This window comes from Trichocoleus sp. ST-U2, from assembly GCF_039961875.1.
In the GTDB taxonomy this organism is placed as follows: domain Bacteria; phylum Cyanobacteriota; class Cyanobacteriia; order Cyanobacteriales; family FACHB-T130; genus FACHB-T130.
Genome location: NZ_JAMPJY010000015.1, coordinates 57,672 through 115,342 on the forward strand (window position 1 = coordinate 57,672; position 57,671 = coordinate 115,342).

At 44.8% G+C, this 57,671-nt stretch carries 48 protein-coding genes and 3 pseudogenes (2 of these 51 cut by a window edge); 37 read left to right on the plus strand and 14 right to left on the minus strand.

Going from position 1 to position 57,671, the window contains the following annotated elements; genetic code table 11:
• The 7 genes from NC996_RS12465 to NC996_RS12495 all read left to right on the plus strand — a co-directional run.
• Positions 1-629, plus strand: the 3' end of a protein-coding gene (locus tag NC996_RS12465; protein ID WP_190690543.1) for a DUF87 domain-containing protein. It extends 2,515 nt beyond the left edge of the window; 629 of the gene's 3,144 nt are visible here — the last part of the coding sequence; the start codon falls outside the window, past its left edge; its stop codon occupies positions 627-629.
• A 66-nt stretch (positions 630-695) separates the two neighbouring features.
• Positions 696-1,253 carry a hypothetical protein gene (locus tag NC996_RS12470; RefSeq protein WP_190690544.1) on the plus strand — a complete coding sequence of 186 codons (558 nt, stop codon included), beginning with the start codon at positions 696-698 and terminating at the stop codon, positions 1,251-1,253.
• Between the two features lie 42 nt (positions 1,254-1,295).
• Complete coding sequence (locus NC996_RS12475; RefSeq protein ID WP_190690546.1) at positions 1,296-2,435, plus strand: EndoU domain-containing protein; 1,140 nt, start codon at positions 1,296-1,298, stop codon at positions 2,433-2,435.
• A 57-nt stretch (positions 2,436-2,492) separates the two neighbouring features.
• A complete protein-coding gene (locus NC996_RS12480) occupies positions 2,493-2,867 on the plus strand; it encodes a HEAT repeat domain-containing protein (protein WP_190690548.1) in 375 nt (124 codons plus the stop codon).
• A gap of 74 nt (positions 2,868-2,941) precedes the next feature.
• Positions 2,942-4,876, plus strand: coding sequence for a hypothetical protein (locus NC996_RS12485; RefSeq protein WP_190690550.1), 1,935 nt, complete (start codon positions 2,942-2,944; stop codon positions 4,874-4,876).
• Positions 4,877-4,901: 25 nt separating this feature from the next.
• Positions 4,902-6,416, plus strand: coding sequence for an Hsp70 family protein (locus NC996_RS12490; RefSeq protein WP_190690552.1), 1,515 nt, complete (start codon positions 4,902-4,904; stop codon positions 6,414-6,416).
• Between the two features lie 454 nt (positions 6,417-6,870).
• The gene (locus tag NC996_RS12495; RefSeq protein ID WP_190690554.1) at positions 6,871-7,425 is read left to right on the plus strand and encodes a recombinase family protein; all 555 of its coding nucleotides are present in this window, start codon (positions 6,871-6,873) and stop codon (positions 7,423-7,425) included.
• Positions 7,426-7,466: 41 nt separating this feature from the next.
• On the opposite strand, the gene NC996_RS12500 is transcribed toward NC996_RS12495, so the two are convergent.
• Positions 7,467-8,393 (minus strand): leucine-rich repeat domain-containing protein, encoded by a 927-nt coding sequence (locus NC996_RS12500; protein ID WP_199303394.1) that lies wholly within the window; start codon positions 8,391-8,393, stop codon positions 7,467-7,469.
• 646 nt (positions 8,394-9,039) lie between these two features.
• On the opposite strand from NC996_RS12500, the gene NC996_RS12505 reads away from it, so the two are divergent.
• The 18 genes from NC996_RS12505 to NC996_RS12590 all read left to right on the plus strand — a co-directional run bounded on the left by NC996_RS12505 (position 9,040) and on the right by NC996_RS12590 (position 30,279).
• Positions 9,040-9,675: an AAA family ATPase gene (locus tag NC996_RS12505; protein ID WP_348259996.1), complete on the plus strand. Its 636-nt coding sequence runs from the start codon at positions 9,040-9,042 to the stop codon at positions 9,673-9,675.
• The gene (locus NC996_RS12510; protein ID WP_190690645.1) at positions 9,672-9,980 is read left to right on the plus strand and encodes a ribbon-helix-helix domain-containing protein; all 309 of its coding nucleotides are present in this window, start codon (positions 9,672-9,674) and stop codon (positions 9,978-9,980) included. Before NC996_RS12505 ends, NC996_RS12510 begins: the two co-directional genes overlap by 4 nt.
• Positions 9,981-10,136: 156 nt before the next feature.
• The gene (locus tag NC996_RS12515; RefSeq protein ID WP_190690644.1) at positions 10,137-10,532 is read left to right on the plus strand and encodes a nuclear transport factor 2 family protein; all 396 of its coding nucleotides are present in this window, start codon (positions 10,137-10,139) and stop codon (positions 10,530-10,532) included.
• 564 nt (positions 10,533-11,096) lie between these two features.
• Entirely contained in the window at positions 11,097-17,093 is a 5,997-nt protein-coding gene (locus tag NC996_RS12520; protein ID WP_190690643.1) for an AAA family ATPase, read from the plus strand.
• Complete coding sequence (locus NC996_RS12525) at positions 17,090-17,719, plus strand: response regulator transcription factor (protein ID WP_190428507.1); 630 nt, start codon at positions 17,090-17,092, stop codon at positions 17,717-17,719. Before NC996_RS12520 ends, NC996_RS12525 begins: the two co-directional genes overlap by 4 nt.
• Positions 17,720-17,927: 208 nt before the next feature.
• Entirely contained in the window at positions 17,928-18,467 is a 540-nt protein-coding gene (locus tag NC996_RS12530) for a DsbA family protein (protein ID WP_190690642.1), read from the plus strand.
• Between the two features lie 346 nt (positions 18,468-18,813).
• Positions 18,814-19,545 carry a cupin domain-containing protein gene (locus NC996_RS12535; protein ID WP_199303401.1) on the plus strand — a complete coding sequence of 244 codons (732 nt, stop codon included), beginning with the start codon at positions 18,814-18,816 and terminating at the stop codon, positions 19,543-19,545.
• 125 nt (positions 19,546-19,670) lie between these two features.
• The gene (locus NC996_RS12540) at positions 19,671-20,420 is read left to right on the plus strand and encodes an SDR family oxidoreductase (protein ID WP_190690640.1); all 750 of its coding nucleotides are present in this window, start codon (positions 19,671-19,673) and stop codon (positions 20,418-20,420) included.
• Between the two features lie 48 nt (positions 20,421-20,468).
• A complete protein-coding gene (locus tag NC996_RS12545) occupies positions 20,469-20,858 on the plus strand; it encodes a DUF302 domain-containing protein (protein WP_190690638.1) in 390 nt (129 codons plus the stop codon).
• A 74-nt stretch (positions 20,859-20,932) separates the two neighbouring features.
• Entirely contained in the window at positions 20,933-21,583 is a 651-nt protein-coding gene (locus NC996_RS12550; protein ID WP_190690636.1) for an MOSC domain-containing protein, read from the plus strand.
• A 275-nt stretch (positions 21,584-21,858) separates the two neighbouring features.
• Positions 21,859-24,171: an alpha/beta fold hydrolase gene (locus tag NC996_RS12555; protein ID WP_190690635.1), complete on the plus strand. Its 2,313-nt coding sequence runs from the start codon at positions 21,859-21,861 to the stop codon at positions 24,169-24,171.
• A gap of 165 nt (positions 24,172-24,336) precedes the next feature.
• Entirely contained in the window at positions 24,337-25,332 is a 996-nt protein-coding gene (locus tag NC996_RS12560; RefSeq protein WP_190690634.1) for an alpha/beta hydrolase, read from the plus strand.
• Between the two features lie 224 nt (positions 25,333-25,556).
• Positions 25,557-25,946, plus strand: a complete 390-nt coding sequence (locus NC996_RS12565; RefSeq protein ID WP_190690633.1) for a DUF6130 family protein — start codon at positions 25,557-25,559, stop codon at positions 25,944-25,946.
• A gap of 124 nt (positions 25,947-26,070) precedes the next feature.
• On the plus strand, positions 26,071-26,892 hold the full coding sequence (locus tag NC996_RS12570; protein WP_190690632.1) for an alpha/beta hydrolase: 822 nt from the start codon (positions 26,071-26,073) through the stop codon (positions 26,890-26,892).
• 562 nt (positions 26,893-27,454) lie between these two features.
• Positions 27,455-27,832 (plus strand): hypothetical protein, encoded by a 378-nt coding sequence (locus NC996_RS12575; RefSeq protein WP_190690631.1) that lies wholly within the window; start codon positions 27,455-27,457, stop codon positions 27,830-27,832.
• A gap of 92 nt (positions 27,833-27,924) precedes the next feature.
• Positions 27,925-28,572 carry a cysteine hydrolase gene (locus tag NC996_RS12580; protein WP_190690647.1) on the plus strand — a complete coding sequence of 216 codons (648 nt, stop codon included), beginning with the start codon at positions 27,925-27,927 and terminating at the stop codon, positions 28,570-28,572.
• 319 nt (positions 28,573-28,891) lie between these two features.
• Positions 28,892-29,128, plus strand: coding sequence for a hypothetical protein (locus tag NC996_RS12585; RefSeq protein ID WP_242037745.1), 237 nt, complete (start codon positions 28,892-28,894; stop codon positions 29,126-29,128).
• The gene (locus NC996_RS12590) at positions 29,074-30,279 is read left to right on the plus strand and encodes an FAD-dependent oxidoreductase (RefSeq protein WP_347277803.1); all 1,206 of its coding nucleotides are present in this window, start codon (positions 29,074-29,076) and stop codon (positions 30,277-30,279) included. Before NC996_RS12585 ends, NC996_RS12590 begins: the two co-directional genes overlap by 55 nt.
• A 348-nt stretch (positions 30,280-30,627) precedes the next feature.
• Here the strand turns inward: NC996_RS12590 and NC996_RS12595 are convergent, their stop codons facing one another.
• The gene (locus tag NC996_RS12595; RefSeq protein WP_190690630.1) at positions 30,628-30,891 is read right to left on the minus strand and encodes a CopG family transcriptional regulator; all 264 of its coding nucleotides are present in this window, start codon (positions 30,889-30,891) and stop codon (positions 30,628-30,630) included.
• Positions 30,888-31,532 (minus strand): AAA family ATPase, encoded by a 645-nt coding sequence (locus NC996_RS12600; RefSeq protein ID WP_190690628.1) that lies wholly within the window; start codon positions 31,530-31,532, stop codon positions 30,888-30,890. The genes NC996_RS12595 and NC996_RS12600 overlap by 4 nt, the downstream gene beginning before the upstream one ends.
• A gap of 166 nt (positions 31,533-31,698) precedes the next feature.
• Here NC996_RS12600 and NC996_RS12605 point away from each other — a divergent pair, with 166 nt between their 5' ends.
• Entirely contained in the window at positions 31,699-31,875 is a 177-nt protein-coding gene (locus tag NC996_RS12605; protein WP_190690626.1) for a hypothetical protein, read from the plus strand.
• Between the two features lie 48 nt (positions 31,876-31,923).
• The gene (locus NC996_RS12610; protein WP_190690624.1) at positions 31,924-33,189 is read left to right on the plus strand and encodes an IS701 family transposase; all 1,266 of its coding nucleotides are present in this window, start codon (positions 31,924-31,926) and stop codon (positions 33,187-33,189) included.
• A 15-nt stretch (positions 33,190-33,204) separates the two neighbouring features.
• Here NC996_RS12610 and NC996_RS12615 read toward each other — a convergent pair.
• Positions 33,205-33,354 (minus strand): annotated as a pseudogene (locus NC996_RS12615) (histidine phosphatase family protein); the annotation flags it as partial.
• Positions 33,355-33,710: 356 nt separating this feature from the next.
• Between NC996_RS12615 and NC996_RS12620 the strand changes: the two are divergent.
• Positions 33,711-34,442 carry a PEP-CTERM sorting domain-containing protein gene (locus tag NC996_RS12620; RefSeq protein WP_190690621.1) on the plus strand — a complete coding sequence of 244 codons (732 nt, stop codon included), beginning with the start codon at positions 33,711-33,713 and terminating at the stop codon, positions 34,440-34,442.
• A gap of 501 nt (positions 34,443-34,943) precedes the next feature.
• On the opposite strand, the gene NC996_RS12625 is transcribed toward NC996_RS12620, so the two are convergent.
• Positions 34,944-35,324 (minus strand): cupin domain-containing protein, encoded by a 381-nt coding sequence (locus tag NC996_RS12625; RefSeq protein WP_190690619.1) that lies wholly within the window; start codon positions 35,322-35,324, stop codon positions 34,944-34,946.
• Between the two features lie 134 nt (positions 35,325-35,458).
• A pseudogene (locus tag NC996_RS12630) lies at positions 35,459-35,608 on the minus strand (MerR family transcriptional regulator); the annotation flags it as partial.
• Between the two features lie 226 nt (positions 35,609-35,834).
• Between NC996_RS12630 and NC996_RS12635 the strand changes: the two are divergent.
• Positions 35,835-36,719 (plus strand): class I SAM-dependent methyltransferase, encoded by an 885-nt coding sequence (locus NC996_RS12635; protein WP_190440682.1) that lies wholly within the window; start codon positions 35,835-35,837, stop codon positions 36,717-36,719.
• A 70-nt stretch (positions 36,720-36,789) separates the two neighbouring features.
• Here the strand turns inward: NC996_RS12635 and NC996_RS12640 are convergent, their stop codons facing one another.
• Together NC996_RS12640 and NC996_RS12645 are read right to left on the minus strand one after the other, a co-directional pair.
• On the minus strand, positions 36,790-37,284 hold the full coding sequence (locus NC996_RS12640; RefSeq protein WP_199299807.1) for a GNAT family N-acetyltransferase: 495 nt from the start codon (positions 37,282-37,284) through the stop codon (positions 36,790-36,792).
• Between the two features lie 113 nt (positions 37,285-37,397).
• Entirely contained in the window at positions 37,398-38,702 is a 1,305-nt protein-coding gene (locus tag NC996_RS12645) for a nucleotide disphospho-sugar-binding domain-containing protein (protein ID WP_190690617.1), read from the minus strand.
• 134 nt (positions 38,703-38,836) lie between these two features.
• Here NC996_RS12645 and NC996_RS12650 point away from each other — a divergent pair, with 134 nt between their 5' ends.
• Positions 38,837-39,484 carry a TetR/AcrR family transcriptional regulator gene (locus tag NC996_RS12650; RefSeq protein ID WP_190690615.1) on the plus strand — a complete coding sequence of 216 codons (648 nt, stop codon included), beginning with the start codon at positions 38,837-38,839 and terminating at the stop codon, positions 39,482-39,484.
• Positions 39,485-39,888: 404 nt separating this feature from the next.
• On the opposite strand, the gene NC996_RS12655 is transcribed toward NC996_RS12650, so the two are convergent.
• The 3 genes from NC996_RS12655 to NC996_RS12665 form a co-directional block, all read right to left on the minus strand.
• Positions 39,889-42,012, minus strand: a complete 2,124-nt coding sequence (locus tag NC996_RS12655) for a molybdopterin oxidoreductase family protein (protein WP_190690613.1) — start codon at positions 42,010-42,012, stop codon at positions 39,889-39,891.
• A gap of 261 nt (positions 42,013-42,273) precedes the next feature.
• Entirely contained in the window at positions 42,274-42,399 is a 126-nt protein-coding gene (locus tag NC996_RS12660; protein ID WP_348259997.1) for a hypothetical protein, read from the minus strand.
• A gap of 701 nt (positions 42,400-43,100) precedes the next feature.
• Positions 43,101-44,975 (minus strand): hypothetical protein, encoded by a 1,875-nt coding sequence (locus NC996_RS12665; RefSeq protein WP_190690611.1) that lies wholly within the window; start codon positions 44,973-44,975, stop codon positions 43,101-43,103.
• A gap of 574 nt (positions 44,976-45,549) precedes the next feature.
• Between NC996_RS12665 and NC996_RS12670 the strand changes: the two genes are divergently transcribed.
• From NC996_RS12670 to NC996_RS12690, 5 genes are all read left to right on the plus strand, one after another.
• A complete protein-coding gene (locus NC996_RS12670) occupies positions 45,550-45,876 on the plus strand; it encodes a hypothetical protein (protein WP_190690610.1) in 327 nt (108 codons plus the stop codon).
• Between the two features lie 657 nt (positions 45,877-46,533).
• Positions 46,534-47,631, plus strand: a complete 1,098-nt coding sequence (locus tag NC996_RS12675) for a DNA cytosine methyltransferase (protein ID WP_190690609.1) — start codon at positions 46,534-46,536, stop codon at positions 47,629-47,631.
• A complete protein-coding gene (locus NC996_RS12680; protein WP_190690608.1) occupies positions 47,606-47,872 on the plus strand; it encodes a hypothetical protein in 267 nt (88 codons plus the stop codon). The genes NC996_RS12675 and NC996_RS12680 overlap by 26 nt, the downstream gene beginning before the upstream one ends.
• Before the next feature lie 531 nt (positions 47,873-48,403).
• Positions 48,404-51,370, plus strand: a complete 2,967-nt coding sequence (locus NC996_RS12685; protein ID WP_190690607.1) for a DUF3854 domain-containing protein — start codon at positions 48,404-48,406, stop codon at positions 51,368-51,370.
• Positions 51,371-51,732: 362 nt separating this feature from the next.
• Complete coding sequence (locus tag NC996_RS12690) at positions 51,733-52,065, plus strand: hypothetical protein (protein ID WP_190690606.1); 333 nt, start codon at positions 51,733-51,735, stop codon at positions 52,063-52,065.
• Between the two features lie 43 nt (positions 52,066-52,108).
• Here the strand turns inward: NC996_RS12690 and NC996_RS12695 are convergent, their stop codons facing one another.
• The 3 genes and pseudogenes from NC996_RS12695 to NC996_RS12705 form a co-directional block, all read right to left on the minus strand.
• The gene (locus tag NC996_RS12695) at positions 52,109-53,074 is read right to left on the minus strand and encodes a tyrosine-type recombinase/integrase (protein WP_190690605.1); all 966 of its coding nucleotides are present in this window, start codon (positions 53,072-53,074) and stop codon (positions 52,109-52,111) included.
• A 491-nt stretch (positions 53,075-53,565) separates the two neighbouring features.
• The gene (locus tag NC996_RS12700) at positions 53,566-53,736 is read right to left on the minus strand and encodes a hypothetical protein (protein ID WP_206753518.1); all 171 of its coding nucleotides are present in this window, start codon (positions 53,734-53,736) and stop codon (positions 53,566-53,568) included.
• Positions 53,737-53,861: 125 nt separating this feature from the next.
• Positions 53,862-54,302, minus strand: a pseudogene (locus NC996_RS12705) (hypothetical protein); the annotation flags it as partial.
• Positions 54,303-54,689: 387 nt separating this feature from the next.
• On the opposite strand from NC996_RS12705, the gene NC996_RS12710 reads away from it, so the two are divergent.
• Both NC996_RS12710 and NC996_RS12715 read left to right on the plus strand, forming a co-directional pair.
• Positions 54,690-56,399, plus strand: a complete 1,710-nt coding sequence (locus NC996_RS12710) for an XRE family transcriptional regulator (RefSeq protein ID WP_190690604.1) — start codon at positions 54,690-54,692, stop codon at positions 56,397-56,399.
• Between the two features lie 21 nt (positions 56,400-56,420).
• Positions 56,421-57,671: the 5' portion of a DUF1822 family protein gene (locus tag NC996_RS12715; RefSeq protein WP_190433916.1), read on the plus strand. It continues 63 nt past the right edge of the window; the window shows 1,251 of its 1,314 coding nt (coding positions 1-1,251); its start codon is at positions 56,421-56,423; its stop codon lies off the right edge, out of view.

Here is a 57,671-nt window from a genome sequence, read left to right on the forward strand (position 1 = left end):
CAAAGACTATTCAAGCGGGGAAATCTTTAATAGAAGTACCTTTAGCTCAGCAAACAAACTTAGAAAAACTTTATATTGTAGCAAGCAATCTGCAAGAGTTTATTCAAGGTATCTCTGAGCTATTAACATCAGTACAAACAGACATTGATAAAATTTGGAATTCTAGTCGTCAAGAAGGAATATTTGATGCTTTGAAAGCAGATATTGAAATACAATCTTGTAGAGAAAAGCTTGAATACTGCCAGCAAGCACTAATGGATTTACAAGAACAGTGTTACGAGAAATTAGAGAAAGTTAAGCATCAGGTCAGTAGTATTCATTATGTTGAAAAACTTCAAAACAGCTTCACTAAAGTCAAAGAACTTTTTGAGCTTTATTTTCAAAAATCTAGTGAAGTTCTCACCCTAATTGAGCAAACTAAGTCTGCGGATGAGGTGCAGGCATCATATCAAGAAGTACAGCAGGTAAGAGAAATTTTTGACGCTAGGCTAGACGAATTTGATCAGTTGGATTCAGAAGAAAATCTTCTCTTATCGAGCAGATTAAATACCGCGATCGAAAGTATGGTTAACCAGATCAATGAGATCGAAGAAAAGATACATTCATCGTATCGAGTGAAATATTCCTGATCCATATTCTTAAATCGTTTAAGGCTATAGACAAACAGTTCAATCAAGGTAATTAGGAGGAAAAATATGGCTGACAAGAAGCAGTCAGATATCAAGGCTAAAAAGCAATCGGATATCAAGAAGGAGTTAATCAAGGAGAAAAAGGAAGGAGAAACTGCCAGTAAGAAAGCTTCAGACTTAGCAAAGCTGGCTGAAAAAACAGAATCCATACTTGAAAATATTCAAGGAGAAGCAACTAGCGAGACTGCCCAGGTAATGGAATCTGCTGCTGCTGCTTTCCAGGCAGGTATTGAAAAAAGATATCTTGAAGCTGAACAGAAATCTGAATCAGTCAATGAAAGTTTAGAGGATAAGCAGCAGAAATTTGATGAAGGCGTGATAGCTGATCAAGCCGATATAAGCAGTCTGAGTAAACTTAAAACTGAAGCAAAAAAGGCAGGTGTCAGTGTTGAGAATATTGCAGCCGCCGAGAAAGCAAAGCAAAAAGAAGTTAAATTTTTAACTACTGAATCTACGTCTGTGGAAACTTCTCAGAAGGAGATAGAGAAGAATTTGAAGGATGCCAAAGCTCGGCGAAAGTCTACTCGGTCTACTTATCAGTCTAAGAACACATTAGGTAGCTAAACACGAGTGAATACTGTGTATTAAGGTTGAGATAATTGGCTTATGACAACCAAGAAACGTAAAGAGATTGCTCAGGAGGTGAAGCAACTAGGGGCTGAAGGACAAGATGTTGTTCAGCAAGTAACTAACTTGGAGAATCTAGCAGAGTTGGCAATATCCACCTTTGAAGACCAAAGTGAGGGAGTTACAGCAGAAGCTATTCAGAGTACAAGTAAAGCAAATATTAGATTTCAGAGCACAGTTGAGAAGAAAGTTGATCAAAAAACTCAAGAAGGTGAGGAGATTTATGATGAGCTAAGTGTTAAGCAGGAGAATTTTGAACAAGCAATTGTTGCTGATAAAGCAGACATCTCTAAATTAAACACACTCAAAGAGCAAGCCAGTTCAGAAAAAATCAATAGCTCTGAAATTGATAAAGCAAAGGAATCCAAACAAGAAGAAATTGAATTTCTTCAGGGACAATCTCAAATTGTACAAGAGAATCAGAAAGGATTAAAAAGCAAAATTCTAAATTCTAAACGCAGAAGGCAAGCAGCACAAAGTAGTTATCATTCTAAGAATTCTTTGTATTCTTCTCAACAGGATCTGAAAACAAAGAATGAGAAATTATTTGATACCTATGATTCTTCTTATGATGGAAGTACGGATGTTGAGAAAACTGACGGTACGTATCAGGAAGAAAAAGAAGATACATTTAGTTTTGTACCAAACCAGTTTAACGAGATCTCAGACTCACCTGTACAGCTTCAGAGGTTAACTAAGTATCAATGGAAACAATCTCCAAATGATACTGTTGAACATATTCTTGTCGGAGATGCTGATGGTGGACAATTGACGGGTGGATTACATACACAAAAAGCCTTAGATAATTTTACTCAAGAATATGGATATACATACACAGTATTAAGAACTGACCCAACTACAGGAGTAACAGAAATAGAGTTGCCCATTAGTGCTATGAGGCCTAATCCCAATGGTAGTATCCCAGCAAACCGAAAAACTTTGTTTCCACCAAACTGGAGTGATGATTATATTCTTTCAGTAATTGAGCACATTGCCGAAACTGAGCCTATTCAACTTGATTTGTATAATCGTCAGTTTATTGAAGGGGTTTTTAATAACGTAAAAATTAAAATAGCAATTAGAAATGGAGAGATAGTAACTGCATTTCCAAAACTGTAGAAATTAGAGAGAATCACTCAAAAGTTAAATCTTATATAACCCAAAAAAGGAAGAAAGATGGAAAGTGAAGAAATTGTAAAATTCTTTGATTACATGAGTGATGTAGATGATCCCTATAGGGATCAAGATTTTGAGGATTTTATCCGTAATGCTGGTGCTGTTGGTATTAATGTTTTAATAGAAAATCTAAGGCTTAACCGATACTTAAAAGACAGTATATGGCTATGCCAGAAGTTAGAGTTAAAACAAGCAATTCCTCTCGTCAAGCCACATTTGGAATCAGCAGATGAAGCTGTAAGTATCGCTGCTGCTATAGCCTTGACAAAATTAGGAGATGAAGATGGTCTAACTAGACTAACTAAAATGTTTCACTCAGGGAAGATTCCTGAGAGCTGGTTATCTTTGTATGGGATTTCTCACCTCGTTAAGTAGAACATTAGGACGTACTTCTTATTCTTATAGAAGTATTTCAATAAATCTCCCGCAATTATGTATGGGTCAGATCTATGTTTTTTAATCAATTGTTCCATAAATACTATGAACAAGTTACAAATACTCTGTTGCCAGAGTACAAGAAGAAGATTGGCAAGTTTTATATTGGGAAGATCAAAGTAGATTTAGATATCATTGACAATTCAAACTTTGATCTAGCTAGACAAGAAGCTGAGATTTTAATTCAAAGTTGTCAAGCTCGTCATAGTATCACCTTTAAACCTTTGATTCTTCCAGAAGATCATTTAATGGAAAGAATCAAAGTAGAACTGGAATCTGAATGGGTAGGCTTCTTTAAAACCTTGAAAATCATGATTGACAATCATGATTTTTACAAGGCAATTGAGTCGTTGTTCAAGCGTTACTATGACGGAATCGTTAACTCAGTTGAGAAACTAGCACAAGATGTAAATCTAATCGCCGACGTTCAGGCTGCCTACACCGAAGCTTATAAATTGGGACAGTCTAAGGAAAAACTTGTTCAAAATATCATTTTTACATCTAATAAGTTTACGCATATATTTAATGTTTTTTACTCTTCTATTGACACTCTAAGAAATGCTATTGGGAACTACAATATGCAGACTCTAGCAAGCATCAAAGAATTAAAAGATAAACTTATTAACCAGGTTGAAGACTTAATCTCTCAAGAACAATCCATTCAGTCAGAATACGAAAAATTCTTTTTAGGATATCGCCTTCTCATTGCACAACGTATTGATCCAATCTGTGATACTCTTAAAACCTTTGCATTTAGAGGTCAACAACTACGCTCCGACTTTATTGATCATTTAGTTCGCCAGGAAAGCGATCGCCCAGATGAGTCTAGAAACCTTCAGCGAGATCTAGACGAGCGATTTGGACAGCTTCTCTCTGAATTAGAACAAATGCTAGCTGTAGAGAGAGCAGAAAAAGAAGCACGCCAAACAATCAGAAAATTAGGTGAATCTACAAGTTTTGCTTTTTTTCAAGAAGTAGCAGAAGAGACACAACAGTTAGCACTTCGTAAAATTGGAGATAGCATCCGGCAACTCACATCTCTGCCTGAGATGCTTCAGCAAATTCAATTAATTAGTCAATCTTATCAAGCCAAATTTCAAGAACTCTCAGCTTTAGAAGAAAGATACCTTGCCTTACGGCAGCAAGCAGTTAGTAAGATTACAGGAGTTACTAAATTTTCGATCAATAGCCTGAACCTAACTTCTGATAAGATTAAAAGCTTGTTTACTCCAGAGAGTTCCTATAAGCTGATATTTTCTAAATTCAGTAGCTACGACACTGACGCGAATCATGCCGCTTTAGAGCAGTTAGCCACTGATGGAACTTTTTTAAGTATTGGAGAACTTGGAGATCCAATACAAGAAGCGATTGAAAGTGATAGAAAACTATTACACAAAGAAGTAATTGCAGAACTGTCTCAACAAACCAGCAATCTTGGTGTAGGCAATATGGTTGGCTTCACCCCAGTGTTAGTTGATGAAGCCGAAAGATTTGATGTTCCAGCTTTTTTATTTTTTTGCGTAGATGCTGAGAAAACACGTCCAGAGATTGTTTGTCTGTTAGAAGTTACACAAGAAGGACGTTTAATCCATATAAAGAAGTTAATTGGTGTATTACCTTTATCCTCTCAAGTTTTGAATGATTTGCTGGAAAATTATAAATCAATATTTCGCTCACATTCTCGTGAAGTTACAGGTCTAATTTCAGACCAATTTTTAGCAAATAAACTGAAGCTCGACTTTCAAGGATATATAGCACAATCTATGGCTAGAGCGAAACAAGAGTTACGACGTGCTTATTTAGATGACTTAAAGCAGCACATTATAAATTCTACTGAAAATGACTCTTTCAATAAGCTTTTATTTGTCAAATCCGTAGACGATCTGATTCTTAGAACTCTGGATAATCTTCTAGGGTTTGGAAAATCAGATGAACCACAACTTTGGTAGTTAATTTCATCAACTTGGAGATGTTATGGGACACGTAATTGGAATTGACCTGGGTACAACTTATTCAGCGATAGCGTATGTTAATGCTGATGGCAAAAGTGAGATTATTCCTAACAGTGAAGGTGAACGAATAACTCCTTCTGTAGTTTTTTTTGAGGATTCTAATATTGTTGTTGGGAGCTATGCTAAATCTGTAGCAGTTTCTGAAGGTGAACGAGTAGTTCAATTTATAAAGCGCCGCATGGGAAGTGACTATCGTATTCGCCAGAACGATCGAGATTACACCCCAGAAGAAATCTCTGCTTTGATTCTGAAGAAACTCAAGCAAGATGCAGAATCATTTCTGAATACTACAATTCGCGATGTAGTAATCACTGTTCCAGCATATTTCGATGATAAGAGGCGAACCGCCACAAAAACGGCTGGGGAGATAGCTGGTCTGAATGTCCTTCGCATTATCAACGAGCCAACTGCATCTGCTCTTGAATTCTCTGCTAGTCGTGAAGTCCATAATAAAACAATTCTCGTTTATGACTTAGGTGGAGGGACTTTCGACATTACAATTATGAAAGTTAATGGAAAAGATGTTGATGTCATTGCTTCGGGTGGCGATCACGAGCTAGGTGGAAAAGATATAGATGATTGTCTCATCGGTCTTTTTCAAGAGGAGTTCAAGAAGGCTACTGGCTTTGATCCACTAAGTTCGATCGCTGGTCAGCAGGAGTTACGCAGTAAAGCTGAGGAAACAAAGCGAAAACTGTCTTCTAGTCCTAATGTACGAATTGCACTTAATGTAGAGGGGCGGTCAGCAACCTTTAAGGTTACTCAGAACCAGTTTGAGGAATTAATTGATGAAATTGTTCTCCGCACAGAGATGAACATTGAGCTGGTATTGGAAGAGGCTGGACTCGCGGCTCAAGATATTGATGATGTTTTACTAGTGGGAGGTTCTACACGAATTCCTTTGGTTGGCAAAATGCTATTGAGGCTTTTTGGAAAAGAGCCTTTGCGATCCGTCAATCCTGATGAAGTCGTTGCACAAGGAGCAGCAATTCTGGCAATTACACTCTCTACTGAAAGTGGGGAAGGTAGTCCATCACCTTCTAATACGGTACTTCCAACCATATCAGATGTTTGTGCTCATAGTTTAGGTGTGGTTATTGTAAACGACTTTGGCGTTGAAGAAAACTCAACTATTATTCCGAAGAATAGTAAGATTCCTTGCCAAGCATCCGAGGTATACGGAACTGCAAGTGACAATCAATCCTCTATCAATATTCGAATTGTCCAGGGAGATGCAAAAGATCCTGATGATTGTGTTTCTTTGGGAGAGGCGTATCTAGAAAACTTTCCCCCCTCACCGGCCGGATCTCCAGTCAGGATCATCTTTTTATACGATGAGAACGGTATTCTAGATGTGACTGGTGTGTTTGTTCAGACTGGGCAAACCGTAAAGACCAGAATTGAAGTTCAGGGAACTATGTCTTCTGATGCAGCACGTAGGAGTAGACAGGAACTTCAGTCTTTAAATGTGGAATGAGCTATGTTGTAAACTAACAATTCTCGTATGAGAATTGTACTAATTAAATTTCGTCTGCTGCAATGATTTTATGGCTCTTCAGTACTTATTATGCTAATTCAATAATTTAGGGCATTGGTCTTTTATCGAATGAGAAGCGAGAATCCTCACTGAGTCAAGAGTTCGTGCATTAAGATCGGATGCTGCCAGTATCCCATCACCATTACCGGAGTTATATTTTTCTCGTCTTAAGACACTGTTTTGAGCCTCATTCTGATCGGCGTGAACTTCACTGGCAGAAATGCTCGTTGTTGCCCTTGTGACCCTTCGATTTTATCACCGCTTCGGACCGTTTACGAGACACATTTCTGGGGTCGATACAACGTGCCTCAAACCCAGTATTACCGTGTCTCATAACTCGTCTTTTTATCTATGTCTCGTGAGACAATTAATAAATGAGTTATGAAACCTTTTAATGATTATTGGGTATTGCAGAGTTTCATCCAACGACCAAACATTGAATTTACAGAAGGACGCTCTTAAAAAAGCTGGGTGCGAAAAGATTTTTAGCGATACTGTTTCCGGTGCTAAGGAATCTAGACCAGGACTCGATCAATGTCTCGACCAGCTTCGCAAGGGCGACACTTTGGTTGTGTGGCGGCTGGATCGGCTTGGGCGCTCTCTTAAACATTTGCTAACACTGGTTGAAGACTTTAGCACTAGAGGGATTGGGTTTATCAGCCTGACCGAATCAATTGACACGACAACCAGTGGCGGCAAGTTAGTGTTTAGCATTTTTGGCGCGATCGCTGAATTTGAGCGGCAGATTATTCGAGAAAGAACGAACGCTGGATTAACCGCTGCTAGAGCTAGGGGTCGCAAGGGAGGTAGAAAAGAGAAACACTCTGACAAGAAAATTCTCACCGCGATCAAGTTAGCTGATGACAGCCCCGAAACGATTGAAGAAATTTGTCAGTCCCTCGGCATCTCGAAAGCAACGTATTATAGGCGTCGAATGAATCTCAAGTGAGGGTAGATTAGATTAGGCAAACTAAATTGCTACAGCTCTAGCTAAGTCTCCACAGCAAACGCTTCCGAGTCAACGTCCCAGTTTACCCAGCTAATCGCATCTCTAGCAGAAGTAAGGGTGGGTGGAACGCGCAGGACGTGAAGGTGTCCAGTGCTGGGGCAAGTCATTTTCAGCAGATGGATGGGTTCGACATCAACGTTTGCATCAATTTTGAGCAGGGTATATTCGCGCCAGGTATCTATCTCTTGCGCCGCCAATTCCCGACAAATGCGTTTGTAGCCAATCTGTTGAATTAACACTCGCCGGACTTCCGCATTAGGTTCTATTAGCAGCCATTTGGCTTGCCACTGATTCAGGTGCGTCCAATAGCGGCGAGGAAGCTCAATATCAAAACAATCAACTCTCAGTTCTGGATTGGGATGGTTGGCTAATACCGATAAATCTTGAATGGGATTGTCACTCAGATCGAGATATGGCAAGGAATGTAGTTGCCCAATCTCTGGCGGCAGGGATGTGAGCTGGTTGCCACTCAGATAGAGATTCGTCAAGGAATGTAGTTGCCCAATTTCTGGTGGCAGGGATGTGAGCTGGTTGAACCTCAAATCTAGCTCTCTCAAGGAATCCAGTTGCCCAATTTCTGGCGGCAGGGATGTCAGTTGGTTGCCACTCAGATAGAGATGTGTCAAAGAATGCAGTTGCCCAATTTCTGCTGGAAGGTTGGCGAGCTGGTTGAAGTTCAAATCGAGATATGCCAAAGAATGGAGTTGCCCAATTTCTGCTGGCAGGGATGCGAGGCGGTTGCCGCTCAGATAGAGTTCTCTCAAAGAATGGAGTTGCCCAATTTCTGCTGGCAGGGCTGCGAGCTGCTTGCCCCACAGATAGAGCTTTATTTTATCTAGGGAATTTAGAATCTGCTGTCGAACTAGGAAATTTAGAATCTGCTGTCGAACTGTTTGAATCTGGAACATAGCTTCATCCTTTGCCTAAGCGGCATTGGGTAGGCTCAATTGACTCGCCTACAACTGAAGCGGCGTTAACACTTAAGCATTTCGTGTCTCTATACACCTATCTGCGGCTCAATTCTAGCTAAGTCTTTACAGCGATCGCTTCCCAGAAAAATCTTACGGTTACAACTTTCATCAGCTAGCTAAAAATCGCTGCATCTGGGCTGACTCCTATTAAGTGCCGAAGAGCAAAGGAAGCGTCGCGTATCCGACACGGGTGAACTTAGGCTGATGGAAGTTAACTGACAAACCCAAGCGTGCCGAACTCTGCAAAATGTTACCTTGTAAGCTTCCGAAACGCGATTACTATTACTGCGGTACTTATCGGGGCTGAATAATCTCGTTTATTGTTCGGTCGGGCTTCCTTAATCAGCGGTTTGGGTTTTCATAGCAACTCCACCTAAAACAGTATTTGGTTGGGCGAATTCAGCAACAGTGAAACGCTATTGAATCCGTTAGTCACTGGCACTGACTCCACCGAAAAGAGTCCTTTTCGGTGGAGTCTAAGCCACTCATTCTGGCATACTGAATCTACGGGTTAAGCAAGTATTTACTTTAATTTATTAAGTTAAGTAATCAAGTTGAGTAATTGAGTTGAGTAACTAAGCCTATGTCTGTTATTGCCTTCTGCAACCAAAAGGGGGGCTGTGGAAAAACCACAGCGAGTGTCAGCTTCGCTGTCTGGTTACACCGAAAAAAGAAAACCGTCAGCTTTTTGGACGCAGATCCACAAGGCAGCGGTTCACTGTGGCTTTCTTCAATGCAACTTCCCATTCCTACGGTTAAGCTTTCAGATGCCAACGACTTAATTGAGCAAATCCCAGATTTATCAGAACAGACAGATTTTTTGGTCATTGACGGTGCGCCCAATACCAGTGAAAGCACTAGAGCGATTTTGTGCTTATCCGATATCTGCGTTACGCCGATTCAACCTACAGGTTTAGACCTGCACTCAGCTAGCGATGTACTTCGCTTAATTAAATCAGCTCAAAAAATTTCTGGGGGTCTACCTAAACCTGTCATTTTTCTCAATCGGGCATTTAAAGCAACTCGGCTCAAGAAAGAGGCATTGGATGTTCTGGACCAAATTCCTAACGTGATGCTGCTCAAAACAGTGATTCATCAAAAACAGGCAATTTCTGACTGCTTCTCTCAGGAGGCATCTATTTGGGAGGTCAGAGGGGCAGAAGCATCAGCCAAGGAATTTGAATCTTTGTTCAAGGAAATTTTGAAGTTACTCAAATGACTCCCAAGAAACCCCGAAAAACTTTGAATGCATCTGCTGACAAATTTATCTTTGGTGAACCAGAGCCTGAATCAGTAGATGAAAAACTGTCTTCTTCCCCACCCGTTCCAGAACCTGGAGGGCTGCTGGAAAAATTACAAAAAGAGGAGTCACCCAAAGAGCGACCCATTAGAGTTAGTCTAGATCTCTCGCCAGAAATGCACCGCCGTCTTACCAATCTTGCCAATCGCACTGGCAGAAAGAAATCTGAAGTGCTGCGAATTCTACTGGCTGAGGCTTTGGCAGAAGTTGAAGGGGGAGATTGAGTTGTGTCAATTGGAGCGGGGAAGATGCGTTGTTAAAGTACTGGGGTTAGCGATCGCTTCCAGATGGCAGTCTAACCCTCTTGTGTCAAACTGGGGCGAAAGCTTGATTTTTCGTGGGCTGTAAAGCCTTGCTGCATATACTTCACCACACCTCTTATGTCAGATAAATCTGCACCAGAAATTGAACTGATACGCGCGGCGTATGCTGCCTTCAACGCGCGAGATATTGATGCCGCCCTCGCCCTCATGACTCCCGATGTGGCTTGGTCGAAAGCGTTCAAAGGCGGTTTTGTTCGTGGGACTAAAGAAGTTCGCGCTTACTGGACGGAGCAGTGGAGCTTCATCAATCCACACGTCGAGCCGGTTTCCTTTTACCCGGAGGATGCTGGGCCGGTTTTGGTAAAGGTGCATCAGGTCGTGCGCGATCTTGCCGGAGCTGTGCTTGCCGATGAGCACGTTGGTCATCGTTATACCATTGAGCATGGCTTAATTCAAAAGATGGAAATCTGTCCACCTTCATTGTCGGGTCATGAGCCTAACAAGGCGCTATAACGAACGGCGGGGGGTAGTATCTGGCGCAAAAGAGGTCTAGCGCCTCTGACGCTGTCTCCTTATAAACTGCCACAATTTCCAAACCCGATAGTTGTGCGTAACTAACCAAGTCTCTTTCTTAGCGATCGCAACTTTGCTCATCCGTCGAAACGCGACAATAAATTGCGACCCGATATGGCTTTAGCTGTCCCATCTAAACCCCTAAAAATTTAGCGACCAGGATGCTCTTTCCAGTGTCCGAAAAGTACCCCATTAATTGTCCCATCTAGGGAAGAGTCTAATTGGTACGTCTCATTGAGGCTGGAAAGCGCTTCTTGAAATGACTACTCGGTCAGTGTTTTAGCCTTAGCGTAAGTTTCTGTTCCATTACTACTCAACCCCTGTACTAATCGTTTTCCCTGGCAAGAAGGATAAATTTCTCATTTGAGAATGTTGGAATTATCCAGAATGACTGGAAAACCTAAACAGGGGATTCAAACTCTAAGTGTGAGGAAGTATATTCATGAAGCGTGCCTGTCTGACAGGCGCTAACTCAGCTCATGAAATTCATTGGGAGAGAGTTCAATGATTGCCCTACCTGGAATTGCCTTCCATTGCAAAATCTATGAGAGTTCAGTATCTCTAGTGTATCGGGGCATCAGAGTACAAGATGAGCGATCGCTCGTAGTTAAGCTACTCAAGCAAGATTATCCCTCTCCCCAAGAACTGACACGCTACAGGCAAGAATATGAAATTACCCGTTCTCTCAACCTGGAAGGCGTTGTTAAGGCATACAGCCAGCAAGACTATCAACGCACACTCGTCATTCTCTTAGAAGATTTTGGTGGAGAGTCTCTAGAGCAATGGATACACAAGCGACCAGAGACTTTCTGCCCGATGCCCTTAGCTACTTTTCTACCGCTTGCGATCGACCTGACAAACATTCTAGGCAGAATCCATGCCGCCAATGTTATTCATAAAGATATCAATCCAGGAAACATCGTTTTCAATCCGGATACTGGCGTTGTTAAAATTATTGACTTTGGGATTGCTACCCAGTTTAGCCGTACAAATCCGACGTTCAAGAGCCATTATGGTTTAGAAGGAACTCTTGCCTATTTGTCTCCAGAGCAAACCGGGCGCATGAACCGTTCGCTCGATTACCGCACCGATTTTTACTCGCTCGGTGTGACGTTCTACGAACTGTTAACCGGACATCTGCCGTTTCCCACAGCAGACCTCCTTGAGCTAGTTCATTGTCATATTGCCAAACACCCTGTTCCGCCCCATGAACTGAATGCAACGATTCCCAAACCTGTTTCAGATATGATTTTGAAACTGATGGCGAAAAATGCTGAAGAGCGTTATCAGAGTGCTTGGGGTATCAAAGCAGATTTAGAAACAGGTTTTTGCCAGTTCGCAGAAACAGGTCAAATTGACAGTATTCAAATGGGTATTCAAGACGTTTGCGATCAGTTTCAAATTCCACAAAAACTGTATGGGCGCGAAGCAGAGATTGAAGCATTATTAGCAGCGTTTGACAGAGTAGCAGGAATGGGGAATGAACAATTGAGACTGAAGAATGAAGAAAATTCTGAATTCAAAGTCGAGATGATGTTGGTCTCTGGCTACGCTGGGGTTGGGAAATCAGCATTAGTGCAGGAACTCTACAAACCTATTACTGCAAAGCGCGGTTATTTTGTATCTGGTAAGTTTGACCAATTTGGGCGCAATATTCCCTACAGCGCGATCGCCCATGCCCTGCAAAAATTGGTGCAGCAACTGCTGGGTGAACCCGACGAGCAATTGCAACAGTGGCGATCGCGTTTCCTCACAGCCTTGGGAAGCAACGGACAAATCATCATTGATGTGATCCCTGAAGTTGAATTGATTATTGGCAAACAGACACCCGTTCCAGAAGTTGGTGCAACGGAAGCTCAAAATCGCTTCAATCGAGTCTTTCAGCAGTTCATTCGGGTATTTGGTTCAGCAGAACATCCCTTAGTGATCTTTCTGGATGATCTTCAGTGGGTAGACTCAGCAACACTCAAGTTAATTGAGTTGATAATGACAGATGTCCAGACGCAATATCTGTTTCTGATTGGAGCCTATCGAGATAATGAGGTGAATTGCTCGCATCCACTCACGATAATGCTGGAGGGACTCAGAAAAGCGGGAGTAAATACTAGCCAAATTACGTTAGCACCGTTGGGACTAAACGCGATTGCACAACTGATTGCAGACACATTACACAGTGACATCAGTACAATCATCTCACTGGCAGAATTAGTATTGCAAAAAACAGGCGGAAATCCCTTTTTTGTCAATGAATTTCTAAAAACGCTCTATGCAGAAAACTTATTAAGCTTCGACCTTGAAAATCTTAGTTGGCAATGGGATATCACTCACATTGAAGGCAAGAACATCACGGATAATGTGGTGGAGTTGATGCTTAGGAAACTGAAAAAACTGCCTCCAGCAACTCAGCGAGTTTTACAATTGGCCGCTTGTGTTGGTGCTAATTTTGATTTAAGCACCCTCTCTATCATCTGTGAAAGCTCACATGGGGAAATTTTTCCGGAACTAATAGCCGCGGCTCAGTCAGGTTTAATTGTGCCGACATCTGAGTTAGATGAACAACTCCTGGTTCAGGATTACAAATTCTTGCACGATCGTGTGCAGCAAGCCGCCTACACCTTGATTGATGCGTCACAGAGACAAATCATTCATCTGCAAATTGGTCGTAATCTCCTCGAAAAAACGTTACCAGAGCGATTAACAGACAGACTGTTTGAAATTGTTGATCACTTAAATCAAGGAATTGAGCTTGTCACCGATCAATCGGAACGCAATGAAATTGCCAAATTGAACTTGCTGGCAGGTCAGAAAGCAAAAGGGGCGATCGCTTACACGATTGCTAAAAAATATTTAGCATCAGGAAGAGAATGCCTGACAGCGTCTAGCTGGCAAACAGAGTATGACTTGACCTTAGAGTTATTTTCAAAAACAACAGAAGTCGCATATTTATGTGGAGAGTTTGAAGGTGTAGACCAATGGGCAGGAGTCGTTCTGCAAGAGGCTAAAACGGTTCTCGATATCGTGAAAGTTTACAAAGTCAAAATTCAGACCTACATGGCGCAGAGCCAGCCATTGAAAGCAATCAATACCGCATTGCAGGTTTTGCAGCAACTGGGAATTAGTTTTCCCAAAACACTCAGTCAGTCAAATATTCGCCTTGAACTAGACGCAATCACATCTCTCTTTGGGGAGAAACCGATTGGAGACTTAATTCATTTGCCCCAAATGACCAAGCCAGACAAGTTGGCCGCGATGCGAATTCTATCTAGTATCACAGTTGCTGTTTATATCGCGGCTCCTGATTTGATGCCTCTAGTTGTATCTAAACAGGTCAATTTGTCAATCCAGTATGGCAATGCTTCTGTGTCTCCCTTTGCCTATGCCACCTATGGATTTATTCTTTGTAGGACAGCCGAAAACATAGAATCTGGCTATGAGTTTGGACAGATTGCTTTAAGGCTGTTGTCACAGCCGAATACCCATTCACTCAAAGCTAGGACATTCTTATTCTTAAATGGCTTCATCATTCCGTGGAAAAAACATATTAGAGAAACACTGGAGCCATTCTTAGAAGGCTATCGAAGTGGACTAGAAACTGGGGACTTAGAGTTTGCTAGCTATTGCGCTCACAATTACTGCATCCACGCCTTTGTGGCTGGAAAGGAACTCGCCGAGGTTGAACGCGAGATGGCGACATACAGTGAAGCAATTCGTCAAATCAAACAGGAAGCAACACTCCTCTGGATGCAAGTATATCGGCAGTCTGTCTTAAACTTGATCGGATGCTCGGTCAATACAACCCGTCTAGTTGGCGAATCCTATAATGAGGAGAATGGATTGCCACTACATGAAGCAGCAAATGATGAAGTCTTAATCTTTGACGTCTACTTAAACAAGCTTTTGCTATGCTATCTATTTTGTAATTATGTTCAGGCAGTTGAAAACTCAACCATAGCGGAACGTTATTTAAACCGCGTCACAGGGTCACCTTTTTTTCCTTTATACTACTTCTATAACTCTCTTTCAAGGCTTGCAATTTATCCTGAAAGCAGCTCTCAAGTGCAGGCAGAAATACTCAAAAAAGTTGCTCTGAGCCAGGACAAAATGAAGCAATGGTCACATTATGCGTCCATGAATCATTTGCATAAATATCATCTAGTTGAGGCAGAGAAAGCACGAGTTTTGGGGCAGTTACTTGAGGCAGAAGAGTTCTACGAACAAGCGATTCAAGGGGCTAGAGACAACGAGTATCTTCAAGAAGAAGCATTAGCCTATGAATTAGCTGCCAAATTTTACCTATTGCGTGGTAGAGAAAAGTTTGCCCAAACCTACATGAAAGAAGCTCACTACTGCTATGAACACTGGGGAGCAGTTGCAAAAGTCAAAGACTTGGAAACTTGTTATCCACAGTTCTTTCCTCAGTCATCGAGTTTAGCTGACACACGAATTCGCACTAATGCTGGCACCACCTCGAACACCTCACATATCGCTTTTGATTTGGCGACGGTGATGAAAGCATCTCAAGCGATTTCGAGTGAAATTGAACTAGATCAGTTGCTCCGTTCCTTAATGCAGATATTAATCGAGAATGCTGGCGCACAAACAGGATTTCTGATTTTAGAAAATTCAGGAGAATGGGTGATTGAAGCTGCCTGTGAACTCAATGATGGTGCGAATTGTGCTACACAAGTACTGCAATCAATTTCAATGGTAAATTGCTTACCCGAATCCATTATTCAGTATGTGATCCGGACTCATGAACCTGTCATCTTAAATGATGCTATTCATGAAGGTAATTTTATCTATGAGCCATACATTCAACATCACCAAACTCAATCACTGCTCTGTTTGCCGCTGCTCAATCAAAGTAAGCTCGTTGGTGTGTTGTATCTGGAAAATCAATTAATAACTGGGGCGTTTACATCAGAGCGATCGCAGATTTTACATCTGTTATCATCCCAGGCAGCGATCGCGATCGAAAATGCCAGACTTTATTCAAAGCTACGCGCCAGCGAAAGCAAAATGACTCAATTTCTAGAAGCAGTTCCGGTGGGCGTTGCCGTCATTGATGCGACGGGTCGCCCTTACTATGCCAATCAACGGGGCATTCAGCTCATGGGCAAAGGGATTGATCCTGCTGTAGCGCCGGATAAAATCGCAGAGGCTTATCAATTTTATGTGACGGGAACAGAACAAAACTATCCCACTAAGAAACTACCTATTATCCAGGCATTGAACGGCGAACGCACCACAGTTGATGATCTGGAAATTCACCAAAACAATGTAACTATTCCAGTTGAGGTGTGGGGGACTCCTGTCTTTGACGAACAGGGCAAGGTAGTTTACGCGATCGCAGCCTTTCAAGACATCACAGAGCGCAAACAAGCAGAGAAACTGCTAGCCGACTATAACCGAACATTGGAACAACGAGTAATTGAGCGGACTTTGCTGCTTTCGCAGGAGATTGAAGAGCGCCAACGAATTGAAAACGCCCTGCGCCAGAGTGAAGAGCAACGCAGGCTGACAATGGATTTCACCCACATCGGCAGTTGGAACTGGAATATCGTGGAGAATACAACGAACTGGAACGATAACCACGCTCGATTGCTGGGGTTGGTCCCCGGTGAAGTTGAGAGTAGCTATCAGGCATGGCGCGATCGCGTTCATCCAGAAGATATTCATCGGATTGAGCAAGCTGTTACAGCAGCTCTAGCAACTCATACCGATTTTGAAGCTGAATATCAAGTGATCTACCCAAATGGTAGTATTCACTGGTTGGTTGGCAGAGGTCGAGGCATTTATAACGCAGCCGGACAGCCTGTGCGAATGTTGGGTGTGATTCTTGATATTAGCGATCGCAAACTCGCTGAAGCTGCCTCGATTCTGGAAGAACGCAACCGCATGGCGCGAGAAATCCATGATACGTTGGCACAGTCCTTCACGGGCATTATCATTCACGCTAGGTCTGCTGCTAGCAAGATAACGGTAGACCCAGAAAAAGCTCAAGCTTACCTGGCTCAAGTACAAAACTTAGCCCGAACTGGACTCACGGAGGCACGCCGCTCTGTAGAGGCGCTACGCCGTCCATACTTATTAGAAAATAACGATCTGTTAAGCGCTTTCAAGCAACTGGCAACCCAGTTAGAATCATCCTCTGATACGACAATTATGTGTGAAGCCATCGGTATTCCCTATCCACTACCCTCTGAGGTGGAGAATAATCTGCTCAGGATTGGACAGGAAGCCTTGACTAATGCACTGAAGTACGCCAGAGCAACCGAAATTCGCGTTGAACTGATATATCAGTCCACGCAGTGCAGATTACGAATTAAGGACGATGGACAGGGATTTCCCATTGATCGTTCTTCTAGCCACAATGGCTTTGGTTTATTAGGGATGTCAGAACGTGCCCATCGCATTGGGGCACAACTCCAGATCCAGAGTAATCCTGGACAAGGAACAGAAATTGCGGTGTCCGTAAATCAGCAGGAAAAACCATCATGAATCAATCTAATGCCATTCGTGTTCTGGTTGTAGACGATCACCCGGTTGTGCGTCAGGGCTTGGTCGGGATGCTAGAAGAAGTGCCAGATATTCTTGTTGTTGGACAAGCTGGAAATGGTCAGGAGGCACTTGCTGTCTTTCGTCAAGAACAGCCAGATGCAACTTTGATGGACTTGCGAATGCCCCAGATGGATGGAGTCGCTGCGATTACTGCCATCTGCACCGAGTTTCCTGCTGCTCGGATTATCGTATTGACGACTTACGAGGGCGATGAAGATATTTATCAGGGATTACGGGCAGGAGCCAAAGGATATTTACTCAAAGATGCTGAGCCAGAAGAATTGCTGGCTGCTATTCGCACCGTTCACAAAGGACAGAAGCACATTCCACCTCAGGTAGGTGCCAAACTCTTAGAGCGCATGACGAGTCCAGAATTAAGCGATCGCGAGTTAGAGGTACTTCAACTCATTACAACGGGCAAGAGTACCCAAGTCATTAGCAAGGCTCTACATATTACTGAACGCACTGTCAACTTTCATATCAATCATATTTTAAGTAAGTTGGGTGTAGAGGATCGCACTCAAGCGGTGATCGTTGCATTGAGGCGAGGCATTGTTAGCTTGTAGCGTCATACCTGTTAAATTTGTCAGGTTATCAGTTGCCTAATTTGTCAGCTTATATTCTGAAGTTTTTCTCAGCGACAAAATCGACTTAACTCTCTAAATTGAGAGTATGCAACAGATAACACAGAGGTATTGATTTACCCAATTTTGAAAGATGTTTTATAGCAATCATCTGTCTCTACCTGCTGCACTCCTTTCCTAAGAGGTGCCAATGAGTCTCGGTGATTATTATAATCGGTTGCTTGTGCCAATTTCTGAACAAGATCATATTCAGGGATTGGTGAGCGCTTCAGTGGCACTCGTTGAATATGGTGACTATCAATGTCTTATTTGTGGCGAAGCTCACCAATTAATCAAGGCGATCCAGCAACAGCTATACGACTTATGCTTTGTATTTCGCCACTTTCCACAGCCGCAAATACATCCTTATGCCCAACGTGCAGCCGAAGCGGCCCAAGCGGCAGCCGCCCAAGGTAAGTTTTGGCAGATGCATGAGATTTTGTTCACCCATCAACAAGCGTTAGGAAACGATCATCTTGTGGAGTATGCCAATAATTTAGGACTTGATATCCCTCAATTTCTGCAAGATATATCAAGTAAAGTACATATCAATCGCATCAATCAAGATATCGAAAGTGGATTAAACAGTGGAGTAACGGCTGCCCCAGCACTGTTTATTAATGAAATTCGCTATATCGGTCGCTGGAATATTGACCAGTTGATGGCAGCAATTATCACTGTAAGTAATTGATGTTCCTGGTTTTTAATCCTAACTAATGTCTCATTGAGGAAAACTTTATGACATCCATTCTATTACTGTTTAAAAATGGTTTTGAGTGCTATTCAGTTTTTAAGTTAAATTTATTTTTTGGGCAATTCAGATATATAGTTGCACTTCAGAATGCTGAAATTGAACTTAACTTAAAACCTATCTTGGAAAACTTTCCTGGTTTAAATTAGCCGAACGTCAAAGAATAGGGATAGTTCATTCGGAATCAGGTGAAACACATTTGCACTGAGCTTGCACGATCAAACACTAGGAAACCCACTCTAGCAATGTGTTCTAAACCGTGAAGTTTAGATAGGGAGACAAACTAATGAACCGTGATCGGCAATACCTTTACTCCACTGCTATCGATAATCCTGAAAAGTTGCAAAGCCTGCCGCAACACCTCAACAGCTCCAGTTTGAATCATGTATTTACCCATATTGCACAAGAGGTTACTCAGCGGCTTCAGTCATCTCAGGATTTTCCAGTTCATCGAGACAGCAATCCTGATGAGGCGATAGCGATTCAAGCGATCGCACATTTGCAGCGATTGACCCCTCTGACTAATAAGGCTATTAAACATCAACTTTATAGCTATCCACAAGGAGAAAAGAGCAATCTTATGACACAATCTTTCTGGCTTTTGGGCAATCGTATCACCATCATTGCCGATCACACTACAACAGGTGGTCAGTACGATCTAATCGAGGGCTACAACCCTCCGGGTACACTAACGCCCCCCCATCGCCACACGCGCTATTCCGAACAACTCTACGTGCTGGAAGGGGAGCTTACGGTCTGGGCGGGTAAGAACAAGGCTGTGCTAACCCCTGGCGAAAGCTTTCTGATTTCTCCTGGCACTCCTCACGTCGTTGGCGTGCTCAGCGATAAACCAGCGCGTGCATTAGTCGTTGCTGCACCCAGCGGTTTTGCTCGGTTGATTGCAGCAACCGGGACGGTAGATGAGACAGAACCAACAGACCTGGCGCTATTTGAACGCATTGCTGCTGAGATAGGTGACGAATTTCTGGGTGCGCCCGGAGATCTACCCCCCACATGAGGTGATGCGGGAAAACTTTTTAGCGCAGATCGTCAACATCAGGCTGCTCCTCATCGTTCTCGTGTTGAAAGCAACCCACCGCAAACTACTCTTTCACCCCTCAACAACCACAGGACTGATCCAAAATGAAAAAACTAGAAGGAAAAGTTACTCTTGTCACCGGCGGTACCAGCGGCATCGGTCTTGCCACTGCCAAGCGCTTTGTTGCTGAAGGTGCCTATGTCTTCATCACGGGTCGTCGCCAAACTGAACTTGATGCTGCCGTCAAAGAGATTGGTGAAAACGTCACGGGTGTTCAGAGCGATGTCTCAAATTTGGCAGACCTGGATCGTCTGTTCGCCACGATTGAGCAAAAGCAAGGACACCTTGATGTGATCTTCGCCAATGCTGGCGGTGGGGAACTCGTCCCACTTGGAGCCATCACCGAAGAACACTTTGACAAAACGTTCAACACTAATGTCAAAGGACTGCTGTTCACTGTGCAGAAGGCACTGCCTCTGTTGCCCCTGGGCGCTTCCATCATTCTATGCGCCTCGACTACTACTACTATGGGTACCCCAGCCTTCAGTGTTTACAGCGCTACCAAAGCCGCCGTGCGTTCGTTTGCCCGTAATTGGATTCTCGATCTCAAAGAACGCAATATCCGGGTTAACGCCATTAGTCCCGGCGTGGTTCCTACTCCTGGTTACGATCACTTGGGACTCAGTGGTGAGCAGGTGCAGGAATTCATAGACAGCCAAGCCAGCGTTATCCCCCTGGGAAGAGTAGGGACGCCCGATGAGATTGCCAAAGCTGTTGTCTTTCTCGCTTGTGACGACAGCAGCTTTGTCAACGGCATCGAGTTGTTTGTCGATGGCGGTATGGCACAGATTTGAAGTGCCTTAAAAATACCCATCACCAAAACCATTGAGGAGTTCGCGGCTATGAATGCAATTAACGGCATCATCAGTCAGCCCAGCCCATATTCAGTAATCAAAACCATCGATCACTTAGAAGCTATCCTTCAGGCAAAAGGCATCACCATTTTTGTCCGCATCGATCAACGAGCTGAAGCGAAAAAAGTTGGACTCAGCCTGCGTCCGACACAGTTATTGCTATTTGGCAACCCTGAAGCCGGAACACCGCTCATGGTTGCAGAACCGACGAGCGCTCTGGATTTACCCCTGAAAATACTGGCATGGGAAGCGGCTGACGGTAAGGTATGGCTGAGTTACAACGATCCTGATTACTTAAAACAGCGATTCTCTCTCTCCGATGAGTTGGTCAAAAACATCGCGGTCATTGCACCTTTACTCAATCAAGCACTCCGATAAGCAACTCATTCATTTTTTCGATATCCCATGTTGGCTGCCGTAATTGAATGCAATCCAAAACTTTGGAGCTAAAGATGAAACTCATCTGTGTCAACGTCGGACTTCCGCGTGAAGTAACTTGGAAGGGAAAAACAGTTACAACTGGAATTTTCAAAGAGCCAGTCAGCGAACGGGTGATGGTACGATCTCTCAATTTAGACGGTGATAGGCAAGCCGATCTAACCGTTCATGGAGGAGTAGACAAAGCCATATATGTCTATCCCTTCGAGCATTATGATTACTGGCAAAGTGAATTGCCTGATACAGAGTTCCCGCCAGGTATCTTTGGCGAAAATTTCACGATCACTGGGCTGAAAGAAGAGGAAGTGAACATTGGCGATCACTTTCACATCGGCACTGTAAAACTGATGGTGACACAACCTCGCCTACCCTGCTACAAACTTGGGATTCGGTTTGGACGACCGGATATGGTTAAACGATTTCTCGCGAGTCGTCGAACCGGATTTTACTTTCGTGTTTTGCAAGAGGGCGAAGTCGGAGCTGGAGACACTTTAGAGTTGGTGAGTCGAGATGACAACAACATCACTGTTGCTGATATCACTCAACTTTATGTTCGCCAGGAAGACAATCCAGAGTTACTTCACCGTGCTGCTCAACTGGAAGCTTTACCCGAAAGTTGGCGCGACTACTTCCAGGAGCAAGGTCGTCGTCAGGATGTGAGATAAATTAACCTGTCGTAAAACTTCACCAGTTGAAGAAGGTTCTCTCAGCATGGCTTCACGTCCATCAGCCACTACTTATAGGGCACTTTCCTGTAACGATTGAAATAACTGGATGGAGATAACCTGTAATTACTCTTTGAGTTAAGATTTAAACGCTTTAAAGCCGTCTCTAACTTGTCGCTTAACTCAGCAAACTTCAGTGTTCTGAATCAAATGAATATTGAACAATGAGAACAACAGAACGCCTGTTTCTCATACTTCTACAACGCATATATTCCATGACCACATATCGCACAGTCTCAATCGATGGTTTAGATATTTTCTATCGTGAAGCGGGTTCTCGCGACAACCCAACGATTCTGCTGTTGCATGGCTTCCCGACTTCCTCTCACATGTTCCGCAATCTCATACCTGCACTTGCGGATTCCTTCCATCTGGTTGCCCCTGATTACCCTGGCTTTGGCTATAGTTCCATGCCTACGGTGGATGAGTTTGATTACACATTTGATCGCCTTACCGAAGTAATGGCAGGCTTTATCGATGCGATCAGCTTGAAACGCTACAGTCTTTACTTGATGGACTATGGCGCTCCTATTGGCTATCGCCTTGCAACGCAGAATCCAGAGCGGGTAGAGTCGCTGATTGTGCAAAATGGCAATGCCTACGCGGAAGGGCTAGGTGATTTCTGGCAACCAATGCGAGCTTTTTGGCAGAACAAGACACCTGAGAATACCGAGCGGGTGCGTCAGGCTCTAGCTATCAAGGGCGCGAAATGGTATTACACCACTGGAGCGAGAAATTTAGAGTCCCTCAGTCCCGATACGTGGACTTTGGATGAAGCGCTTCTCGATCGCCCTGGTAACTCGGATATTCAACTGGCATTGAAGTACGACTATCAATCCAATTTGTTGCTGTATCTGCAATGGCAAGCCTACCTGCGTCAGTATCAACCCCCAACGTTAGTCGTGTGGGGCAAAAACGCTCAGGGCTTTTTAGTCGAAGGAGCCTATGCCTACAAACGTGACTTGCAGAATCTTGAGTTTCATCTACTCGATACCGGACACTTTGCCCTGGAAGAAGATGGGGACGTGATCGCAGATCATATTCGCTGCTTTCTGACCACCCACGTTGTAGAGAACACCATGATCGACAGGACAACAACGACCGATCCCGATTTTGATGCCCGCGAGGCACTACGCCTGCTCGGTCCCGATCCCGAAAACTGGGTACCCGATCGCCCTGGCATCGATCACAATGTCACTATAATAGGTGGCAGCGGCAGCGGTAGCACCTTTGTATTTGCGCTACGCCGTGCTGGAATCGGTCGTGTGACGGAGATCGATGCAGCCGATGACGAGGCTCATGCAGGCGTATGGCTGACGCGAGCGCGGATGAAAACGCTCCGCACGCCGAAAAATCTGCCTGGTCCAGAACTAGGCATCCCAGAATTGTCCTTTCAAGCCTGGTACGAAGCTCGGCACGGTGCGGCAGCCTACGCGCAGATCGATCACATTGGGCGAGTGGCTTGGGCTGAGTACCTCAGTTGGTATCGGCAATTCCTCGGTATCCAGGTTCGTTACCGGACGAAGTTGGTGCGGATTGAGCCAGATGCAGGTTTCTTCCGCTTACACCTTGAGGTAGACGGTGTCCCGCAGGTAGAAACTACGCGCAAAATTATCTTCGCCAATGGCGTGGCTGGCACTGGTGGTCCATACATACCTCCAGTACTGGCTGACTTACCACGCACGCTGTACGCACATACCGCCGATGCCATCGATTTTGAAGCACTGCGCGGTAAGACTGTGGCAGTGCTGGGTGCAGCGGCTTCAGCTTTCGATGCAGCAGGAGTGGCGTTGGAATCGGGAGCTAAGGCAGTACACCTATTTGTACGGCGGTCAGAGCTTGCATCTCTGTCATTACTGCGGGTACGGGACTATCCTGGCGCTTATGACAATTATCCTCAACTACCCGATGCAGTTCGCTGGTTCCAGGCTTGGCGCTTTCATCAAGCAGGCACCGCGCCACCACCGAACTCGATTAAGCGAGCGATCGCCTTCCCGAACTTTCACATCCACCTATCTGCACCTTGGAAATCGGCACGGAAAATGGGTGATCGCATTGCTATCCAGGTGAACGATGATGTTTCCGAGTTTGATTTTGCGATCGCTGGCACTGGTTACTTCGTTGACCCAACAAAGCGTCCCGAACTAGCCGACTTTGCCCAGCATATTGCCCTCTGGCGCGATCGCTACGAGCCACCAGAAGACCTGCGCGACGACAATTTGGGGATGCACCCTTACCTCGGTAGCGCCCACGAATACCAAGAAAAAGTACCTGGCACTGCCCCTTATCTGAAAGACATTCACGTATTTAATCCTGCTGGTTTGGTCAGCTTCGGCTTGCCAGTCGGTGACATACCTAGCATCCGCCGCGACGTACCTGCAATAGTATCGTGCATCAGTCACGACTTGTTCTTTGAGGACTGGGCGCATCATGAGGCACGTATCACAGGTGATATTGCCCCCGATTTTGAGAACTCGCTCTATGCTGCTGCGGTGTGGAAACAACCGATCAAGGCAGCAACCCGCTAGGTTAACAACTTTTTCACCAGTAACAAATAGTTCTGGCTGGGAAACGATGTCAGTAGAAAGTGATTGCCATTCCACAACCACTACTGATCAAGCATCACTGTTAAATCAACTCACTTAACAGTGTCATTTCAACAGATTGTTTACTACTTATCAAAGGAGAATGTCATGGTTGCTCAAGTAAACTCGCCAGCCGCAAAAATTTTGGAAGTTGCAGATGATCCACGTCTTTCCAGAGAAGTGAAGGCATTTTTGAAAGTGCTGAATTCAGGAGGTGCGCCTCTAGAGACATTACCTCCACTCGAAGCGCGTCAAGTACTCGTGGATGCACAGGCTTCCGTTGCAGTAGACCTTTCAGGCATTGAAGAGTCTGAGAAGACAATTACTACTGACGGTTATTCAATTACGCTCAACATCGTGCGACCGGAAGGAGTCAAAGGCACATTGCCTGTTTTCATCTTTATTCATGGTGGTGGTTGGATTCTGGGTGATTACCCAACCCACAAGCGCATGGTGCGTGAGCTGGTTGTGCTTTCAGGGTTTGCGGGTGTCTTTGTCAACTACACTCGCACACCAGATGCTCAGTATCCGCAAGCGATCAATGAAATCTATGCTGCGACAAAATGGGTTGCCGAACATGGTGAGGAGATTGATGTGGATGGCAAAAATCTGGCAGTCGTCGGCAACAGTGTTGGCGGAAATATGACAGCAGTAACTGCTTTGCAGGCGAAAGAAAAAGGAGGACCACACATCAAGCTACAAATTATGATGTGGCCGATCGTAGACGCTAGTTTTGAAACGGATTCTTATCATCAATTTGGCGAGAAACGTTTCCTGACCACACCTTTGATGAAGTGGATGTATGACATGTACATCGCTGACCCAGAAAAACGCCAAGACATCTATGCCTCTCCCCTACAGGCGACGATTGAGCAACTGCAAGGATTGCCTCCGGCGTTAATTCAAGTTGCCGAAAGCGATATCTTGCGTGATGGTGGCGAAGCTTATGGACGCAAGCTGGATGAAGCCGGGGTAAAAGTGACAACTGTGCGTTACAACGGCATGATTCATGACTTTGGGCTGCTCAATGGTTTAGCCGAGGTTCCAGCAGTGCGTTCGCTTTTTGTCCAGGCTGCCGCTGAGTTGAAGAAACATCTGCAATAGGATGAGATCGTTTCTTTTACCGCCAGTTGCAATGAATCCTCGTTCTTGTCGGTTTCAGAGATGACAGGCTTGAAACTACTCTGACTTATTCAATCCCCATTGTGTAAGTCAGAGATAGTTAATCTCTCGTCACGGCTGCAATTCACCCCTGCCTAATTCGGGCAAAGGATGAATCATCTCGAACATTGAACTTCATAAGGTCAATTCTCAAGTACCTGACAGCTATGGACAATCACATCCCAAGCGCCAAGGATATTGTCGGTCCATCCCCATTGATCGCGATTGAAAACGAAGCACCAGCGAAGCTGATTGTTGATCCACCACTTCCCGAACCACTGTCACAGGGTCGCGTCTTTATCCAGTATCGAACCGAGAACCTGCGGATGTTGCCGGTGTTCGGTAAAGGTGCCCTTGATGTATCGCCACGCCTTGGTCATGTCCACATCACTGTTGACGACGCACCCTGGCACTTTGTTGACACCAGCGGCGAAACATTGATCCTGGTCGGACTGGAACCTGGTCCACACAAGGTGCTGATCGAACTAGCCGACCCTACACACAAAGTAATCACCAGCGAAACAGTGACGTTCACAATGCCCGATCTTAAGCGATGAGTCAGGTCTGTGAAATGATGCGATCGACACTTCGCAGCGCTTCGTTATCGCAACCCACATCCGTCAATTTCTCACATCACGGTTGCAGCCTATCCAACGAAATAAATTCAAAGGAAATCACAACATGAATATGCTCACCTTCAAGAACGGCATTCGCCTGCTTCTAATTGTCATTCTCTTTTTAGGAACCATTACAATAACTTCTCTCGGAGCCATCATGAATAGTGCCAGTGCACAAGCCAATAAGCCTACGATCGTCCTTGTCCACGGCGCGTTCGCCGAGTCTTCCAGTTGGAATGGGGTATTGACCAAACTGATCGCAAAAGGTTACCCGACGGTTGCTGTGGCTAATCCCCTACGTGGCGTCAAAAGCGATGCAGACTATGTTGCTAGCGTCCTTAAAGACATCAACGGTCCCATCGTGCTGGTTGCACATTCCTACGGAGGTTCGGTAACGACCAATGCGGTTAATGGTAACAACAATGTGAAAGCACTGGTCTACGTTGCTGGCTTTGCTCCTGAGGAAGGCGAGACTGCCGCCGAACTCTCAGGACGTTATCCGGGCAGCACGCTCACGCCGACCCTCGCGCCGCCGGTTGTCCTGCCCGATGGTGGCAAAGACCTGTATATTCAGCAGAGCAAGTTCCACATGCAGTTTGCTGCTGATGTGCCCGCTAACGACGCGCAACTGATGGCTAGTACCCAGCGTCCGATTATGGAAGCCGCGTTTAATGAAGCCTCCGGCACGCCTGCATGGAAGTCCACCCCGTCCTGGTTCATCTATGGCGATCGCGACTTGAACATTCCGGCGGCGGTGCATTCTTTCATGGCGAACCGCGCCAGCTCCAAGAAGACGATCATAGTAAATGGCGCTTCACATGTAGTAATGGTTTCCCATCCAGACGCCGTTGCCGAGATCATTGAACACGCTGCAACCGCGCAATAGAGAAGTGTGAACGCATCGCGGATACATCGGAATCGCTGTGCTCTGCTGGTAACAGGGGGAAGCAAAGACATGGGCAAAGGCTGAGTACAGAACAAAACTTGCAAATGCTGAGAAGGAAAGGGGTTCATGAGAATTACCACATTCCCCTCTTCTGAAAAAGTGTATCTTTCAATAACCGAAACCTGACCTTTTCAGCGAATTGGGCTAATCCGGGGAAGATGAACCACAGTGACTTCCCAGCGAACACTGAATACTGGTTTTATTTAAGTCCATCGCAACGGATTAAAGCTGTGTACTCCTTCACGACGACTTCAAGCTAGGCACCGAAATATACGAATACGGAAAAACGTTTCCGTTAAGCTGTTGCTGTTTAACCCGACGGATGGTGTAGAGGGAATTATCTCAGAAGGTAAAGCCATAGCCGCTTACTCTATTGCCGACAATTTTCAACAGTAATTTGAGTTTTGGTAAAGGCATCTTTCTCGTCAATCCGGAATTAATGTCGAAGCAATTAAATGTAAACGATTTTAGTCTAATTAGTTTTACAACACTCTTGAAAACCATGAAAACACTACTAAAAATATCTGCGTTACTCCTGGCTCTGCCAATTAGTGTCTTAACTAATTTTTCCTTAAGAGCGTCTGCTGATTCTACTGCTGGCATCATCCTGAGTACGAAATGCCGGGGTGGCTACAACATTAATATTTGGCAGAATCATACTTCTGGTAAACTGCTGTATCGTGCGACCAGTCCCAACGGGAATTTAAGTTTGGATGGAGGAACTAGCCAAGCGACGGAAGGTGTTCGGGTGTATAGGTTTCGGAATGGAAATTATGAATATTGGGTGTGGGATGGCACGTTAGATAACCCGCAGTCTGGAACTTTAGAGGTGTATAAAAACAACCGTATCTTAATGCAGCGAACTTGCATGAAAAATTAAATTCTCTAGCGCGTGTTAAGTACTTTTTTAAAACCCAGTTGCGTGAGTGCCAGAACAAAGAGAACCGTGAACATCAACAAGCGAAGAGAGACATGAACATTAATAACAATGACACCGCAGTAGTCGTTATCGATCCGCAAAACGATGTCTTGAGCGAAACAGGGGTTTCCTGGGACTTGGTGGGTAACAATGTCAAGGATAACAAGACCGTCGAGAACATTGAGCGCATCTTCAAAGCCGCAAAGCAGAATGAATTTGAGGTTTTCATCTCCCCCCACTATTACTACCCCACCGACTATGGCTGGAAATTCGCCGGAACCGTGGAGCAAATGATGCTTAAATCCAGGGAGTTTGATCGCAGGGGTGCGTTGAGCCTGGACGGTTTCTTGGGTTCTGGTGCTGACTGGCTCGATCGCTACAAGCCCTTTATCGGAGATGGCAAGACGATTGTGGTCAGTCCCCACAAAGCTTACGGACCGCAGAGCAATGACCTCGTTTTACAACTGCGTAAGCGCAACATCAGCAAAGTCATTCTGCTCGGAATGCTGGCAAATATTTGTGTTGAAGCTCACCTACGCGACTTGATCGAACAGGGATTTGAGGTGCTTGTCATCAAAGACGCAACGGCTGCCCCTCAACATCCGGAACTGGGCGACGGCTACAAGGCCGCACTGATTAATTTCGGGTATATCGCCAACGCAGTTCTGTCTACGGACGAGATTGTAGCAGCAATGGTATAACGCCTATCAACGATGCTAATTGCAGAGGCAGTTGCACTTACAGCTCAGAAAAATCCAAGTGGGAATGGTGTTTGTCTAATTGGTTTTACCACATATCCAGCAGGCAATCGGTTACCAATCCCACCAGTTTTCAAGTTAATCATGCAGGCGACAAAAGCCATTTTAGAGATTTCAACAATCCAGCAGGAATCATGAATACACAGGTGATCGCAATGACAGTTTTTACATGGAAAAAAGTTCAAAGATTTTTGCTGTTAGCTCTGCTGTGAAGTAATCCCAATCGCCGAATGAAGTAACGTCAAACGCAAAGGAGATGGAAATGGATACCCAATACTACGACGACATTATTATCGGCGGCGGTAAAGCCGGTAAAACACTGGCACCAGCGCTGGTTGCGGACGGACGCCAAACCGCTCTGGTGGAACGTAGTTTAAACATGATTGGTGGCTCGTGCCCTAATATTGCCTGCATTCCAGCAAAACGATGGTGGCAAGTGCAGAGGTGGCAAATACTGTGCTTCACAGTGCTGCCTACGGCATCAAGACGACACCGCTAACGGTTGATATGGCGGCAGTGATTCAGCGGAAACGATCGGTCGTGCAGTCCCTGCGACCAATAAATCTTGACAAGTTGCACACCGCTTTGGGGGACGATCTGATCATTGGCACCGCTCGCTTTGTGGCACCTAAAACGATTGAAGTGGCAACAGCTGAGGATACTACTCGGTTACTCACCGCCGAACGACTGTTTATCAATACAGGCACGCGACCGTTGATTCCATCCGTGCCGGGACTCAAAGAAGCTGGGTTTTTGACCAGTGAGTCGATCATGGAATTGGAAGAGTTGCCGGAGCATCTGATCGTGCTTGGGAGTGGCTTCATTGGGTTGGAGTTTGCCCAAATGTTCCGGCGCTTTGGCTGTCGCGTCACTGTCATTGGGCAAAGTGAGCAAATCCTGTCACAGCAAGACCCAGATATTGCGATCGCGGTGCAAACACTACTAGAACGAGACGGCATTGAATTCTTGCTGAAGGCGAAGGTGTTAAGGGTCGAGCGCTCTGGCAATGCAACTAAACTTCTTCTTCAAATCGCCGAGCGTCCAATGGAACTTCAAGGTTCGCATTTGCTCGTTGCCGTCGGTCGTACACCAAACTCCGAAAGCTTAAATCTAGCTGCTACTGGTGTAGCAACCGATGCACGCGGATTTATTCGGGTCAACGAGCGCCTGGAAACGAACATACGGAATATCTGGGCGTTAGGCGATATCAATGGGGGGCCGCAATATACCCATGTGGCGCTTGATGATTATCGGATTGTCAAAGCGAATCTGATTGATGACGGCAACCGCAGTACACGCGATAGCTTGGTGCCATCTTGTCTTTTCATCGACCCAGAACTGGCTTATGTGGGTCTGACCGAAACCGAAGCACAGCAACAAGAGTATGCAATCCGAGTGGCGAAGCTGGATGCCTCAAACATTATGCGAGCGGTAACAGAGGGTCAAACCGATGGGCTGATGAAGGCAATTGTGGATACCGAGACAGGTCGTATCCTCGGTTGTTCACTCTTGTGTCATGAAGTGGGTGAAGCGATTTCGATGGTACAGATGATGATGCAAGCTCAGATGCCCTACACCGTTCTGCGTGATGGAGTTTTGACTCATCCTACAATGACTGAAGGGTTAAATATGCTGTTTTCAAAGGTGTAAGAAGGCAGTAAGTGCAGACACCTCACAATTCTTTACACCCAAATGAGGCTCTTAATGGGACAGCGATCGCTCTCTAGAATTCGGAGCGCCGAATTCTAGCTTCACCGTCAGGAGGGCCGGAAGTCGAGACAGCGGTCAGTATCAGGTTTCGTGGGATGCACGACACACACTATAAAAAATTGCGAGGATTGATCTAACAGCGATCACACTCTGGGATCTTCGACATAGTCTTGTAGTTGGGTTACTCAGTTTCTGCCAGAACTGAGGGCGATCACTAGGGGCTAAGAATTTCTGTTTCCCAATCAGGACAAGTTTAAACAGTATCGCAGTAATGCAGTAATGCAGTAATTAATCTTCTACATCTTGCAATGCTTCATCTAAAAGCATTCTGACAATTTCGGCTTTCTTCTTCCCAGTTCGCGCTGCCAGAATTGATAGCTTTCTGTGCATGGATTCGGCTAAGTCTACCGTGAGTCTGATTGTTGCTTCCTTGGGTGGAGGTTCAACTTCTTGAGGTTTATTTGATTTGGGTGGGGGAGTGATTGGTTCTCCGTAGACAAATTGTTTGGCAAGGTTATCGTCATTGTTTAGAGGCAAGCGTTTTTTGGTCATGGCACCAGCCTCAGAATTTCTTTGAATAGTTGCTCAAATTCTCCGGTTGCTGCGATCGCTCCAGAGCCAGGTAAGTCCCACACAGTCGCTGATTGACCAAAAGCATCGGCGGTTGATTGCCGTTGGTGGATGATTGTTTTCAGAGATATTAAGTCAGGGATCTTTTCAAGCAGAGAGATTGCCTCAGTTTTTAATCGGGTGTTTTTCTGAGCGCGACTGAGAAATACTGCTGCCTTGGGTAATCCGCCACGAACTGACTGAGCTTGTTTAATCAATCTCACAGTGTCAGCGGCGGCATCCAGGTCTAATTTACTGGGTTGGCAGGGGATTACAGCCAAGTCAGTGCGAAAGAGAATCGCTCTGGTCGATTCAGCTAAACTGCCTGCTCCATCAACTACCAGGAAATCAACGGAGTTAGCCAAAACTGGAATTTGTTCAAGTAGCTCGTCAGGACTTATTAGGGCAGTGACAGGGATTGGACTTTCCATAGAGGCGAACCATCTGGAGAGGGAACGCTGTGGGTCGCCGTCAACCACCTGTATTTTTTTCTTTTTTTTGGTAGCTAGCCAGTAGGCGAAATGCAGAGCAGACGTGGATTTCGTGCTGCCCCCTTTCTCATTGACGAAAGAGATGACGGTCATGTTACTGCATTACTCAACTACTGCATCCAGTATGCCAGAATGAGGGGTTTAGACTCCACCGAAAAGGACTCTTTTAGGTGGAGTTACCCCCAAAGACTAACGAGTTTATTAGACTTCTAGGGTTGCTGGATTGACCTGACCAAACACTGTTTTAGGTGGAGTTGTTATGCGAACCCAGCCAAAGCCCCCAATTAAGGAAGCCAAACCAGATAATGAGCGAGATTATCTGACACCTGATGAAATGGGGCGGCTGATAGAGGGTGCCAGAAAATCGGGGCGATATCCTCACCGAGATTTTACACTTTTACTCTTAACGGTGCTTAAACGAAAAACAAGACTCTAAAAAGGTATAATACAGGCATGGCAACCATTTCACGTTATGGTTTGATAAATGAAAGAGACAACTCCCGCCGCCATGCCCCCTTGCTTCAATAGATGGTGCAAACGCTTTGATAATATATTGACGCATCAAGCCCAAAAACGGGAGTTTAGGAACTATATAAGCGGATTATTGGGGGAAAGTGAACGAAAAAAACTGTCTCAAATGGCGGATAACGCGGTGGGAGTGACTTACCACCGATTACACCATTTTTTGACGGAAGCGCCTTGGGATGCCCAACAGGTGAATCAGCGTCGCTTAGAGGTAATGAATCAGTGTTCTCAAACGAAGATTAGTCGTGGATTTACCCTAATTGTTGATGACTCAGGACATAGAAAAAGTGGCAATTTTACAGCAGGAGTGGGGCGGCAATACATTGGAGAAATCGGGAAAACCGATAATGGGATAGTGGTGGTAACAACTCATCTATATGATGGCAAAAAAAGCCTGCCTTTAGATATAGAGTTATATCAACACGCTAGTTCTTTACCTGAAGGAAAAAAAGACAAAGAGTTTAAGAAGAAGCCGGAATTAGCCTTAAATTTAATTGACCGTAGCTTGGTTCGAGGATATCGACCCGGTATCGTGCTAATTGATGCTGGCTATGGAAATAACACAACGTTTCTGCTGGAACTGGAAAAAAGGAAATTAAAGTATTTAGGTGGATTAGCCAAAAATCGTAAGGTAATAATTGAGACACAGGCAAATAGTCGAGAAGAGCTTTGCTTGAGCTATTTAGCTGAATCATTGCCTAGTGATGCTTTTATCCCTATTAAACTCAATCTAGATAAACCGAAAACCGTTTGGGTGGCGACTCTTGAAGTTGAACTATCAAGACACGAAGGAACGAGAACAATTGCTATCGTCATGAATGCCTCAACCTTCTGTGAAGCCAGCGACATTGACTATTTTATTACAAATGTTGGCTCATCCATTGCTACAGCCGAGTGGATAGTAACCACCTATGCTCAAAGGAATTGGGTAGAAGTTTTTTATCGCGAAGCAAAGGGATGGTTAGGGTTATCTGAATATCAAGTCCGAGATTTTCGTAGCTTAATGCGTCATTTCATTCTTGTGTTTTGTGCCTATACATTTATTTTATGGCACACCTTAACCGGAGGCTTAAGAAGGCGCTGGGCTAACAAACCTTTAAATACCTTTACTGAAGCATTAGAGGCGTTTCGGACAGCGATGTCTTTCCGTTTTATGGAGTGGGTGAACGCTAATCGAGATGTATTCTCAGCCTATAAAGCTGCTTTGGGTTTTATTTGGGCTTGAAATCTGTTTAAGTCCCGACCACTGCAATTTTTGATAAACATCGGCAAAACTGGATGCCATCTGCATCCCAACGGATGTCAACTCCGCATCAGTTTCACCGCAGAAATTACCACTTTGACTAAAAGTAGTTTCTCCATGTCGCAGCAAATATAAATTGAGTGTCATAGCTTATATCGCGATTGGGATAAAGGAGTTTGTGTAAAGATGTCATCAAAGCGTTAGCATCATCTATCAAAGCAAGGAGACATGGCGGCGGGAGTTGTCTCTTTCATGGCTCAAGCCTTAACATGAAATATCTGCCATGCCTGGATTATACCTTTATTGCTTCTGAATTTTCGTTTAAGTACCATTAGCCAATTACATGATGTCTTTAATGCTAATCAGTGTTTTTGGCTTCACAAAACTAGGTGTTTTTTAAATATTTAATGAAGATGGACTGGAACAGCTAGAACTGCCTTGCTAAGCCAGTTCCTTCGTGAAACACTGTCAGTACCTAAATTTTCCTGAAAAGTAAAACTATTATGTTAAAAACCGCTGTGTCTGTGGCTTTACTTTCTACTGGTACGGTGTTGCTAAGTTGTGTTAGCAACTTCGCCAATGCCTTGACCTTTCAAACCTATAACGACAGGGCATCATGGCTGGCAATTATTAGCGGAACTACCGCTAAAGAAGATTTTAATTCGTTTACCACTGATATATCTCTTGGTGAGTGTTGTGGCTCTCGACCTGCTGGCTCACTTATATTAAGTACCAATGCTAGCGGAAACCCGGTTGTTGGTGAAGTTCTAATAGATGTTAAAGCCTACGAGTTTACTGGTGCTACTGGTATTGATAATACTCCCCTACTGAATCTAAATGGTTTAGACTTTGGTGAAAAACTAACAATTAAATTGCCAGGTTTGTTCTCTGCCTTTGGCTTTGACTTTGAAAACTACGATTTTGAGGGTGACGCTGCCTCGATTATCATTTCCGGTCAAACTGTAATTACAATTACTCCAACTGAAGGTGCCAAGGGATTTTTTGGAGTTGTGACAACTAATGGCTCATTTGACCAAGTGATTTTTGCAAGTGGTTCGGCATTTGGAGACCGGCAGATTGATGGAACTTTTAACGCCATAGATAATATTGAATATGGCAATGTATCACCTCCCGACGTTGAACCTGTTCCCGAACCTTCAGCACTATTAGGATTAGCAGTTTTCGGCGTTACCGCTACTCTTCGCAAAAGAAAAGAAAGAGCGCTGAAGTGCTAAAAACTGAATATGTAAAATAATAGCTTTTGAATTCCTCCGGTCATGCCGGGGGGGGATTTTGAGTTTTTGGTTGGATAGTGTCTCAGAATGATTAACTGCTGCGTCGTACTGGCTGTCGTTTACAAGAAAAAAAATTATGCTCTTAGTCCCAATTGGAACCGAACTATAAAAAATACCCTGGCTTTTAGAGCCAGGGTACCGAGTAGCATCGAAAAATTACTCGCAGTCATATCGCTGCATTCAATTCATATTTTAGGGGTTGTAGCTAGTTACACTCAGTCCTATCAAAAATTCAAGTACAGCAACTTGGGGTAATCGCAATAACCCTTTCCTAAAAACCTTAAAGCTTAGATTCCTAAGAGTCCGTCACTTACCCATTAGACATTAAGCATTTTCTCTGAGATTGTCGCTTGGAGGCAAACTACGCTCACTGCGACTGGGTTGAGAACCCCTTACACCTGAATTTATCCGCTGTCGAATGCAGTTTGGGGGATGGAATGGTTAGGAATGGAAAGCCAAGGAATCTTCTAACGAGACAAGTTGATACCCTGCATCGGCTGGCGACACGACTGAAATAAAAACCAATGGCTCATCGCCGTTGTTGAATACTCCATGCACGCATCCAGTATGAGCGACTATTATATCTCCTGCCACGATCGGTTTCGTAGTGCCTGCTTTATCAAGATAATATTCTCCCTTCCCGGTCAAAACAGTCCAAGTATCTTGCCCATTAGGATGGATGTGCGCGGGGATTTCCTGTCCCGGCTTGATGTACCAGGCTACAACGACAGCATCCTTGGACTCTGTAACGACTGAACGAACAGGCTCCCCGTCCGTTGGCTGCAAAAATTTAGAACTGTTGAATATCCTGGTCGTACTCATCTTTGTTCTCTTTTAGAAATAGGCTACACCAGCGAAAACAGTGCCACCTTAAGAGTTCTCTGGAACGCGATTGTCTCACAGATCACTAGAATCTTTTTGTATACAATGCAGCTTTAGTTAGATAGACTACCACCTCAAAGAACAGTGAGAGAACAGGGACAATCAGGCTTTTCTAACAGGGATTCAACCAGGGCATTGAACGCAACGGCTGCTAAAAGTCCGCCACCTAGAGAACCATCAGTCGTTAGGTACAGCATGCCTATTTGCATCAGCCATCATTTAGCACAAGTCGTCATAGATGACTTTCCCGACCTGCCCCACTATTGGCTTAGTTATAGCAACGGAAAAGTTTTGGTCGGTAAGGCTCAAAAGCCTATAAATTAAGGCTTTTTTGGCTGTCCTGATTGACAAGTCTACGATTGCTTATGTAACGAAGCTAAGTTTATATGACTTAAAATCTTTAATATTGACCAATCCCAATAGTAACCCAGAAGCATCTAAGCAAACATCATGGCAGACGTACCTAATAGAAACCAACTACACCAAGAGAACCGCTTATCTTGGAACGAAGCGACCAAAGCACACAACAGTCATAAAAGTGACCAAGCCAAGTTTTTCAAAGCAGGTGGCAGTACCCTATTTCCAGAAGAAAAAGAACTGCTAGGTGACATCGCTGGCTTATCCTTAGTTCATCTCCAATGCAACGCAGGTCAGGACACCTTAAGTTTGGCACAACTGGGTGCTAAAGTAACTGGTGTAGATATCAGTGATGAAGCAATTGACTTTGCTCAAAAGCTATCACAAAAATCTGGCATTTATGCAACATTCCATCGTTCTGATATTTACGATTGGTTAGCAGAAACAGCAAACACGAACGAACGTTTTGATATAGCATTTTGCTCTTACGGCGCAATCTGTTGGCTATCTAATATTACTTTATGGGCAAAAGGTATCGCATCCATACTAAAACCAAATGGGCGATTAGTTGTAGTTGAATTTCATCCATTTGCCATGATGTTTGATGAACAAGGGACGCTAAAATATCCCTATTTTGCTGACGGTCAACCCTTAACTTGGTCAGATGGCATCAGCGATTATGTAGCACAATCGGCTGGTGGGCTAACACCTTGGGTTTATGAAAAGGGAATCGAAAATTTTCGTAATCCCTATCCGTCTCATGAATTTCAATGGGGTACTGGAGAAATTATTACAGCAGTATTAGAAGCTAAGCTAAATCTAGAAGTATTCAAAGAATATTCTTATGCTAATGGTTGCAAGTTATTTGACACAATGGAAGAATTACCCGGACGGCGCATGGTTTCTCCCTCTGATATACCTTCTATCCCTTTGATGTATAGCTTATGCGCTCGGATGCCTATACTTCACGAAAATTGATGGACTCTGATATTTATTAAACTTTGAACAAAAGAAAGTGTACTTCGCTGTTCCTTTGTTTTATTTTATGCTATTCAGTGATCCTAGCCATTGCATGAGCATCAACATAAGTACCAGAGCGGAAAGCGTACTTCCGAAATGTACCCTCTATTACAAAGCCATACTTTTCGTAAAGATGAATGGCGTTGGCATTATCAGTGTAAACAGTCAACTCGATGCGTTTTAGGTTAAGCCACTTTTCAGCTAAGTCTATCACCGATTCTATAAGAGCAGAGCCAATCCTTTGATTTTGGTAGTCGTCATGGACAAGCATACCTAGCTCGCCTACATGATTCCGACGCCCACCGAAGGTATGCAAACTAACCAATCCTACAACTTTTTGTTTTTGTTCCTGGTTGACAACGGCTACTAAACGATACATCCCTGTTGATGGGCTTTCTAATTTCTTTTTGATTTCATCGCGCGATTGGTAGGGCATTTGCAAGGTTCCCCACCGACATTTTGGTTGGAGAAAAAGCTCGGATACGTCTTCCCAATCAGACATTTCAAAAGCACGAATGAACATAACAGTTATCAGATAACAAATCATTTGTCGCTATCAACACATTAGTGTCGTTAATCCAAAAACCTTTCAAATTTTTTACAACAGGAGAAAGTGTGTTTATTGAGAGATTGCCGTTACTTGCTCAGCACAGGTTGTTTTGTGTTTGCTAGATTTTCGAGTAATGATGCTGCAATCGCTGGAGAATCATATGACCTGATCTCTTGCTGAAACCGTTGGGCATTCTGCTTATAGGTTGGAGTCGATAGAATTGTTTCCACCGCACTTTTAATTTCTGCGGGTGTTGGGGTGCTTGTTTTGAGATCAATTCCGGTTCCAGTCCATTGCACTCTGGCGCAAATCTCTGGTTTTTCCTCAGTTTGTCCGGCTGTGACCATCGGCACTCCGTTTGCCAAAGCAATCTGCACGCCATTGAAGCCGCCATTTGTCACCATGACATCCACATGGGGCAACAAACAGGCATGAGGAATAAACGGTTCAATCCGCACATTCTGAGGTATTGCTTTGAGCTTGGCCCTCTCAAGCGGCTGTTTTCCAGTCGTCGCAACGATTAACACCTCCTCATCTGCAAGGGCTTGAATCGTTGGCTCAATGAGATCGCTTGCTTCCGTTGCAACTGTTCCTTGAGTAACGTGGACGACAGGCCGTTCACCCTGCAACTCCTGCCACCAAGCGGGCGGTACGAAGTCAGGGGGAGCCGGAGGCAGAAAAGTGCCAATAAAGTGAACCTGGGGCGGCAAGTCACTCCGTGGATATTCAAACGAAGGCGTTGTTCCTTGAAGGTAGAGAAAGGGTGAAAGTGCAGCCGTGAAAAAATCTTGCCCTTTGGGAGCTAAGCCAATACTAGACCGAACCCGATCTAAGTGAATACGGACATCCCGCATTAATACAGCACGAGAGAAGATGTTGAGTAGCTGATTCCGTAGCAGTCCGCTCATAGAAGGGTTCGGCTGCATTCCTAAGCCAAATGGAGCCGTATCGTGGCTCATAAAGGGTAAAGCAGACATCCCAAACGCTGCCCAGGGTAAACCTGTTTTTTCGTACAGCCAGGACATTCCCAGGAAGAACACATCACACAATAGAATCTCTGCTGGGAATTCATTGAGGATATCAGTGAGATCCTGTAATTGCGTCACCGCTGCATCAATAAAGCCGTGTTTGAGGTAGAACTTAAACTGCGCGACCCCTTTGAGCGCATCGCGCTGTTCCAGCCAACTTTTTTGAATTGTCTCAAATCGCGTTAAATCAATCCCGCGTTGAATCGAAACGTGACGCGCACCCGTCGCTTCGACCTTTTCTTTGAATCCATGCCCGGTGTACCACCACACTTCATGCCCCTGCTCAATCAGTCGCCGCACGATTGGTAGAGCCGGATTGACGTGCCCGGTCGCTGCAATCGTGCCCATCAGAAATCGTGTCATCGGTTTATGAATTAAACGTTTATTTCATAAAGATGAAGGCTACCTCTTGCTTTTGTCAAGCGTTAATGGAACGTTTATTTCATAAACCGAGTAGGATCAAGGCAGACTCACATCAACAGACCACGTACTGGCGTATGGCGCGTAAAGTCCAATCCGTAGAGCAGCCGAAGCGAGCGATTCGAGATGCCGAGACAACTCAGCAGCAGATTCTCGATGCCGCCGAAATTGAGTTTGCTCAACACGGGTTACATGGCACAAGGGTTGACCCAATTGCAACTCGTGCAGGAGTCGCGCCTCGGATGATCTATTACTACTTCCAGAGTAAAGAAGGGCTATATCAAGCCGTATTGCAGCGTCCGGCTGGGGTTCTCCAATCTGTGTTTGAGCAACTTAACCTGGATGCACTGCCTGCCAATGAAGCGTTGAGATCACTGCTTCAAGCCACAATTGAGTACGAAACCACGAACCGAAATCGGGGAATGCTTTTGTTTCAGGAAACAATTCAGAATCAGGGACGGTACTTTAAAGTCATTAATTGGCAGGAGCCGATTGCACAACTGGCAGGCGTTCTAGAACGTGGAATGCAAACGGGTGTTTTTCGCCCGCTTGATGTTCACATGACGACGCTCAATATTATTGGCATTTGTACGTTCTATGCCAATGCTTATGACAACGTGAAGCATCTCACGCCAGATGAGGATTTACTGAGTCAGGAGATGATAGAGCGTTATACCGAAGCTGCAATTCAATTAGTGCTCAGTGGTGTCCAAGCGGATACTTAGACACATACATTCCTTGCAGTGCGATCGCACTGGTGGTAGATCAGGTTCTACATCGTCATACATGGTTTTCCCGACTTTTAGCCTACTTTTGCCATCCCACCTGCGGCTTTTCCATGAGGCTTGTTGTTTCAAAAGCATAAGTCACCCCGCAGATCGCGCAGATCGCATCCTTCATCGCAACCGGCTCAGTCTTGAAAAGATAAGTCGTGATCCTTGCCAGCTCAATTTTCGCAATCCTTTTATAGTGTAAGCCGTGCATCCCACGGGATTAGATAGCGATCACTGTCTCGACTTCCGACTTCCTACCGAGTGAAGCTAGATTTCGGAGCGCCGAAATCTAGCGATCGCTGTCTCGACTTTCGACCCCCTGCTGAACCTCTTGAACTGTGCGAACCAGAGGGAACTCAGCTGACAATCACAACTTCAACCAAAGAATCTCCCACCGCCGCCACACGTCCCAAATCAGCAAAAGCAGATGAAGTTGCCGCATTTACAGTATTCGCTGCGTGAGAAAGCTTGCGCCAGTAACCCAGAGGCGCAACTACCACACCCAGTCGCGTAATGTCGCTAACATGAGCCGGAACCTGAAACGCTCCCCGGTCGTTGAACACCTTCACCAACTGCCCCTCGACGATACCACGAGCCGCTGCATCGGCTGGATGGACAATTACCCTTGGTTCTCTCTGTAATTTGCGGTGCTTGGGCAAATTGGCGAAGCAAGAATTAATAAACTGATGCGGTTTAGCTGATAGCAAACTTAGAGGATAACGCTCTTTTAGCGTCTGATTGCTAATCGGTGACTCCCGCTGCGGAGTATAAGTAGGCAACGGGTCTACTGGCGTTCCTGGTTGAAATTCTTCGCAGCCTTGGCGAAACGCTGGTAACACATAGTTACTATCCACAGCCATAGATGACAGGAACTCGCATTTCCCGGAAGGGGTGGGAAAGTTTCCCATAGAGTGAGGAACCAAGTCGATTTTTAACTTGGCAAACCCTTTCGTTTTGAGCAAATCCATATCAATGCCTTCTAGCGCAGGTGCAGACCAGTCCAAAACCTCGATTGCCATCTGCTCATCGCTAAGTTTAAAGCACTCTTCCTCAAACCCCATCCGAGTTGCCAAACGCCGGAAAAGTTCAATATTTGGGATGGCTTCTCCTAAAGGCGAGATCGCTGGCATATTTAAAGTTACATAGGTGTGTCCCCATGAAAACATCAAATCCAAATTCTCAACTTGAGTAGTAGCAGGCAGCAAAATGTCTGCATAATCAGCGGTATCTGTCATAAACTGCTCGCTGACAACAGTAAACAAATCCTCACGAGACAAACCCGCCACAATTTTGTCCTGTTCAGCTGCTTGGGTAACTGGGTTGCAGTTGTAGACAAACAAAGCCTTAATAGGTGGATTCAGTTCTCCAGTTAAAGTTTGACCAATCTGCCACTGGTTAACCACCCGTGTACCCGACTTAATAAACTCAGGGCGATGCACCACTTCCCAACGAATGGGGAAAGGCCACATAGGAGCCTGTAGCATTCCACCTCCCAAGTGCCGCCACGCACCCACTAAGGCAGGCAAACAGCAAATTGCCCGTATCCCCTGCCCGCCCCCTGCTTGCTTCTCCAGCGCAACTCCCAGACGAATAACTGATGGCTGCGTTGTAGCGTATTCCCTAGCCAGAGTTACGATATCTTCAGCGGGAATTCCCGTAATTTCAGCAACTCGTTCTGGTGGAAATTCGCTAACTCTTTCCTTGAGTTCTGCAAAGCCAACGGTGTAATTTTCTACATAGTCCGCATCAATTAAATTTGCGTTGATAATGACATGCATCAGTCCTAATGCAAAGGCACCATCTGTACCAGGACGAATCGGAATATGCCAATCTGCTTGCGTTGCAGTCTTGGTACGAACTGGGTCAATCACAACTAACTTAGCGCCGTTTTGTCTTGCTTCTTTGATAAATGGCCACAAATGCACGTTGGTGGAGAGTACATTGCAACCCCACAAGATAATGTATTTAGAGTGGGAAAAGGTGTCTGGGTCAGTACCGTGCGTTGCACCATAGGTCATCAGCCAAGCGGTGCTAGTTCCAGAAATGCAGAAGGTGCGTTCGCTGATGGAAGCACCTAGTCGATTGAAGAAGGCGTCGCCAACAGTCAGACCGTTGAGAAGCCCTTCGTGCCCTAGGTAACTGCATGGGAGGATGGCTTCTGCACCATACTGGGCAATAATTTCTTGAAAGCGGTTGGCAATCTCGTCAAGGGCAGCGTCCCAGCTGATCCGCTCGAATTGCCCGCTACCTTTGGGGCCGATTCGTCGCATTGGGTAAAGCACTCGGTCTGGGCTATAAACTCGGTCAAGATAGTCGCTGACTTTGCCGCAAAGAGTGCCTCGTGTAAAAGGATGGTCTGGGTTGCCTCGTACAGATGTGGCTTGGCCATTCTCTACCGTTATGAGCATGGCACAGGTATCGGGGCAATCGTGAGGACACGCGCCGAGTACAAGGGTCTTCTCGCCTATAGTGCTGACCATAATTTTGCCCCGATGATTACAGGATTTTGGTCTTATATTTAGCGATCGCGTCTCTGAAAAACTGTCAAGAAAGTTACATAAAAATGAATTCTGCTTTCGTTATCTCTACGAGCGGAATTTTTGGGACAGCAGTAGGATTTAACTAAATAAATCGGGCTGAAACTGTAATGCATTAATGGCAGAGGAACTATCCCGCGCCTCAAATAGTGGAGCAGTAGGTGGAGTGAACACTTCAACATTAAGGGCTGACGCCTTTATGCACTAATTGGAATACGGTTTCTTGAGGGCGATCGCCCGCTTATTTTCAAAATTAGAAGAAATTTTGATGCCCCCAATTGGTGCTGGTTTTTGTAAGTAGCGATCGCCTTGAACAAAGGATGTCTGCAACCGCATTCAGTAGAAGGGATAAGTATAAATATTTACAGGTATTGGCGGACAGCTCTCACTTAAGACGCTATCTTTAACACTTGCTCCCCAGAAGAAACAACTTTATCTACAAAGTGGGAGGCGCGGTGATAAGTCAATGTGAGTCGAAAGGTTTTACTGCCTGACCCGCATGGCTTCGACTGCGACAGTGACCCAGTTGGCTGTGAAAAAAGGTAAATGAGAGATGGGGAAAGGCGATCACTCACTTAAACGGGTCAGGCTAAATAGATAAACCACTTTACCGCCAGTAACGAGGTCTGCCACGAAACACCCTTGGCAGTGCGGAGAGCCTCGATCTCCAGCACATCTGGTCTACTGACAGATGGGATTAAGCTACTTGACCATTCATACATGAGGTTTAATCTCCCTGCCGTTGTCCCAAAAGAGCCTTTATCACCACGACATAGGTGAGATGAGAATCACATCAATTTAAAAGTTTAACGACATAAGTTTGATAACACGACAAAGAATTTCTTTTCCGACAGCAGGAGTTGAGACAACTACCAAATTGCTACTTTGGTGGCTAGAGCATTTGAAAAGGTGCTAGTTTACGAGATGGAATCGCAAAAGTTTCCTAAATCATAACTGGTACCTTCTTCCATCTAAGGCTGTCTTAGATGGAAGAAGTGATGAATACAATCACCGGGATCGCTGTCCCCGTCTTACAAATGGTCGGCGATTCGTTGGAGAACTTCTCCATTTAGCCGGTTAGCTAGCTCAATGCCTGGTTGCAACTTGTTACGGCAGGTTTGGAAAGTGTAGTCTTTGTTAGCCGTTCGCAAGTCATGCTTCATCCAGAATGCGATTGATTCCTCTTCTGCATGAGTTGCCAATCTATCCTTAATGAAGGTACGGAATATTTTCCTTAAAGTGTGGGGGGCCAACGGGGTTCCAGTTAGCCGTTCAATTGGATACCTAACTTTTGAAGTCATCTGTGAAGCATCATTCAATGGCTTCTTATTGATGGGACCAAAGAAAAGATAGTTATGCTCTTCCGGCTGGAGAACGCTTCTCATTCCTTTGTAAGTAATTTTATGGCGTCGATGGACGCTCACGACTTCATCGTAAAGCCACTGATTCAAATAATCGTAAAAGTACGAACCATCGGGAAATTGAGTATTGGGAACCTCGCCAACCCACTCTCCATAAGCATCGCCAGTTTTGTAATCGTCGGGTAGGAGATGAATGTAATAGCGGGCTTCCAAAGGATTAAGCATCCGGTCTTTGGGAATAAAAATATCCCCGTGAAAACTGCCGTGTTTGAAGGTTTCGCCTATTCGGAGTTCGCGGAATGTTCGGCCTCGATCCGGGGGAACCAGTACAAAGAAAGCAAAAATCAGGAATCGCATCAAGGAGTTAGCTCTAGCCTGCATAGAGCGCTTTTTTAGTTGAGGAATTCCGCTTTTTAAATTCGAGTCAACATGGGTAAGATTGGCTTCTATCCTGAGTTTTTCTAAAGCTAATAAAGTTTGTTCCCAGGTAATAGCTTTCTCATGATAAGGTACCGCCGGACGGGAGCTACGTTTTTCTTGGTCCAGCTGCTTGCAGAAAACTCTCAATCGTTTTACAACAGGAACATCCATGCACTCCCCATGATAATCCTCATCTGTCTGTTCGCGATAAAGAAATTTCGCTAGGGATATTACTCCCTCGACGTACATTGCTTTTGTACCAGGACTTGGCGGATTATTTAACCATTTAAAGTAGTCTTCCAACTTCTCTACAGTTTCTGTAGCAACTTCTCTAGCTTTTTCTATCGCCAATCCTTTGGCATAAATCCACTTATCATAACTGTCGAACTCGCCCACGGAATACTTCAATCGAATTACTGGAATTAGTGAGCTTAAGGATAACTCCTCCAAAGGAATTTGTTTAGCCCGGTATAGCCAACCTAAAAATCTTTTCGCGTGTTCGCGGCGGATTTTTCGGCTAGATTCCTTATAGCCACGCACTTTCATCCAATCTTCAAAGGCTTGGATTTCTCCAGCTATTCTGGCAAGTTCTTGCTTAATGCTCTCCTCTTCCTCACTAGATTCGGGGAAGTAATCTTCTACATCAAAGCTCAAAGCAAACTTATCTAGAGTATTGGCTGGTCGATTAGTTAATTTTTTTCGCTGCATCACCCCTTTGCCTTTTAAATAAAACCTATAGCCCTGCTTCCCTCCGCTTTCATTCAGCGAGCCAGTAACCAGCCAGTTCTGCTCATCAACCCAATCCAAAAACTTGTTCAAGTAACTTCTGGGCTGACATTGTTTGTTCGCTGGAGTTTGGAAAAATTGAAAAGTTTTTTCCTGTGCCTCCCGAAACTCAGAGAGTTTTGAAAGAGGCAGGGTCGCAAGAAATTGACGAATGGTTGAAATCTCATCTGCCGTGAGCCGTTTTCCTTGGGGTAGTACCCCAGAAAGCCCTGGAACCGTAAAGCGAAACAAGGCACTCTGAACGAAGGAAAAATCATTGGCGTTGTTATGATGTTTATATGCATCAACTACCTCCAATACATTCGCCGGAATGCCAAAAATCGGTGTTTTGCTGTTCATATTTCTCATCGCTTTAGCTGTTTTAGTTCATGCGTATTAACAAAAAAATCTCTAATCATCAGGTTTGGTAATAAACACTCTCCCTTACCTTCTGCTCATTATAGAATAAAAAAGAGTCAGTAGGATATACGGCACGCCCTGTTTACGCAATAATGGACTGTACGAAATTGATGCTGAAGCACCTCGACGTTTCGCTAGTAATTACTGAGGCTTCTATTAATTCTTAATAGTTTGTTTGTCAGGTAATTCTATAAAAAGCTTCTCCAGCAAGCTTTTTAGGCGGTTACGTTAAAGATAAATTTGATTAAAGCGCTTAATTAGGAGCCAAGAACTAAGAACAAAGTCTTGCAAAAATTGAAGTGATTAAACTTTAATTTTGACAAAAATCTTCTATAAACCCCTTCTATAGTTATAGAAGGCTGAAAATTCTCCATTTATGCACATAAACAAAATTTATGTATGGTAAGGGTTAGAACAGATAGAATTTTTCAAGCATCCTTATAGAACGCCTTCTACGCTGGTATTAGAAAATAAATTTTGGAATTTGGTTCGTGCGTATAAACTGGAGTAACCGATGGCAAAGATTAGAAAGAGTAGTATCAGGCCAGAACACCGAAAAAAGCCAAGCCACAAAGGAAAGCAGTGCCAGCGAGGGAAAGGATTAATTTACGATGAGCTAAAAGAAAGATTAAATCTAACGATTACTCCCACCGGAAAAGCAAAGCTAGAAGCTAAAGCTAAAGCGGAGCAATGTAGCATTTCAACACTAATTGAGGAGTTTGCTAGAAGTGCAGCTTTTGAAGAATTTCATGTGAGCGCTGACGTTCAACCCTCTACTTCCTTCGAGAAGACGAAAGAAATTTTACCGTCACCGCAACCGTCGCAGAAGTCAACAGAATAACCGAGTTCACCGTTAATATTCCGAAGCAACCCACTCTAATAGATACAACTCTTAGAATGGGTGTGTGGTTCCGGTAATAGAAGTAATTGCAGTTACTATTACCCAACCTTCAGTGGTTATAATAATCTCACTTTTCATCTAGATGAAGCACCATTGGGACATCTTCCCTCTGTTGTGATACATATTGAATTAGCTCCATCAGAGCCAACTAGACAACCTTTTATGAATTCATTTTTTTATCGCTTAGACTCCTGTGGGTTGTAGCCATTCTCTATCAATGAAAGCTATTTATCCAATACCCAAGGATTGTCCACTTCTGATGGGAGCAGTGATGTGAATGAGTGCTAGTAACTCTTCTCGAAAACACAAACCTCTCTCTCACTCTGTCTTGAAATTGCTTTCTAAAAAGCTATTGTCTCACGCTTATTTCCGCTTAACTGGCGGATGATTTTAATGACCTTTCAGTCCCGTCAAGCGGAATTTCAGTTTTGCGACATCTAAATCCCATCCAAGAGCTGGAACTATGTTTCTGTTAAATCGGCATCCGTTGTATAGAGTGCCTAACATTGCCCTAGAGTTAGGCACTCCAGTTGATTGACCCGAACCCAACTGATTAGTAGAATGCCTAACATAGCCCTAAGGTTAGGCACTCCGGTCATGTTTATCCGAACTAAAATTATTAAGGGACAACCTTACCGTTACCTGGTCGAAACTTATAAAACCGCTGACGGTCAAAAACGCCAAAAGGTACTCAAATATTTAGGTCATGCTCCCACCCTACCGGATGATGCTCCAACGGCTGTTGTACTGTTTGCTGGAGGCGGTGGGGTAGAAGCTGGCATGGTCATGGCTGGTGTTAGACCTGTCTTGAGCGTGGAATGCGACCCCAGTCGAACAGAACTTTCTGCCGCACTTGCTGCCTCGTTATCGCTGAACTTTAAACCCTATGGCACTCAGGTCGTTCAACAAACGGTTCAAGAACTTGCTGTAGCCGGTTTCCCCGGATTCCCCCAGCCGGATTATCTGCACGCTTCTCCGGTCTGCTCAAACTTTAGTAAGGCGCTGGGAAACGGTACCGAGCAATCAGTAGATTTGGAAGCGGCAACTGCTGTAGCCACTGCGATACGGGTATTGCAGCCCAAATGTTTCACGCTGGAGAACGTATCAGGATATAGACAATCCAAATCATGGCTTCTTATTCAGGATGAGCTTGTAGCGTTGGGATATCAGATAACAGCCGCAGTGCTGGATACGGCAGATTATGGGGTTCCTCAGTCTCGAAAGCGATTGATTGTCAAAGCCGCAAGAGGAAAAGCGCCAGGGCTACCACCGGGGCAAAGCCGGGTGGGCTGGTATGAGTTTGTTAAAGATTTAATCCCATCGCTGCCTGACTCTCAACTTCTCCCAAATCAACAGAAGGTACTTGAGGAGAAGCTGGCGATTTGTCCGGGGATTCCAGCTCTCTTAATTGAGCGCATTGGGTTTAGGAACGCTTTGCCGAAACTGAGGGAACCCACGGAGCCAATCTGGACGATTAAGAGAGCCATCTTTACAGACCAAAAACAAGCTGTTCGCAGCCGGTTTATTGATTTGTGGTTTGATGACGGCACGGTTAAGAGATTAACGGTGGAAGCAGCAGCGCGGCTTCAAGCTTTCCCTAACTGGTATTACTTACCCGAACCAATCAATGTGGCAGGCTCGCTTCTGGGTTATAGCGTACCGCCGCACTTTGCACAGCAACTTTACTCACCTTAAGCGATCGCTCAAGGTGGGGAGCGTTATTGGACTTTCTAAAACAGACCTAGAGCGGGCGAGAGCGATCGCACAAGGTAAATCGGAATCGTTATTGGAATCTAAAACAGACCCAGAGCGGGCAAGAGCGATCGCACAAGGTGAATTGGGAGCGCTATTAGACTTTCTAGAACAGACCCAGAGCTGGCGAGAGCGATCGCACAAGGTAAATCGGAATCGTTATTGGAATCTAAAACAGACCTAGAGCGGGCGGGAGTGATCGCACGCTGACAACTTCAATAAACTTAACCGAATGTGCTTGCAGACTACAGAAATCAGGATTTTCCTAAAAACGAAGCAAAATCTCGATCAATTTCGCGTGCGAGTTCAACCTGCCCGCTTATAATTCTTTCAGGCCTCGCAAGTTGACTTGGCATCGAATGCTTCCAGGACGACCGCGTTCTGAGAAGTCAACCCGGAAGTGACTTCAGCTTCCGGAAAAGCACTCGGAAAGAGCGCTGTTGATCAACAACTAAATATTTGCCACGGGCTAGGAATTTTTTCCTAACTCAGAAGGTGTGAAAGTTTGACGACGATATCACCAACTGAGAATGCGCGATGAAGGCTAACCACGAAATCAATCGTGGGGAGCTAGACCGTGGCAATTACATTTTACTGAATCTGGCTCCAAACTTGTCAAAATTTTCAACTTTTTTTGCTCAAGTTGCTTCAAAGATTCAATAAATCCTCGCTCCAGAGCCTCCATCGCGCCCTACATATGCTTTTGGGGGTTTTTATGGTTGCGCCAACATCTGGAAACAAATCTTTTTCTTCAGTCGGATCTTTCCCAACTCACCGGGAAGAATGGATCAACGGTAGTGGAATCTTGGATGAAATCGCCTGCCTCAACCTCAAAAGTCTAGATGACCCAACCAAAATTGCTCAGCTACTCTCCTGGAAAGCCTACGGCGGCACATCTGGGTGGTACGTTCAAGGAATTGACCCGATAACCGGCGCTGACCGAAATTTCGGGCAGTTCAAACCCAACGAACCGATTCAATTTCCCGATTCGGATAAACCGCAAAAATATTTCAGTTTCCCCAAAGGTGCTGTCTCAGAAGCTATCTTCCTGCGAATTTCTTTGAGTGCTTGGCACCTGGTCGCTTGTCGTTATGGGGTGACTATGCCTCATCAGATTGAAATCAATGATTTGGGAGAAGCCATCGGTTTCTGGGCTTGGGTACTAGAACACCCGGAAATCCCGATTACCATTACCGAGGGCGTTAAAAAAGCCGCGTGCTTGCTTTCCGGTGGCTACGTTGGAATCGCTCTAACTGGGGTCTGGAACGGTCAACAAAAGAAACGGACTTTGATACCGACCTTACAACCTTTCGTTACCGCAGGACGCCCGGTTGACTTGGCATTTGACGCTGATATTGTGGTCAAGTCCGAAGTCCAATCCGCACTCAAGTTCTTAGGTCATCTGCTCAATATTGCCAAAGCGATTGTCCGCATTGTCACTTGGGATTTACAACTAGGGAAGGGTTGCGATGATTTCATCGTGGCTCATGGTCAAGAGAAATGGGACGAAGTTGTGAATAACGCGACGCCTTATAGTGAGTGGCTCAAGAAACTGGAACAGCAGTTTCACGGATATCGCAGTTCTGACAATCAGCGTCAAAGAACCGGAAAGATTCCCCCAGCAGATATGGTGGCTCATGAAATCGCCGCAGAATACCGCGAACAACTCGCCTTCAACGATGAAATCGGTTATTGGATGCGCTATGAAGCTGACAATCCTGGGATGTGGTCTATCGAGACGAATGAATATATGGAGTCGATTGTCGCCAAAATTTTGGATTCTAAAGGAATCAGAGGCTATGGTGCCTATAGCTATGTCACCAACGTGGTGAAGAGCCTACGGGTTTTGCTGATTAAACGCAAATGGGTAGAACCCTCCCCGAAACAACTGCTCCCTTTCCGCAATGGGGTTCTGGAAATCTCGACTTGTAAGCTCCTCCCTCACTCGCCCGGTTATCACTTCACCTGGCAGTTACCCCGCGACCACGACCCGAATGGAACGAATTGGAGCCGGATTGAAGCGTTTCTCGACCATCTTTCCAACGGGAATACAGCGATTAAGGAAACCTTACTGTGTTTTTGCAATGCGGTCTTAAAAGGGCGCAAAGACCTGCACAAGTTCCTGCACTTGATTGGTCTGGGTGGAACAGGTAAGGGAACCTTTGGACGATTGCTAACCGATTTAATCGGCTCTGACAACATCTACAGCACGACTTTGGAAGATTGGTGTGGAAATCGATTTGAAGCTGCCAACGCTTATAAAAAGCGTTTAGTCGTGTTCTGGGATGAAGATAAGCAGACTGGGAAACTTGGTAAGTTTCTCTCTCTAACGGGTGATGATTGGATACGTGCTGAAGAGAAGGGGAAAAAAGGCTTCCAGTATCAATATGACGGTTTGACGCTGGTTTTATCGAATCTTCCTATCTTCACCGGGGATGCTGCCTCCCGAATAGCGCGACGGGTGATTACGGTCCCTTGCAATAACCCGGTCTCCACCCGCTCGCGTCGCGACCTAAATGCTGAGTTCACCGGCGAGTTAGATGCTTTTACCAATCATGTTTTAAGTCTTTCGGATGCTCACGTGACTAAGGTGCTGATGGGGCTGGTGGATATCCCAGAATGCACGTTGGAATTTTGGGAAAACCGCGCCCGGGTTGATTCGATTGCCGCCTGGGTCAATGACTGGGTAATTTACGATGTTTTGGCTGTGACTCCGGTTGGTAACGATAAGGAGGAGGGATTCAATGGCACTCCTCGGACTTTGTACGGGTCGTATTGCTTGCACTGCAAACAATCCGGGACTTCTCCCAAAGCCAATAAGAATTTCAGTCCAGATTTATTGGAGTTGTGTCGGAGTGTCTTGGGTTGGGAGGTGTCGCGCAAGGTGACGAAAATCGGGAAGTTTATTCAGGGTTTGAGGTTGCGGACTGATTGGGATCAAGAGATTCCAACCCATGACTTTTTGTTGATGCAGCGGGTGACGGATGAGAATTCTGGCGGTCGCTCGGAAGATGACGGATTGAGTCATGGATTGGGTGACGGGTCAGAAGCTTTGCTGGTCAAGGTTTCTAGCTTAAGTGACGAATCTTCTTTAATTTATAAAGGAGATCCAATATCTAAAGAGGCACTGACAATCCAATCTAATCATGAACAATGGGAAACTCCTCAGGTGACACCGAGGTTCAACCTTTTATTAGATAAGGGTTCTGAAGAGTCACTAGGATTGGACGCTGTGTCTGTCACCTGCGAGGAAACCCTAGAGGGACAATTAGCCAACTTACAGTCAGCAGCATCAGACACCACGTCTAATGCTGCTGAGGAAACTCCAGCACTCCAATTAGCTAACTTATTGTTGCAGTGTCAGACTTGGGCCGAGATAGAGAATGCGGTTTCTTTATATGAGGCTTACAAGAATGAAGCTTGGAAGCTTCTAGACCCGCAGCAGCAACGACGCATCAAAACCCTCAAGGTGAGGTCTTTACTCCGAGTGGGTTCGCGGGTCTGTATTGACCCAAGTTCTTGGAGTCCTTTATCGCCTTATATCGGAAAGCTAGGCACGGTCAGGAAGGTGACAGATTTCGGCTACTACGAGGTGCAACCAGACGGGGAAAATAAGCGAATCAATTATGGGGTTGAAGACCTCAAACCCGTGGAAACGCCACTTGGGTTCGGCAAGCGGTAACTTTCTTTTGTCAGCACCAGATAGACAAGCATTCCGCCCTGTGGAAACGCCACTTGGGTACGACAAGCGGTAACTCCGGGTAGACGAAGCTAAAGTCTCTCGCTGGACTGACTTTTCGCTCTATTCATGAATCGTTAACTCCGAAGGTTAATCTCGCTTTTGACCGGGACATTGGTAAATTATGAGTTTTAGGCTGAGTGCGAGCGCTCAATTTTGAGAGCGATTTTTCGGGGGACATGGACCGCGGTGAATGCATTGCGCCTTCATCCTGCTTTGGCTAGACCCGGACGAGTTCTTGGAATCAGAAAATTAGTCGTCACTCGCACGTCCTTCGGTCCTCAGTGGGGGCAACTCGGAAAGCTTTGACCGAGAATACTGTCTATACTCCACAGCCTGGTAGCTCTGAGCGCAAACAGATTCTAGATGCCTTGCACCGACCAGTGGCAGCTTCCGCTAAACAAAGCGGTTGGATTCAAAGTGGAGTGCCTAAAAGTGTCAGAGAGTTGGGCATTCAAGCAAGGGATTTCACAGATGCCTTGCAGCAAACCCATCAACTACAGAGGAACTCCAGATTGAAGTGCTATCGAACCGGGGAATTTGATAATGGGATCTGCGCCCTGTTGCATAAACCGAATCGTCGATGGCGTACAGTAGAATTTGTCATCGGGGCGACTGATATCCCCGATGAAGGATAGACCACAAATTTGGTACTCCCTCCGAGATTTTCAGATAGATGCTCTAGCACCCTCGCTCTCGCCGAGTGTAAGGAATATCCAACCGCTCCACAGCTTTTCGCTTCGTCTCTTCCCCGCGTCGGTCATACTTGGCAGTGGTCACTGGTGAAGCGTGTCCCGCGAGTTTCTGCACCGTGACAATATCAGTACCAGCATCGAGGAGGTCTGAGCAGAACGTCCTTCTAAAATCGTGGGGAGAAAACGCCGCTACAAGAGCTTCATTCGCGCGTTTTTGCACAATCAATAACACCGCTTGGGGAGTCATCCGTCGCCGTTCCACCCGTCCGCCTTTCCTGATGGGACATAATAGCGGACCTGGTGACAAGCCTCTGACAACAAGCCAGTCTTCCACAAGTGTGCTCGCTACACTCGACAAATACACCGTGCGGTCTTTCCCGCCTTTCCCGTCGCGCACTTCCAGCTGACCGCGGCTGGCATTAAAATCTTTCAAGTCCAACTTGACTGCTTCAGCCCGACGCAATCCAGCGCCCCTCAAAATAGCGATGAGCGCCGCATCTCTAGCACCCGTGGGTGTTGCGTCATCAACGCACACCTGAAAGAGCGCGGCAATTTCATCAGGACTCAGTGCCCGTCCTCTGAGTCCTTTTTTGACCTTTACGCTCGGAAAATCCACCGCATGAGCATAATCAGTCGCATCCATCAAATCCAATCTCAGCGCCTCTTTGAGCACTCTTCTCAACGCACACAGCATCTTATTCGCTGTCGCCGGGGCGTATCGTTTCATCAGCGCCGTGCGGATAGCCGCAGTATTCTGATAACGCAGCGCTGCCCAATTCAGTGTCATCGCATCGCACTGATTGTTCGTCAAGAGTCGAGCGATCGCATCCAATGCCTGTCTCATTGTCGGTCTAGAACCATCCGCCAGCCCATCCAAATATACCGCCGCCGGGTGTTGGGTTAGTGGCAGCGGTGTTGTCATCACCAGAGTTTTCGCGGCTAGGCGACTCATTTACTTATCAGAAGTGTTGTTCTAAAAAGCTATTTAATCATGGAGTTAGTTCGCTTGGGAACTAATCGATGGGGTGGAGAGCGATCGCGTTGGTCTTGCTTGGGTTGGCTGGATGTCTAGCCACTCAGTCACCACTGAGTGGCACTCTCACAAAGACCAGCTTACTCAGCCCACAAGAGGAGCTAGTACATACAGTTCTACCTTACACAGTCTGTAGTTAGTGTTGTCATGGCCACACCCACCAAAGCTCAATGCCTAGAGACTAAGTTGCAAGGGCAACCATTTCGGCGCTCCGAAATGTTTATTTTTACCTGAATTCAATTCCTAGAGACTAAGAGGGTTGCAAAGCTAACAATCTGTTGCAATTCATTAGCCTGTATAGGTTTCGTAGCCAATGTTTTAGGGGACTAATTGCCAGAGGAGAACTCGCACCAGTAGGGATACCCCAATGCCGAGAGGAAGGTATCACAATAGCGATCACGTGTTTTATCTCAAGTAAAGTCTCTTCTAGTTCTGGCGATCGCTTGATTTAATCCTTGACTATGAATCCAACCCACATCACCCCCGTAAACCATTCGGTCATTGGCATCGGCTAAGAAAACGTGGTCAACTCCTGCTAAGTTCTTCCACGTCCTCACCGCTATCCCGTCCCTCAGCCGCATAATTGGATTAGCGCTTTTGAAATCTACCTTTTCCTTTTTTCTTTGTATTAAGAAATTAAACATGGGTTGTTGTCAAATTATTTAGTTCAGCAACTAAAACGTCCAGATGTTACTATGTTTGTCCTTTATTTGCTTGGCGCGCGACTACGCCGCGCCATTGCTTGTGACAGTTGCGTAAGTCCTGAACGGGTTAAAACACGCAAATCATCGAAGAAGGTTTTGCGGGTAGGCAAGTGAGAAGGTAGGAGTTTGTATTTCTGGTCGAGCAGCTCCAACAACGTGCGGAATAGTAGGGGCAGGATGTTGAGGGTGGCGAGGAACGAGGGGAGATACTGCTTGCCGCGCCCAAAATTATGTTCCAGGTTGTAGCTCTTGATCTTGAGGGTGTTGTTGTTCTCGTTTTCCACCTTCCATCGAGTACGACCCGCTAGGATGATCTCTGCTACGGTGTTATCAATAATGGTGTGGTTGGTGGCAAACGAGTTTTTGTAGATCACCTTACCATCAGGACGGCTCACCATCAGTTCACACCAATTGACCAACAGAGCGTCATCGCCATCTCTCAGTTGCTTAAGAAATTTGACGGATATACTGATGAGTACGGTCAGGTATCTTGGGTATAAATATTTACGCAAGTTGGTTCGCCTTCTGTCCGTCTCCCCCGAAAAAAATCGCTCTTCTACATAAAAACCTTTTCTGTACCTCAATAAGTTTAGTAGAACTACCCAGGGTTCGGTTTCCTGTCCACTAGGACATAACTTTGGGACTTTGAGTTAGCATTGCCAAAACTGAAGTATCTACAACACCGTGTTCTAGATTTCAACGAGGAAGCCAAAATGTCGAGCTTAGGATGTCAGAATACCATTGACAAATTCTGCATATTATATGCTTGCAGAAGTGACAACGGTTATCCCAGCTTTAAACCATCAATTCAAAAGCAATTAAGAAGCAGAATGGAGAAGCAAGTTCAGTTACATCCAGAATGGGAAGATAGCCATTACGTTCAATATTTTGGAGAAACGCTCGACGATGATTCAAAATCTGAGTTTGAACGGCAGTTAGCTCATTTGCATCTAGTTGCTTATTTTGACCTATCTCGATGTCATTTTGTCCAGCAATTTTCTCGAAAATTTCCATTTCCTACAGCAACTTGCATCAAGTTTTTTGATCTGACAAGTGATTTCTTATATAACCGAGAAAAACTGAAAAAATGCATTCAGGGGTACAACTTTCAAGATGCTAGCGGTGCTAATCTAAAAACTTATCTACAAGGTGCCTTAAGAAATACCATCTTAGACCAGATAAATTGTGAATCTCCTTGGCATCTGTTGTGTGACGTAGACTTAAGTAGCCGAAGAAAATTTAATAATGAAAAACAAAAATTACGAGAAGCCCTTTTAAGACAAGGAATAATTGAGCCGAATATTACTCGATACATTTTTGCTTGGCAATACTTCGTACCAATTTACAAAAATAATAGAGTTCATAATCCTACCACAAGAACTACTAGAAGATGGCCTGAACCGGAACTCCTGGATTTTGAAGAAACAACTAGGGACTACAACTCCAATCGATTTCAGGCTGATGCACCTCTACAGGTGTCTTCTAGTCCAGAAGTAACGCCTGAAATGATTAAAAAATGGATGAAAATCTGCATTGAAGCGTTGCAACATTATCCAATACTAGTTGAAATTTCTCGCGATGCAGATAGTTATGAAAAACAGCACGAACCATCTATGAATCCTTGGGAATTTTTTGAGTTGGAAGAGAAACCAGTAGATTTTATGGGACGGGCTGATCTAATGTTTCGGAAAGAAATACAGCAGATTAATAATAGCCTCGAAAAAATTCGCAGTAAGATTCCTCAGGAAGTCCGAAAGGCAGTTATGCCGTTATGTTACCCCCATGAATTTTCTCTTCTGGTTCAAGAGCAATTTGCAAGTAAAGTTGGAATAAACCAAGGAACAGTTGCACGTTATATATCAAATGTTTATAAAACTCCATTACTAATGATATTTGAAACTTTCATCACTGACACAATGAAGACTAGCCCTCAAGTCTGGGCGCAAAGATATGTAGAAAAATTTTTAGAGGAAAGATTCTCGAACCCCAATCACTCAGATTTAATTGAGGAAGCTTTAATTAATTCTATCGAAACCCTTGATAATTTAAGGCAAACTATTTTGCGGCTCCGCTACGGGCAGAGAATGGACGTGGAAGAAATTGCCGATTATTGTAGCAAAATAAAAATTGCTGAATTGGCTGAAGTTACTCAAGAACTGAGCGCAGCTAAAAATCAATTACAAGAAGCAGTCATCACTCAAATCAATAATCTTAAGCTGGATTGTGTTCATTCATGGTTAAAAAGCTACTATCAACAAATAGTTCACATTCAATTGTTAGAAGCCTTTAAGAAATTAGAAGTTTCTATACAAGAACTGATACAAATGCAATATTGTCAGAGAATAGCTGAACAACAACTAGTAATTCTTAAACCTAGCTGGAATGTGAAACAAGCAACTAGTCATGCCAAGCAGCAGTTGCAGAGTTCTCTAATCCAATGGGTTTATGATGTTTTTGGTCTTTCTCTAGAGCCAGAAAAAGAACAGGTTAATGAGGTAGTTGAAGTCTGGTTGAAAACTTTGTACTCTGTTGAACTGTAAGTGATATTAGGAAAAATAATTATGTTTAGTTTACGAGAATTATCAACCATTTATCCCAAGCAGCTGTGGTTAAAGCTATCAATTGAGCTTCAAGAAAAAGCATGGGAGCGATCGCAACGCCATTCCAATGCGACTGCCCGCTGTAATGCTTATCTCAATGACCTTTGCCTGAATACTTTTGTCCCCTGGCTTAAGGCTTGGTTTGAAGAAGAGCAACCAGCAGAAGAAGCTAGTACCTTTCAGTCAAGTTTTACCAGTAGTACCTTTGAGTCAAATTGTACCAGCATATTTCCCGAATCATCCTTGCCAAGCCTCTGGGAATTTGTTAACGGCAGTGTCATCAAAGTAGGTAAGATTCGACTAGCACTTATTCCCAGTGAAAGTAATGATTCGGAGGAATTTTGCATTCCGCAAGAGTGGGTCGATCTTCCTAACTGGAGAGCCGACTATTATCTTGCAGTACAAGTGAGTGTGAACAATCAGAATGAATCTTGCCTGCGGCTGTGGGGATATGTTAGCCATCAAAATCTTAAGAAAAGGGGAATATACGATGAAAGCGATCGCGCCTACTACATCGCTCAACAACATCTAGCTGAAGATTTGACCATGATGTTGCTAGAGCCGGAGCCAATTCTCAATAAACAAATACAGATAGAGTCGGCATCGAGTTTGTCAAAAGAAATAGCTAACAACTTGTTGGAAAAACTAGGAAACTCATCAGTTTATTTTCCTCAACTTGCTGTCAGTTTTGAACAGTGGGCGGCGTTGCTGGCCAACGAACAATGGAGACAAGAGTTATACGAGCGACGGTTAGGGAAATTTGTTGTAGCGGCGGCACATAAGCAAACCTCTATTAACTTAGGGCAATGGTTTCAAGAGGTATTTGAGGCGGGTTGGCAATCTATTGATACACTTTTGAATACAGACTCAGGAAATTTAGCCTTTAGTTTCAGACAAGGTAGACCTCCTGTTACAGAGGCTAGAAAGGTTTTTGTTGAGGGAATTAAACTGATTGATTTAGGGATGGAACTGGAGAATCAATCGGTGGCGCTGCTGGTTGGTTTAGCACCCGAGACTGAGCAAAGAGTGGGGATTCGCGTGCAACTCTATCCAGCAGGTGGGCAAACTTACCTGCCTTCCAATATCAAACTGATTCTCCTCTCTCAATCAGGAGCAACGCTTCAGGAATACAAAGCGCGAACTCAAGATAGCTTGATTCAACTAAAACGATTTACCTGTCCGATGGGAAAATGTTTCAGTGTCAAAGTGGCT

Excerpts from the sequence above, each read along its gene's own strand:
- NC996_RS12665 (WP_190690611.1), bottom strand. The coding sequence starts at position 44,975 with ATGAACAGCAAAACACCGATTTTTGGCATTCCGGCGAATGTATTGGAG.
- NC996_RS12480 (WP_190690548.1), top strand. The coding sequence starts at position 2,493 with ATGGAAAGTGAAGAAATTGTAAAATTCTTTGATTACATGAGTGATGTA.
- NC996_RS12580 (WP_190690647.1), top strand. The coding sequence starts at position 27,925 with ATGAACATTAATAACAATGACACCGCAGTAGTCGTTATCGATCCGCAA.
- NC996_RS12535 (WP_199303401.1), top strand. The coding sequence starts at position 18,814 with ATGAACCGTGATCGGCAATACCTTTACTCCACTGCTATCGATAATCCT.
- NC996_RS12610 (WP_190690624.1), top strand. The coding sequence starts at position 31,924 with ATGAAAGAGACAACTCCCGCCGCCATGCCCCCTTGCTTCAATAGATGG.
- NC996_RS12540 (WP_190690640.1), top strand. The coding sequence starts at position 19,671 with ATGAAAAAACTAGAAGGAAAAGTTACTCTTGTCACCGGCGGTACCAGC.
- NC996_RS12475 (WP_190690546.1), top strand. The coding sequence starts at position 1,296 with ATGACAACCAAGAAACGTAAAGAGATTGCTCAGGAGGTGAAGCAACTA.
- NC996_RS12545 (WP_190690638.1), top strand. The coding sequence starts at position 20,469 with ATGAATGCAATTAACGGCATCATCAGTCAGCCCAGCCCATATTCAGTA.
- NC996_RS12470 (WP_190690544.1), top strand. The coding sequence starts at position 696 with ATGGCTGACAAGAAGCAGTCAGATATCAAGGCTAAAAAGCAATCGGAT.
- NC996_RS12530 (WP_190690642.1), top strand. The coding sequence starts at position 17,928 with ATGAGTCTCGGTGATTATTATAATCGGTTGCTTGTGCCAATTTCTGAA.
- NC996_RS12670 (WP_190690610.1), top strand. The coding sequence starts at position 45,550 with ATGGCAAAGATTAGAAAGAGTAGTATCAGGCCAGAACACCGAAAAAAG.
- NC996_RS12710 (WP_190690604.1), top strand. The coding sequence starts at position 54,690 with ATGGAGAAGCAAGTTCAGTTACATCCAGAATGGGAAGATAGCCATTAC.
- NC996_RS12500 (WP_199303394.1), bottom strand. The coding sequence starts at position 8,393 with ATGTTCCAGATTCAAACAGTTCGACAGCAGATTCTAAATTTCCTAGTT.
- NC996_RS12560 (WP_190690634.1), top strand. The coding sequence starts at position 24,337 with ATGGTTGCTCAAGTAAACTCGCCAGCCGCAAAAATTTTGGAAGTTGCA.
- NC996_RS12605 (WP_190690626.1), top strand. The coding sequence starts at position 31,699 with ATGCGAACCCAGCCAAAGCCCCCAATTAAGGAAGCCAAACCAGATAAT.
- NC996_RS12550 (WP_190690636.1), top strand. The coding sequence starts at position 20,933 with ATGAAACTCATCTGTGTCAACGTCGGACTTCCGCGTGAAGTAACTTGG.
- NC996_RS12620 (WP_190690621.1), top strand. The coding sequence starts at position 33,711 with ATGTTAAAAACCGCTGTGTCTGTGGCTTTACTTTCTACTGGTACGGTG.
- NC996_RS12645 (WP_190690617.1), bottom strand. The coding sequence starts at position 38,702 with ATGACACGATTTCTGATGGGCACGATTGCAGCGACCGGGCACGTCAAT.
- NC996_RS12695 (WP_190690605.1), bottom strand. The coding sequence starts at position 53,074 with ATGAGTCGCCTAGCCGCGAAAACTCTGGTGATGACAACACCGCTGCCA.
- NC996_RS12565 (WP_190690633.1), top strand. The coding sequence starts at position 25,557 with ATGGACAATCACATCCCAAGCGCCAAGGATATTGTCGGTCCATCCCCA.
- NC996_RS12640 (WP_199299807.1), bottom strand. The coding sequence starts at position 37,284 with ATGTTCATTCGTGCTTTTGAAATGTCTGATTGGGAAGACGTATCCGAG.
- NC996_RS12585 (WP_242037745.1), top strand. The coding sequence starts at position 28,892 with ATGGATACCCAATACTACGACGACATTATTATCGGCGGCGGTAAAGCC.
- NC996_RS12655 (WP_190690613.1), bottom strand. The coding sequence starts at position 42,012 with ATGGTCAGCACTATAGGCGAGAAGACCCTTGTACTCGGCGCGTGTCCT.
- NC996_RS12575 (WP_190690631.1), top strand. The coding sequence starts at position 27,455 with ATGAAAACACTACTAAAAATATCTGCGTTACTCCTGGCTCTGCCAATT.
- NC996_RS12650 (WP_190690615.1), top strand. The coding sequence starts at position 38,837 with ATGGCGCGTAAAGTCCAATCCGTAGAGCAGCCGAAGCGAGCGATTCGA.
- NC996_RS12700 (WP_206753518.1), bottom strand. The coding sequence starts at position 53,736 with ATGCGGCTGAGGGACGGGATAGCGGTGAGGACGTGGAAGAACTTAGCA.
- NC996_RS12520 (WP_190690643.1), top strand. The coding sequence starts at position 11,097 with ATGATTGCCCTACCTGGAATTGCCTTCCATTGCAAAATCTATGAGAGT.
- NC996_RS12685 (WP_190690607.1), top strand. The coding sequence starts at position 48,404 with ATGGTTGCGCCAACATCTGGAAACAAATCTTTTTCTTCAGTCGGATCT.
- NC996_RS12635 (WP_190440682.1), top strand. The coding sequence starts at position 35,835 with ATGGCAGACGTACCTAATAGAAACCAACTACACCAAGAGAACCGCTTA.
- NC996_RS12595 (WP_190690630.1), bottom strand. The coding sequence starts at position 30,891 with ATGACCAAAAAACGCTTGCCTCTAAACAATGACGATAACCTTGCCAAA.
- NC996_RS12515 (WP_190690644.1), top strand. The coding sequence starts at position 10,137 with ATGTCAGATAAATCTGCACCAGAAATTGAACTGATACGCGCGGCGTAT.
- NC996_RS12485 (WP_190690550.1), top strand. The coding sequence starts at position 2,942 with ATGTTTTTTAATCAATTGTTCCATAAATACTATGAACAAGTTACAAAT.
- NC996_RS12525 (WP_190428507.1), top strand. The coding sequence starts at position 17,090 with ATGAATCAATCTAATGCCATTCGTGTTCTGGTTGTAGACGATCACCCG.
- NC996_RS12570 (WP_190690632.1), top strand. The coding sequence starts at position 26,071 with ATGAATATGCTCACCTTCAAGAACGGCATTCGCCTGCTTCTAATTGTC.
- NC996_RS12490 (WP_190690552.1), top strand. The coding sequence starts at position 4,902 with ATGGGACACGTAATTGGAATTGACCTGGGTACAACTTATTCAGCGATA.
- NC996_RS12510 (WP_190690645.1), top strand. The coding sequence starts at position 9,672 with ATGACTCCCAAGAAACCCCGAAAAACTTTGAATGCATCTGCTGACAAA.
- NC996_RS12600 (WP_190690628.1), bottom strand. The coding sequence starts at position 31,532 with ATGACCGTCATCTCTTTCGTCAATGAGAAAGGGGGCAGCACGAAATCC.
- NC996_RS12625 (WP_190690619.1), bottom strand. The coding sequence starts at position 35,324 with ATGAGTACGACCAGGATATTCAACAGTTCTAAATTTTTGCAGCCAACG.
- NC996_RS12675 (WP_190690609.1), top strand. The coding sequence starts at position 46,534 with ATGTTTATCCGAACTAAAATTATTAAGGGACAACCTTACCGTTACCTG.
- NC996_RS12495 (WP_190690554.1), top strand. The coding sequence starts at position 6,871 with ATGATTATTGGGTATTGCAGAGTTTCATCCAACGACCAAACATTGAAT.
- NC996_RS12505 (WP_348259996.1), top strand. The coding sequence starts at position 9,040 with ATGTCTGTTATTGCCTTCTGCAACCAAAAGGGGGGCTGTGGAAAAACC.
- NC996_RS12555 (WP_190690635.1), top strand. The coding sequence starts at position 21,859 with ATGACCACATATCGCACAGTCTCAATCGATGGTTTAGATATTTTCTAT.